Genomic DNA, 57,198 nt, shown 5'->3' on the forward strand with positions numbered 1-57,198 from the left:
TTATCTAAAAGGTGACCTGCGAGACTTCATCCTGAAAAGCGATCTGATGCTTGCAGTCAAATGTGAATGCGGCAACGTGACGGGATGCGCCAAAGACGCATACCATCAAAGATCGATTGGTGATCTGAATCACAGCCTTGAAGTGTTTGGACTTCCGCGGAGATCTTTTATTCCAATTGGCCGCAGACCCTCTGTGCCCGCCGATGCCCGGCTGTCGTGAGGTCGTATGCAGGGCCGTGCGTACCACTCAGAACGGATACCAGCGCACCGTCTCGTCGCCGGCGCGCAGGGACGCCACGCGACGTTCGAACTCGGTGAGGGCCTTGGGGTTGGCCGGGGCGTGTTGGGCGACCCAGGCGCAGCTGGCGGTCTCGCGGGCGCCGCGCAGCACCGAGCAGCCCTCCCACGCGCGCACGTCCCAGCCGTAGGCCTCGGTGAAGGAGTCGTACGCCTCGTCGGGGAGTCCGTAGCGGTCGTGGGAGAGGGCCATGACCACCAGGTCGTGCTCGCGCAGGTCGGCGGAGAAGGTCTCCAGGTCGACCAGGACCGGGCCGTCGGGGCCGATGTGCACATTGCGGGGGAGCGCGTCGCCGTGGATGGGGCCCGGTGTGAGGTGGGGCGTGAGCGCGGCCGCGGCCGCCGCGAAGCCGTCGCGGCGCTCGCGCAGGTAGGCCGCGTCCTGCGGCGCGATCGCGTCGCCCGCGAGCCGCAGCCAGCGTTCCACGCCGCCCAGCAGCTCGCGGGGCGGCAGTGCGAAGGGGGGAGCGGGCAGCGCGTGCACAGTGCGCAGCAGCTGGGCCAGGTCCCGGGGTTCGGCCGGGCGTACGGCGTCCGGCAGCCGGTGCCACACGGTGACCGGGTGTCCGTCCACCAGCAGCGGCTCCGGCTCGGCCGCGCGCACCGCCGGTACGTTTGCCCCGGCCAGCCAGCCGGCGATGTCCAGCTCGCGGCGGGCGCGGTCCAGCAGTTCGGGGTCGCGGCCGACCTTGACGACGAGGTCACCGGCGGCGAACACCGCGTTCTCGCCGAGAGCGAGGAGCCGCGCGTCCCGTGCCGGGCCCGGCAGCACCTTCGCCGCGGCCAGTACGTCCCGCGCCCGTGCCTCGTCCATCGTCCGCCTCCGTGCCGTTCTTCTCACGCCGTTCGTCCCGTGCCGGGTGTGTCCCGACTCCGGTCAGTCTCGCATTCGTACAGGTCGTGCGGTGTGCGCGGGCTCTTGACGTGACTTCACACCTTTACAACCATGAACGCGTCAAGCGGCACGGGTGGAAGAGCGGGGGCTGATTCCGTGGCATCGGTGGCCGAAGCGGGACGGGCGAGACGGGTCAGACGGGCGAGCGGACGGGCCGCCGGTCCCGGCGCCTGGTTCCTGGTCCTGCCCGCCCTGATCCCGATCCTCGTCCTCAGCGTGGGACCGCTGCTGTACGGCATCCTGCTGGCGTTCACCGACGCCCAGTCCGGCCGCACCACGCCCACCGCGTGGACCGGTGTCCTGAACTTCCGGGACCTGCTGCACGACACGCTGTTCTGGGAGTCGTTCCGGATCGGCCTGGTGTGGGCGGTCGGCGTGACCGTGCCCCAGTTCCTGCTGGCCCTCGGCCTCGCCCTCCTGCTCGACCAGGATTTGCGGCTGCGCTGGCTGGCCCGCGCCCTCGCGATCGTCCCCTGGGCGATGCCCGAGGTCGTCGTCGGCATCATGTGGCGCCTCGTCTACAACCCGGACGCCGGCATCCTCAACGAGACCCTGCGCGATCTCGGCCTCGGCGCCGGCCGGGACTGGCTGAGCGGACTGGCCACCGCGCTGCCCGCCGTCATCGTCGTCGGCGTCTGGGCCGGCATGCCACAGACCACGGTCGCCCTGCTCGCCGGACTCCAGAACACCCCGCGCGAACTGCACGAGGCGGCGGCCGTGGACGGCGCCGGCGCCTGGCGCCGCTTCCGCACGGTCACCTGGCCCGCCCTCCGCCCGGTCGCCCTCGCCATCACCGCGCTCAACCTCATCTGGAACTTCAACTCCTTCGCTCTCGTGTACGTCCTCACGAACGGCGGACCCGGCGGCAGGACCCGGCTGCCCATGCTGTTCGCCTACGAAGAAGCCTTCCGCTACGGCCAGTTCGGCTACGCGGCGGCGATGGGATGCGTGATGGTCGCGGTGATCTCGGTCCTGCTCGCGGTGTTCCTGGCCGGCCGGCTGCGAGGAGGCGAGGACGCGTGAGCGCGCTGAGGACCCGCCCCGCGGCGCGCGCCGGACAGTACGCCGCCCTGCTCGCCTACCTGCTCTTCCTGGCCTTCCCGCTGCTGTGGCTGCTGTCCACCGCGTTCAAGTCGCCGCGCGAGCTGGGCAGTCTCCACCCCACCTGGATCCCGCGCCATCCCACGCTCGCCAACTTCCGCCAGGCCTTCGACGAGCAGCCGCTGCTGCACGCCGCCCTCAACTCCCTGCTCGCGGCGCTCGGCGCGGCCGTCGTCGCCGTACTGATCGCGACACCGATGGCGTACGTCACGGCCAGGCGGCGCGGCCCGCTGGCCCGGGCGGCGAGCGGCTGGGTGGTGGTCAGCCAGGCCTTTCCGTTCGTGCTGCTCGTCATCCCGCTGTTCCTGGTGCTGAAGAACCTGCGGCTGATCGACTCGCTGGCCGGACTGGTGATGGTCTACGTGGTGTGGGCGCTGCCCTTCGCGCTGTGGATGCTCACCGGATACGTGCGGGCGGTGCCCGTCGAGCTGGAGGAGGCGGCCGCCGTCGACGGGGCCGGGCGGCTGCGGACCCTGGTGTCGGTGACGGCGCCGCTGCTCGCGCCGGGGATCGCGGCGACGGCGCTGTTCGCGTTCGTCACCGCGTGGAACGAGTTCTTCTTCGCGCTGGTGCTGCTGAAGAGCCCGGGCAACCAGACCCTCCCGGTCGTCCTCACCCATTTCATCGGCGCGGAGGGCGTCGCGGACCTCGGCCCGCTGGCAGCCGCCGCGCTCCTCGCCACTTTGCCCTCCCTGGCCGTGTTCGCCCTTGTCCAACGGCGGATCACGGGTGGCCTGATCACCGGGGCGGTGAAGAGCTGATGCGGAGCCCGAGCACGCGGACCAGGCTCACCACGGCGGTCGCCGCCGTCCTCCTGCTGCTCCTCGCCGGGTGCTCCCCGGGAGCCCGCGACAAGGGCGGCCCGGTCACCCTGCGCTTCCAGTCCCTGGCCTGGCAGCAGGACTCCGTCGCCGCCAACAAGGAACTGGTCCAGGAGTGGAACGCGAGCCACCCGGACGTCAAGGTCGAGTATGTCCAGGGCAGTTGGGACAGTGTGCACGACCAGCTGCTCACCTCCTTCGAGGGCGGCGAGGCCCCCGACGTCATCCACGACGCCTCCGACGACCTCGCCGACTTCGCGTACGGCGGCTACCTCGCGGACCTCGACGACCTCCTGCCCGCTCGCCTCAAGTCCGCCATCCCGCAGCGCAGTTGGGACACGGCGGCCTTCGGGAAGGGCGTGTACGGCGTGCCGTTCCTCCAGGAACCCCGGGTGCTGATCGCCAACGCCGCATGGCTGCGCACGGCCGGGGTGCGCATACCGACCCCGGCACATCCGTGGAGCTGGGCCGAGTTCCGGCAGGTCACCAAGAGCCTCAGCGGCGACGGCAAGTACGGAGTGGCCTGGCCGCTGAAGGAACCCGTGTCCGCCACCCTCAACCTCTCGCTCTCGGCGGGCGGCCGGCTCTTTCAGCGGGACGCCGGCGGCAAGGTGACCGTGCGGTTCGGCGCCGGCGAGTCCGTCGTACCGCGAACCGTCCACGACCAGGTCGCCGTCGACCACAGCGCGCCCGCCTCGACGCTCGGCAGCGGCGGCTCGGACACGCTGCCCGGCTTCTTCGGCGGCCGGTACGCGATGGTCCCGCTCGGCTTCTCCTACCGTCAGCAGATCGCGCAGCAGGCCCCGAAGGGCTTCGACTGGAAGGTGCTGCCCGCTCCCGCCGGCGCCGACGGCCTCACCCAGGGTGTCAGCCCGCAGACCCTGTCCATCAGCGCGGACTGCCCCCACAAGAGGGAGGCCGCCGAGTTCATCGCCTTCCTGTTGCGGCCGCGGAACATGGTCCGCCTCGCCCTCGGCGACTGGATGCTGCCCACCGGCACCGAGGCACTGAAGGACCCCGCGCTGCACACCGCGAAGGACGGCTGGGCGACCGGCACCGCCCTGGCCGCCCATCTCCGTCCGGCACCCGCCCAGTCCGTGCGCGGATACCCCGAGTGGAAGGACAAGGTGGCCACCCCCGCCTTCCAGGAGTACTACAGCGGCGCCACCGGCCTCGCCGGGCTGCGCCGGCGCCTGGAGCGGGACGGCAACCTGGTCCTCGCCCGCTACCAGCGCTGACCCGCGTGGGCCCGCCGGCCTCCTGGGAGGCCGGCGGGCCCACGCCCGCACCGTGACCGGGGTCAGACGCCCAGCCGTTCGCCCTCGCCGCGCGCGGGGAGCGCGTCGGCCGGCTGCGGCGCCTCGTCATGGGTGAGGTCGGGCAGGCGGTGCAGCCACTTCGGCAGGTACCAGTTGCGCTCGCCGAGCAGGGCCATCACGGCCGGCAGCAGCACCCCGCGGATGACCGTCGCGTCGATGAGCACGGCGGCGGCCAGACCCACGCCCATCTGCTTCATGGACTGCATGGACAGCGTGCCGAAGATCGCGAACACCGCGACCATGATGACGGCGGCACTGGTGACGACCCCGGCCGTGGTGACCACCCCGTGCTGGATCGCCTCCATCGTGTCGCGGCCGCGCAGCCGGGCCTCGCGGATCCGGGAGACCACGAACACGTGGTAGTCCATCGACAGGCCGAACAGGATCACGAACAGGAACAGCGGCAGCCAGGTGACGATCGCGCCGACGCCCTCCGCCCCCACCAGCGACGCCCCCCAGCCGTGCTGGAAGACCGCGACGAGGATGCCGTAAGCCGCGCCCACGGACAGCAGGTTGAGGACGATCGAGGTGATCGCGACCGTCAGCGAGCGGAAGGACAGCAGCATCAGCAGGAAGGCGAAGACGACCACGAACGCGAAGACCGGGACGACGGACCCGAGCAGCTGGTCGTTGAAGTCGTGGTTGCCCGCGACCTGCCCGGTGACGGGCGCCTCGACGCCCGCGACCCTGCCGAGCGTGGCGGGCCGCACCTCGTCGCGCAGCTTGGTGAGGCTTTTGACGGCCTGGTCCATGTCGGAGCCGCCGACCAGGGGAACGTCGATCAGGGCGACGTTCCGCTCCTCGTGCAGCGTGATGTCGACAGGGCCGCGCGAGGCGCCCGAGGAGATCGCCAGCTGCTTGAAGTCCTCCATCGCCCGCTGGACTTCCGGCGCGCCGATGTCCTTGGCCCTGACGACCACCTCGGCGGGCTCGGAACCGCCCGGGAAGGCGTCATTGAGCCGCTCGTACGTCTGCACGATCGGCAACGAGTGGCCGAACTCCTGGTCCAGGGTGAGCTGTTGGGTGTTCATGCCCAGTGCGGGCGCGGCCACCGCCAGCAGCGCGCCCGCGGCCACCACGACGGAGAGCAGCGGCTTGGCCAGCACACGGCGCAGCACGGCGGTCCAGAACCGGCTGCCCTCGCCCGGTCCGGCCGTGCGGCGGCGCAGGAACGGGATCCGGCCCTTCTCCACCCGCTCGCCCAGCAGCGACAGCAGCGCGGGCAGCACCGTCACGGAGCCGACCATGGCGACCGCCACCACCATCAGCGAGGCCAGTCCCATCGCCTCGAACTCGGCGAGGCCGGTGAAGAGCATGCCCGCCATCGCCACGCACACCGTGACACCGGAGACGATGACCGCGCGGCCACTGGTGGCGGCGGCGATCCTGAGCGCGGTGCCCGGGTCGTGCCCGGCGGCCCGTTCCTCACGCTCGCGGCGCAGGTAGAACAGGCAGTAGTCGACGCCGACGGCCATTCCGACCAGCAGCATCACGGAGCTGGCGGTGTCGCTCATCGGCTGTACATGACTGACCAGGCCCATCAGCCCCATCGTCGCCATGATCGCGGTGATCGCCAGGCCCATCGGCAGCAGCGCCGCCACCAGCGCGCCGAACGCGATCAGCAGGATGCCGAAGGCGACCGGGACCGCCGAGTACTCGGCCTTCTGGAAGTCGTCCCCGAAGGCGTCCTTGTACTGCTTGTTCATGCTGGCGCCGCCGATCTCCTCGATCCGCAGCCCGCCGTGGGCCTTCCGCACCCCGGCCACGGCGTCCAGCACCGGCTCCACCCGTTCGCCGGCGGTGTCGGCGTCGCCGCGCATGTCGAAGCGCACCAGGGCGCTGCGCCCGTCACGGGAGATGGTGTCCGTGTCGTACGGCGACGTGACGTGGGTGGCCCTGCCGGTGCCCTCGACGGCCTTGACGACATCGGCGACGGCGGTGCGGAACTCGCCGCTCGTGGCCCGCAGTGAGCCGTCCCTGGACTGGATCAGGACGGTCTCGCCGGCCGGCTCCTTGATCCCCGCGTCCTCGATGATGCGTGCGGCGGTGTGTGTCTCGCCCTTGAGCTGGTCGCTCTCGTTCACGTCCACCCGGCCCGCCGCCGAGCCGAGTCCCACGGCCAGCACGACGAACAGCACCCATATGCCGACGGCGGCCCAGCGGTGCCGGGCGCTCCACCCGCCGGCGCGGGCGGCCAGCCCCCGTACCCGCACGTCTGTCTTCCCCATGACGGGATGTCCCCCTCGTCCGCGGTGACGGCCCCCTGCCGCCACGCCTTCGTTTCTCCGCTTCGACAGTAGGCGCGGGGTGCCGGCGTCTCGTCGTACTGACCGGTGACGTGCGCGGGGTCCGGCTCACCGCTGGGGAGGACGACGACCCCTTACATCTATCGGCGGTTCTCGGGGGCGCCTCTCGGGGATGCCGTCTCGGGGTCGCCCCTTGGGGACGCCTCCGGTCGCGACGCTCGGGGACGGCTCGGGTACTCCCGGTGCCGGCTTCCCGGACCGTCCTGTCCGATCCGCCGACAGAGATCCACTTTGTGATTTCGAAAGCTTGTTGAACAAGTCACAGCTGCGTGTAGAGGTTGCCCCGCACCTGCCTGATCGGCCAGAGTTTCGCGCAACCCGGCGCACGCCGGGGCATGGTCGTCGTGCCCGCCCCCACGGGGCACGACGACCGCTCTATCGTGTCCGGATGACGACCTATGCGGCGCTGCTGCGCGGGATCAACGTCGGCGGCAGCAGGAAGCTCCCGATGGCCGACCTGCGCACCCTCATGACGGGCCTCGGTCACGACGACGTACGGACTTATCTGCAGAGCGGCCAGGCCGTGTTCACCGCCGGACGCGGTGAAGAGGAGTCCCTGGCGGCCGAGTTGACCCGGGCAATCGAAGCGCGCTTCGGTTTCGCCGTCGACGTGCTCGTGCGCGACCACGCCTATCTCGCGGCGGTCGCCGACGCCTGCCCCTTCCCGGCCGCCGAACTGCAGGGCAGGCAGCTGCACGTCACCTATCTCTCCGCGCCGGTCACCCCCGACCGCTTCGCGTCGATCGACCAGCCCGCCCGCCTCCCCGAGGAGTTCCGTACGGGCGACCGCTGCCTGTACCTGTACACCCCCGGCGGCCCCACCCCCTCCAAGCTGGCCGGGGAGCTGTCCCGCCCCAGGGTCACCAAGGGCCTGATCGCCACCAGCCGGAACTGGAACACCGTGCTCAAGCTCGTCGAGATGACCCGCGACTGAGGAGATCGTGTTCCGGTGCGTCACAGGAGCCGGAATGGCCCAAGGGGACGGTGGCCGATTGGACCGCGATACGAGGCCGGTGGCGCACTAGCGTCGACGGCATGACACAGCCCGAGTCCGAGAACCGCCCGACGGCCGAACCCACGCGGGTCGACTTCTACTTCGACCCCGCCTGTCCCTTCGCCTGGATCACGTCCCGCTGGATGCTTGAGGTCGAGCGGTCACGCCGGCTCGACCTCCGGTTCCACGTCATGAGTCTGTACGTGCACAACAGGGGCAACGAACTGCCGGACTGGTACCGGGACCTGGTCGACCGGTCGATCGGGCCCGTACGGGTCGCCGTGGCCGCGGCCGAGCGGCACGGCGAGAAGGTGCTGCGGGAGCTGTACACCGCGTTCGGCGTCCGGATCCACGAGCGGGGGGTCGAGGACTTCGACGTGGTGATCGCGGAGTCCCTGGCCGAACTCGGGCTCCCGGCCGAACTGGCCGACGCGGCGCGCGACGAGTCGTACGACGACGCGGTGCGCCGCAGTCACGAGGAGGGCATGGAGCCGGAGACGGGGGGCTATGTGGGCACGCCCACCATCCATGTCGACGGAACCGTGTGGTTCGGGCCCGTGCTGCGGGCTGTACCACGTGGCGCCGAGGCCGCAGAACTCTTCGACAGTTTCCGGACTTTGGCGCGCCACCCGGACTTCTTCGAGCTCAAGCGCACCCGCACGGGCGGACTTTGCTTCGACTGACCGGACGCGAGAGATGGAACAGTGCTTACCGGCAGATGTCAACCATGCCGCACCGAAAGCAGGTTGGCCGATAACCATCGGTGCGGTGTGACGACACGGTGCCCCCCTGTGACATTTACCTCCGGTGTGGCGCAGAACGAAGGGCCGCCCACGATCCGACGTCACAGGGGAACGCCGGAACGTGGGCGGCCCTTCCCGTACGCCCCTCCGTCACGGACCCGCCCACGTGAACCCCGCTACGGGCACCCCGCGCCGTCCCTCGCACGGCGCCCGCCCACCACGGCGCACGAGGGGCGGGGAGCGCCCCGCGAGAAGGGGTCAACGGCCATCCATCACCCGAACGGGCGGCGATTTTCGGCCCTCTGTCCACGCTCGTGGCCCTCTGATCCACTGTTGAGAACCGGTGGGGCGCCCCGCGACATCGGTAACGTCAGCGGTCCGGCGATGTCGGCACCAGCGCCCTCGCCGTGGCCCGCACCCCACGGCCCGGTCGGATCAGGAGTGAGGACACGAATTGAGTACGTACAACTTCCACGGCAGCACCCCCGCCCGCTACGAGCCAGGCGCCGAACTCGACCTGGAGGCCCTGACCCGGCTCGCGGACGGCCTCGCCGAGGCGCTGCGGACGGAGTACCCGGTGCTCGCCGGCCACGGCGAGGTGATCCAGGACGAGCTGGCCCAGGCCGTGGAGGACGGCTACCCGCCCAACCGGGGCCGCATCCGCTCCGCCCTGGAGGCCGTCAGCATCGGAGCGATGGCCGGCACCGGCAGCCTCGCCTACACCCAGCAGCTCATGAACGCCCTCGGCCTGTGACCCACCGGCCCCGCCGCCACCGGCCCCGCCGTCACGGGGCCGGCCGTCACGGACCCCGCCGCCGCAGGCCGCCCGGACCGCTTCAGGCGCCCAGCGCCAGCGGCGCCGACACGACCGCCTCCGCGTAACGTTCGAGCAGCACCCGGGCCACCTCGGGCGCCGGTCCCAGCACGTCCGCCAGCACGTCCGCCTCGGCCGCGCCCCGCGCGATGCGGTCCGGGAGGAAGCCGGGGGCGAGGACGTACGGCGCGACGGCCACCCGGGCGCAGCCGAGGGCGCGCAGCTCGGCGACGGCCTGCTCGGTGCGCGGGAAGCCCGCGGGAGAGCCGGCGGAGGCGAACGCGGGTCGCACGGCGCACCAACCGGTGTGCCACCACTCCCGCGCGATGTCGGCGATCACCGCGATCGCCTCCGGGTCGGAGGACCCCGCCGAGGCCAGCACGACCCCGGTCGAGGACTTGTCGGCGGGACTCAGCCCCGACTCGTACAGCCGCCGTTCCAGCGCGGACAGCAGCAGCGGGGACGGCCCGAGCACCTCCGCCTGCCGGATCCGCAGCCGCGCCGGCGCGTCCCGCAGGACGGCGGGGATGTCGGCCTTGGCGTGGAAGGCACGCGTCAGCAGCAGGGGCAGCGCCACGACATCACGGACCCCGTCGGCCGCCAGCGACTCCAGCACGCCGTGGACGGAGGGGAGGTTGAAGTCGAGGAAGCCGGTCTCCACGCGCAGGCCCGGCCGCAGCGACCGCAGCCGCCGTACGAGGGCGTGCACGGTCGCGGCGTGCCGCGGGTCGCGGCTGCCGTGGGCGATGACGAGGAGGACCGGGGTGCCGGGCACGGGACGTCAGCTCTTCACCAGCAGGCCGCGGCTGCGCAGCACCCACCGCTCCAGCGGGCTGAAGAGGAGCAGGTCGATGGCGATGCCGACGAACAGGATGAGCAGGATCGCCTCGAACACCATGGCCATGTCGAGGGCGTTGCGGCCGTTCTCCAGCAACTGGCCCAGCCCGACGCCCAGATCGGGGAAGGACGCGATGATCTCGGCGGCCATCAGCGAGCGCCACGAGAACGCCCAGCCCTGCTTCATGCCCGCCACGTACCCGGGCAGCGCCGCGGGCAGCAGGACGTGCCGGACGCCGCGCAGACCGGAGGCCCCCATGGTGCGGCCCGCCCGCAGGAACAGCGGCGGCACCTGGTCGACGCCGGACACCAGACCGTTGGCGATGGAAGGGACCGCGCCCAGCAGGATCACGGCGTACATCATCGAGTTGTTCAGGCCCAGCCAGATCACGGCCGGCGGCACCCACGCCACCGACGGCAGCGACTGCAGGCCCGACAGGATCGGCCCGATCGCCGCGCGCACGAACCGCACCCGGGCCACCAGCAGCCCCAGCGGGGTGCCGATGAGCAGGGCGAAGAAGAAGCCGAGCAGGCCGCGCGAGACGCTGGTCCAGATGTAGCCGAGGAGCTTGCCCTCCAGCCAGTCCCGCTCGATCGCGTGCCACACCGCGGCAGGCGAGGGCAGCTTGCTCGGGTCGTCGACGACCTTCAGGGAGATCAGCGCCTGCCAGACCACCAGGACCACCAGGACCGCGGTGACCGGCGGCACGACCTTGTCGAGGAGGGTGCGGCGCAGCGGAGTACGGCCCGACCGCACCGTCTCCAGCGCGTCGAGGCCCGCCTCCACGCTTCCGGTGCTCCCCGTCCCGGGAGCGGGCGTCGTCTCAGTGCTGGCCATGGCGGCGGATCTCCCCACGCAGGACTTCGGTGATCTCCAGGGACAGTTCCGCCACCGGAGCGTCCTCGATGCGGCGCGGCTGCGGGATGTCCACGGCCCACTCCCGGGCCACCCGGCCGGGGCGGGAGGACAGCAGCACCACGCGCTGGGCCAGTCGTACGGCCTCGCGCACGTTGTGTGTGACGAACAGGACGGAGAGGCCGGTCTCCTTCCAGATCCGGGTCAGCTCGTCGTGCAGCACGTCCCGGGTGATGGCGTCCAGCGCCGCGAACGGCTCGTCCATCAGCAGCAGGCTGCTCTCCTGGGCCAGCGCGCGGGCCAGTGCCACACGCTGGCGCATCCCGCCCGACAGCTCGTGGACGCGCTTGCCGTGGGCGCCCTGCAGCCGGACGAGTTCGAGCAGTTCCTCGGCCCTGGCGCGCCGCGCCGGCTTGGGAACTCCGCGCAGTTTCAGGGCGAGTTCGATGTTCTTGCCCGCGGTCAGCCACGGGAACAGCGCGTGCTCCTGGAACATCAGCGCGGGCCGGCCGTCCGTGCTGATGGACCCGGAGGTGGGCCGGTCCAGTCCCGCCACCAGGTTCAGCAGCGTGGACTTGCCGCAGCCCGACGCTCCCAGGAGCGTGACGAACTCGCCGGGCGCGACATCGAGACTGATGCCGTCCAGGACGAGCTGCCGGCCGTCCGGGCCCGCGAAGGACTTCGAGACGTCGTCGAGGCGTGCGGCGTACCCGACCGACTGGTCGGCTTTGGCGAGGGTCGTGGCCATGGTCGTCACCTCCTGGGAGATCGGCGGGGCGGGGCGTCAGTCGGTACCGAGACCGGCGGCGTCGACGGTGCCGGCGCCCTGGCCCCTCAGGACCTTGTTGAGGATCGTCAGGTCGTAGATCCCCTTCAGGTCCGGCTTGTCCAGCAGGCCGGCCTTGACCGCGTGCTCGGCCTCGGCGTCCAGGGTGGCGGCCAGCGGGTCGTCGGTGACCTGGATGGACTTCCACGCAGGGTCCAGGACGGCCGCGGGCAGCGCCTTGCCGGAGTCCGTCTCCAGCTGCTCGTTCGTCGCCGCCTTGGCCGCGTCGGGGTTGGCCTTGATCCACTTGTTGGTCTCGACGGAGGCCTTCAGCACCGCCTCGACGGCCTTGGGGTGTGCCTTGAGGAACTTCTGCGACACGATGATGTTCGTGATCACGAACTTCTTGTCCGGCCACAGCGACGACTCGTCGAGCAGCACCTTGCCGCCCTCGGCGACCAGCTTGGACGCGGTCGGCTCCGGCACCCACGCGCCGTCTATGGAGCCGGACTTGAAGGCGTCCGGGGTCACCTTGTTGTCGCTGCGGACGACCGTGACGTCACCCTTGCCGCTCTGCGCGTCGACCTTCCAGCCCTGATCCGCGGCCCAGTTGAGGAACGCCACGTCCTGCGTGTTGCCCAGCTGAGGCGTGGCGATCTTCCTGCCCTTGACGTCCTTCAGGGACTTGATCTTCTTCGGGTCGACGACGAGCTTCACACCGCCGGACGCCGAACCCCCGATGATCCTCAGGTCCGTGCCGCCCGACTTGGTGTAGCCGTTGATCGCCGGGGACGGGCCTATCCAGCCGATGTCGATGGAGCCGGAGTTGAGCGCCTCGATCTCGGAGGGGCCCGCGTTGAAGGTGGCGTACTCGGCCTTGGTGGCGCCCAGCTGCTTCTGGAAGACGCCCTGCCGCCGGCCGACCAGCGCGGTCGCGTGCGTGAGGTTCCCGAAGTAGCCGATCTTCACGGAGTCCAGGCCGTCGATCTTCTTCGACCCGGCGGCGACCTTCTGGTTGGCGCCGTCGTCCTTGGCCTCGGAGCCGTAGCCGCAGGACGCGAGGGCCAGCAGGGGCAGCGCGGCGATCGCGGTCACACCGCGGCGGAACAGTTTCGAGCTGGTGGCAGGCACGGGAGGTGGTCCTCTCGGTGGCCCGGCGGTCACGGGTTATCAGGCCGTGGCCGGGAGGTCGGCAAAGGGTCTTCGTCGCTGCTGGTGCTTCACGTGGGGGAGCCGGGCGCGCGAGCGGTGCGCGTACGTCAGCACGCACATCGCGCGACTCCGCCCTGCCCGCTACCGAGGGTCCCGCTGCCGACGCGGCCGCCCTCCTTCGCGAACGTGGCGTAGAAGTCGGTGGAGTTCATGGTCAGAAGTCCCAGCCCTCTTCTTCAGATGCGTTCTTGACCGGTTCGGGCGCGGCGAACGACTCGCCGACCATGCCCGCCGTGAGCGTGGTGCCGTCGCTCGGGTCGATCAGGATGAAGGAGCCCGTGCGGCGCGAGTCGGCGTAGGAGTCGACCGGCAGCGGCTCGGCGGTACGGATCTTCACCCGCCCGATGTCGTTGGCGACGAGCCGGCCCGGATGCGGATGCAGGGACAGGTCGTCGAGCGTGAGCCGGGACGGGATGTCCCGCACCACGGCCTTGACCGTGCGCGTGCCGTGCTTGAGCAGCACCCGGTGCCCGACGGTCAGCGGCTGGTCGGCGACATGGCAGACGGTCGCCTCCACGTCCTGCGTGGTGGCCGGCGCGTCCTTCGACGGCACGATCAGGTCGCCGCGCGAGACGTCGATGTCGTCCTGGAGCAGGACCGTCACCGACTGCGTCGTCCAGGCCACGTCCACCGGCGCACCGAGCAGGTCGATGCCGGAGATCCGCGTCGTGCGCCCGGACGGCAGGACGGTGACCTCCTCGCCCACCCGGAAGCTGCCGGCCGCGATCTGGCCCGCGTAACCCCGGTAGTCGGGGTGCTCGGCGGTCTGCGGGCGGATCACGTACTGCACGGGCAGCCGGGCGTGGCAGTGCGACAGGTCGTGGCTGACCGGCACGGTCTCCAGGTACTCAAGGACGGTCGGGCCGCCGTACCAGTCCATGTGCGCGGACGGCTCCACCACGTTGTCGCCGGTGAGCGCCGAGATCGGGATCGCGGTGACCGCGGGGACGCCCAGTTCGGTCGCGTACGCCGTGAACTCCTCGGCTATCGCGGCGAACACGGACTCCTGGTAGTCGACGAGGTCCATCTTGTTCACGGTCAGCACCACGTGCGGCACGCGCAGCAGCGCGGCGATCGCCGCGTGCCGGCGGGTCTGCTCGACCACGCCGTTGCGGGCGTCGACCAGGACCACGGTCAGCTCGGCCGTGGAGGCGCCGGTGACCATGTTGCGCGTGTACTGCACATGGCCGGGCGTGTCGGCCAGGATGAACCGGCGGCGCGGGGTCGCGAAGTAGCGGTAGGCCACGTCGATGGTGATGCCCTGCTCCCGCTCGGCGCGCAGGCCGTCGGTCAGCAGCGCGAGGTCGGGGCCGTCCTGGCCGCGGCTAGCGGACGCCCGCTCCACGGCCTCCAGCTGGTCGGTGAGGACCGACTTGGAGTCGTGCAGCAGCCGTCCGACGAGTGTGGACTTGCCGTCGTCGACGGAGCCGGCGGTGGCGAACCGCAGCAGGGTGGTGGCCGAGAGTGCCTCGGTCGTCGTCGTGGTCATGCTCAGAAGTACCCCTCGCGCTTGCGGTCTTCCATCGCGGCCTCGGAGAGCTTGTCGTCGGCGCGGGTCGCGCCCCGCTCGGTGAGCCGGGAGGCGGCGATCTCGGTGATCACGGCGTCCAGCGTGGTCGCGTCGGAGTCGACGGCGCCCGTGCAGGACATGTCACCCACCGTCCGGTACCGCACCAGCCGCTTCTCGGTGGTCTCGGTGTCCTTCGGGCCGCCCCACTCGCCGGCCGTCAGCCACATCCCGGCCCGCCGGAACACCTCGCGCTCGTGCGCGAAGTAGATCTCCGGCAGCTCGATGCCCTCGCGGGCGATGTACTGCCACACGTCCAGCTCGGTCCAGTTGGACAGCGGGAAGACGCGTACGTGCTCGCCGGGCGCGTGCCGCCCGTTGTACAGGTTCCACAGCTCGGGCCGCTGCCGGCGCGGGTCCCACTGGGAGAACTCGTCCCGCAGCGAGAACACCCGCTCCTTGGCGCGGGCCTTCTCCTCGTCGCGCCGGCCACCGCCGAAGACCGCGTCGAACTTCTCGCTCTGGATCTTCTCCGTGAGCGGCAGCGTCTGCAGCGGGTTACGGGTGCCGTCGGGACGTTCCTTGAGCACACCCCGGTCGATGTAGTCCTGTACGGAGGCCACATGGAGGCGCAGCCCATGGGCGGCGACCACACGGTCCCGGTACTCCAGCACCTCGGGGAAGTTGTGTCCCGTGTCCACATGGAGGAGTGAGAAGGGGACCGGGGCCGGGGCGAACGCCTTCAGCGCGAGGTGCAGCATGACGATGGAGTCCTTGCCCCCGGAGAACAGGATCACCGGGTTCTCGAACTCGCCCGCCACCTCGCGGAAGATGTGCACCGCCTCGGACTCCAGCGCGTCCAGGTGGGAGAGGGCGTACGGACCGGCCGTGCCCTCCTCGCCGCCCGTCACCTCGGCGACGGTCGTCATGCCAGTCCCCTCTCGCTGAGCAGCGCGCGGACCAGCGCCGCGGACTCCGGCACGGTCTGGTGCTGCGACTCGATCCGCAGGTCGGGCTCGGCCGGCTCCTCGTAGGGGTCGTCGACCCCGGTCAGACCCGACAGTTCGCCCGCGGCCTGCTTGGCGTAGAGCCCCTTCACGTCCCGCGCCGAGCACACCTCGACCGGGGTCGCCACATGGACCTCCAGGTACGGCGTCCCGTTCTTCTCGTGCCGCTCGCGCACCGCCTCCCGGCTGTCCGCGTAGGGCGCGATCACCGGCACCAGCGCCTTGACGCCGTTGCGGGCCAGCAGTTCGGCCACGAAGCCGACGCGCCGTACGTTGGTGTGCCGGTCAGCGCGGGAGAAGCCGAGGCCCGCCGAGATGAACTCGCGGATCTCGTCCCCGTCGAGGACCTCGACGCGGTGGCCCTCGGCGCGCAGCCGGCCGGCCAGTTCGTACGCGATGGTGGTCTTGCCCGCGCTCGGCAGACCCGTGAGCCAGACAGTGGCTCCGCTCGTCACCAGGCTCTCCTCAATCCGATCGTGCGTCATGCGTGCAGCCCGCATTCGGTCTTGGCCCGGCCTGCCCAGCGGCCGGCCCGCGCGTCCTCGCCCTCCAGGACCCGCCGTGTGCACGGGGCACAGCCGACGGAGGCGTAGCCGTCCATCAGCAACGGGTTGGTCAGTACGCCGTGTTCGGCAACGTAGGCGTCCACGTCGTCCTGCGTCCAGCGTGCGATCGGGGAGACCTTGACCTTGCCCCGCTTCTCGTCCCAGCCGACGACCGGCGTGTTCGCCCGGGTCGGCGACTCGTCGCGGCGCAGGCCCGTCGCCCAGGCCTGGTAACCGGCCAGGCCCTCCTCCAGCGGCCGCACCTTGCGCAGCGCGCAGCACAGGTCGGGATCGCGGTCGTGCAGCTCGGGGCCGTACTCCGCGTCCTGCTCGGCGACCGTCTGCCGCGGGGTGAGCGTGATGACGTTGACGTCCATCACGGCCTCGACGGCGTCCCGGGTGCCGATGGTCTCCGGGAAGTGGTAGCCGGTGTCGAGGAAGACGACGTCGACGCCCTTCAGTACGCGGGAGGCGAGGTGGGCGACCACGGCGTCCTCCATGGAGGAGGTGACGCAGAAGTTCCTGCCGAAGGTGTCCACCGCCCACCGGAGGATGTCCGCTGCGGTGGCGTCCTCGAGGTCGCGCCCCGCCTGCTCGGCGAGTTCCCGCAACTCCGCCTGCGTGCGCGGCTCCTGGTCGTCCGTCATGTGCGCTTCTCCCCTGCGTCGTCGGCTCGCCGCAGCCCCCGGGCGAGCAGCCCGAGGAACTTCAGCTGGAATGCGCGGTTGCACGCCCCGCATTCCCAGGCGCCATGGCCCTGCTCGTTGGGACGCAGGTCCTCGTCGCCGCAGTAGGGGCAGTGGAACGGCGCGGCACGTTCGCTCACGACAGGGCCTCCTCGGAGGCGCGCGCGGCCCAGGTGGCGAACCGCTCGCCGTCCTCGCGCTCCGCCCGGTAGCGCCTGAGCACCCGCTCGATGTAGTCCGCCAGCTCCTGCGAAGTCACCTTCAGGCCGCGGACCTTGCGGCCGAAGCCCGGATCCAGACCGAGCGCGCCGCCGAGGTGCACCTGGAAGCCCTCGACCTGGTCGCCGTTCTCGTCCAGGACGAGCTGGCCCTTGAGACCGATGTCCGCCACCTGGATGCGGGCGCAGGCGTTCGGGCAGCCGTTGATGTTGATGGTGAGCGGCTCGTCGAAGTCCGGGAGCCGGCGCTCCAGTTCGTCGATGAGCGCGCTGCCCCGCGCCTTGGTCTCGACGATGGCGAGCTTGCAGAACTCGATGCCGGTGCAGGCCATGGTGCCGCGCCGGAACGGGGACGGGTGCACCGTGAGGTCCAGCGCCTCCAGGCCGGCCACCAGGGACTCGACCCGCGCCTCCTCGACGTCCAGCACGATCATCTTCTGCTCGGCCGTGGTCCGGATACGGCCGGAGCCGTGCACCTCGGCGAGGCCGGCGATCTTCGCCAGCGTGCTGCCGTCGACGCGTCCGACACGCGGCGCGAAACCGACGTAGTACCGGCCGTCCCGCTGCCGGTGCACACCGACGTGGTCGCGCCACCGCTCCACCGGCTGCGCGGGCGCCGGACCGTCGACGAGGGGCCGCTTCAGGTACTCCTCCTCCAGCACCTCCCGGAACCGCTCCGCGCCCCAGTCGGCGACCAGGAACTTCAGCCGGGCCCGGGTGCGCAGCCGCCGGTAGCCGTAGTCGCGGAAGATGGAGATGACGCCCTCGAAGACGTCCGGGACCTCCGCCAGCGGCACCCAGGCGCCCAGTCGCACGCCGATCTTCGGGTTGGTCGACAGACCGCCGCCCACCCACAGGTCGAAACCGGGCCCGTGCTCGGGGTGTTCGACGCCGACGAACGCGATGTCGTTGATCTCGTGCGCCACGTCCAGCAGGGGCGAACCGGAGACCGCGGACTTGAACTTGCGGGGCAGGTTCGAGAACGCCTTGTTGCCGATGACCCGCCGGTGGATCTCCTCGATGGCCGGGGTGCCGTCGACGATCTCGTCCTCGGCGATGCCCGCGACCGGCGAGCCGAGGATGACCCGGGGCACGTCGCCGCAGGCCTCGGTGGTGGACAGGCCGACCGCTTCGAGCCGCTCCCAGATCGCGGGCACGTCCTCGATCCGCACCCAGTGCAGCTGGATGTTCTGCCGGTCGGTGATGTCGGCCGTGCCACGGGCGAACTCCTGCGAGATCTCCCCGATGACCCGCAGCTGCGCGGTCGTCAGCCGGCCGCCGTCGATCCGCACCCGCATCATGAAGTACTCGTCGTCCAGCTCCTCCGGCTCCAGGATCGCGGTCTTGCCGCCGTCGATCCCGGGCTTGCGCTGGGTGTACAGACCCCACCAGCGCATCCGGCCGCGCAGATCGTTCGGGTCGATCGAGTCGAAGCCCCGCTTGGAGTAGATCGTCTCAATGCGTGTCCGCACGTTGAGACCGTCGTCGTCCTTCTTGAGCTGTTCGTTGCCGTTGAGCGGGGTGAAGTGACCCGCGGCCCACTGACCCTCACCGCGGTGACGACTCACCTTGCGGCGGGGCGCTGAGGCAGCGGGATTCTGCGGGGTGGCGGCCATGGTTCTACATCCTTCGGGACAGCAAGGGATGGGGGGCGGCGCGCGGCGCCGTCGATGAAGAGTGCTGGTCGGGCGGCGAGGCAAGGCTCTGACCTGCGTACACGTGCGCACACGGAGACGCGTGCGCGTCATTGCGCAGCGAGAGGTGAGACCGGGGGGATCGGCGGTGCTGAGTAGGTCAGCTCGCCGGACAGATGGCGCTGGACATGCGGCCGAGGTCGACGTGCCGCCGACTCACCAAGGCAACTCCAGTTCCGGGCATGACGGAAGCCTGTCACGGGGATCTCCGGCCAGTCCACCATTGTCCGTCATCTGGACGAAAGTATTCCGAACAGTGAGACAGGTGAGTGGGGTGCCGGGCGAGGGCCGTCGGGCGCCCGCCCGGCACGCCCGGGAACGGTTGTCAGCCGGCGAACGCCCCGGGCCACGGGCCCGGGGCCGGCACGTCCGGCTCCAGCTCCACCTTCGTCTCGTACAGCTTGAACCCGCGTCGCTGGTAGTTCTCCATCGCGAACTCGCCGTCCTTGCTGCACGTGTGCACCCACACCCGCTCGGTCGCGGGCCGCTGCGGCCACCGCTCGGCCAGGTCCCAGGCGCGGGCGGTCCCGTACGACAGCAGGTGGCCGCCGATGCGCCGGCCGCGGAAGGCGGGGATCAGGCCGAAGTAGGCGATCTCGACCGCGCCCTCGTCGTGCGCGTCCAGCTCGATGTAGCCGGCCGGGGTGCCGCTGTCGTACGCCACCCACGTCTCCACGCCGGGCCGGTCCAGGTACTCCTGCCAGCGGGCGTAGGACCAGCCGAGCCGGTCGGTCCAGGTGATGTCGCCGCCGACCGAGGCGTACAGGAAGCGGCTGAACTCGGGGGAGGGGACCTCGGCGCGCACGATCCGCAGGCCGTCGCCCTCGGGGGCGGCGGCCGGCAGGACGTCGGCCGGGGAGGTCTGCTCCAGGTACCAGGTGGTGACGGGGACGCTGCTCATGCGGGCCAGGCAATCATCCCGCCCGGCCACCTGTCGATCGCCTTGTCGCCCCGGCCGCATCGGTCGACCCGGCGCGTTCCGGACGGCCCTCGCCGCCCGGCGCGTTCCGGACGGCCCTCGTCGTCCGGCGGCGGTCCGAACGGCCGGGTCACTCCAGCGAGCGGTCGAGCGTGTCCAGCGGCACCGTGAACAGCATCCGGTCCGACACCGACCACACCTCACCCGTCTCCTGCCAGTACGACAGCGAACCCGGGCCTTGGGCCCAGCAGTGGTGGGAGTGGTCCGTGCCGCAGCGGGCGGCCTTCGCGGCCTCGGTGTCCTGCCGCCAGAGTCCGCCGTGACCGGCCCTGGAACCGGGCAGCCGTCCCACGTACCAGGACGAGCGGGCCGCCCCGGCCTTCCGGTACGACAGCACGCCCCGGACCCCGCTCGCCCGCGTCCGGTAGACCTCCACCGGGTCCGCCCGCCCGGCCGCGTCGGTGGCGAGCAGCCCGCTGCGCGCGGGGTCCTTGCTGAACGCGTACCGCCACAGGCGGGCGCGCCGCTCGCCGCCGGGGGCGGTCCACTCGCCCGCGACGAGACTGTCCGGCGCCGTGGTGCGGTCCAGGGAGAGGGCGCCGGGGCAGGCCACCGGGCCGGAGGACGCGCAGTGGCCGGTGCGCGGGCGGTAGGAGCCCACGGCGGGCATCACGTACTGGTAGCCGTCGGCGGACCAGCCGCCGGGCACCCGGCCGATCGCGGGGCTGTCCACGGTGGTGCGCTGGATGCGGTGCAGGTTGTAGACGTAGAGGGACTCGTCACCGCCGCTCTCCGTGGTGACCAGCAGCTTGTCCTGGTACCAGACCATGCCGGAGACCCGGGACACCAGGCCGCGGTAGTTCCGGCCGCCGTCGACCGGGACCACGAGGAGGACCCAGCGGTAGACGGGCCGGGCCGGGTCGTCGGCGTCGACGAAGGCGACCTTCGCCAGGCCGCGCTCCGCGGCGGGTCCGGTGCCGGCACGGTGCGTCCAGCCGCTGAGGACCACCCGGTGGGGGCCCCAGAAGCCGTCGTCGTCGGCGTCCCCGGAGGTGGTCACCGAGGCCGGCCGCCAGGCCGTGTCCGCGGCGTCCGCCCGGTCCCAGCACCAAGCCCGGGCGGGGGCCGGATCGACGGGCAGGGAGGCGCGGTCCCGGGCGCCGCAGTCGGCGCCCTCGCGAAGCGTGTGGTCGGCGCTGCGCAGCACGGCGTCCACGCCGACCGGGCGGCCCATGGACGAGGCGAGCCGGTCCAGCGTACGGGCGGGCACCAACTGCTCCTGGAGCCGCAGCGGGGCGGTGTCGGAGGAGGAGGTCAGCTGCTTGAGCGCGCCGGGGTTGCCGGCGACCGTGGCCTGCGAGGCGCTGATCATCGTGGCCGCCGCGGTGAGCGCCAGCGCGGTCCCGGCCAGGACCGCGCGCAGCGCCGCGCCCCGTCTGCGTCGGCGGTGTCTGCCGCGATGCTTCATGGTCTCCTCCCGGGGCGAGCCAACTGCGCCTGATGATCGTTACGTTGACCGAGGAGCAGCTGGGAAGTCCCGTCAGGGGATGCTACGGCAGTGGTGTGCGCCGCAGGGCCAAGACCCCGCAAACAGGCGAGGGACACCCGTGCGAAAAGGGGCACGCCCCGGCTCGGGCGCCCCGCGCAGAGCCCCGCTCAGCCGCCCCGTTCCGCCGTCCGCCGCCGGGCCACGGCCGGTGCCGCCGAGCGGGGCAGCAGGTCACGGGGGTCCTCGGGCAGCAGTACAGTCACCTCGACATCCGCGCGGAAACGATACGGCCGATGCTGCAGAAGAGCCCCCAGATAACGCCGTACCCGTGACATCTCCGCCCGCACCGTGACCGTTCGCGACGCGTCGCCGAACAGGTCCCCGGCCAGGTCCGCCGCACCGCGCCCGGCCGGGTGCTCGGTGAGCAGATAGAGCAATTCGGCGTGCCGGGGGCTGAGTTCGCGGGACCACGAACCCGCCGGACCGGCGACGGTGAGCGCACCGCGGTCCGGCCGCGTCAGGTCCAGCGCGAGGCGGGTCGCGGCCGTGGCCGGCGGCTCGTCGGCCGCGCGCAGCAACCAGCCCCCGGCCAGCGGTTCCACCACGCACGGACCCAGCGTGGCCAGCCACCGGCGGCCCGGCGACAGGGACTTGGGCAGCGACACCCGCCGCACGTACGGTATCCCGGTCACCGCCGCCGCCCAGCCGTCCCGGTCCACCACCAGCGCCCGCCCGTCCAGCCGGGCCAGCACCGGCGCCCCCACCGTGCGCAGCCGCTCCAGCGAGTCCAGGTGCAGCTCCCGCAGGCGGGCCTCGGCGAGCTTGGCCACCGCGTCCACCCAGGCCAGGGTCGCCGGGTGCATGGTCTCCAGCGGGCCGCTGACGTCCACCACGCCGAGGAGCCGGCCGTCGCGGGGGTCGGTGACCGGGGCGCCCGCGCAGGTCCAGGTGGTGTGCGAGCGGACGAAGTGCTCGGCGGCGAAGACCTGGACGGGCCGCCGTACGACCGCCGGGGTGCCCACGCCGTTGGTGCCGACGACCTCCTCCCGCCAGTCCGCGCCGACTTCGAAGCCGAGACCGTCGGCCTTGCGCAGCACCGCCGGTGATCCCTCGCGCCACAGCACGCGCCCCTCGGCGTCCGCGACGACCACGATGTGCCGGGCGGCGTCCGCGACCGAGAGCAGCCCCTCGCGCAGGACCGGAAGGACATGCCGCAGCGGCGACTCGTCCCGCCGGTGTCGCACCTCCTCGGCGGACAGCAGCCCGGATCTGAAGTCACGTTCGGGATCGACCCCGCCGCGCAGCATGCGTTCCCAGGACTGCTCGATCACCGGCCGGGGCGCGATCCGGGCCCGCCGGCCCGCGAGTGTCGCCTCCCGCACCTCGTTCAGCACCCGCGCCGCCCGCGCCGCGTCCACGGCGACCAGGCGCGTCACGTCCATCGGCGGGTTCACCACGGGGGTCCTCCCGGGAAGCGTGTCGGACATTCTCGTCGAACCGCGTGCGCGAAGCCGGCCGGACGACGTTTTCCGGCCGGGCCGTTCCCCCACATACTGCCGGTCGAGGCATGCCGGAAGCACACGCTCCGGGCACTGACGCCGATAAGTTGCAACCCCCTGCAACCCTGGTGAACCTCACCGGGGTGGCCGAGACTTGACCAGTGCGCCGCCTCCGGGTGGCGTTCACGGCCTCCAACGGGCCCATGAGGCGGGGGTGGTGCCGTGTCGGCGCAGCACCACCCCCGCCGGGGCGGCCGGCAGCGGTCGTGCGGGGACCTCAGGAGACCGGTCGGGCCCGTTCCACCACCGACGCCAGGTCCAGCCCGGAGGGCAGCGTGCCGAAGGCGGCGCCGTGGTCGCCGCCCAGGCGGGAGGCGCAGAAGGCGTCGGCGACCGCGGACGGCGCGTGACGTACCAGCAGTGATCCCTGCAGGACGAGGGCGAGGCGCTCCACCAGGCGCCGGGCGCGGCCCTCGACGCCTTCCAGGTCGGCCAGCTCGGTGAACAGGTCCTTGACCGCGCGGTCCAGCCGGTGATCGGCGCCGTGCGCGCGCCCGATCTCGGTGAGGCAGGCGTCCAGGGCGCCCGGCTCGCGTTGCAGGGCCCGCAGCACGTCCAGCGCCTGGACGTTGCCCGCGCCCTCCCAGATCGAGTTCAGCGGCGACTCGCGCACCAGCCGGGGCAGACCGGACTCCTCGACGTACCCGTTGCCGCCCAGGCACTCGGCGGCCTCGACCGCGAGCGGCGCGCAGCGCTTGGTGATCCAGTACTTCGCGGCCGGCACCGCGAGCCGCAGGAAGGCGCGCTCCCGCTCGCTCCCGTCGTCGTGGGCGGCCGCGAGGCGGAGGGTCAGCGCGGTCGCGGCCTCGGCCTCCAGCGCGAGATCGGCGAGCACGTTGCGCATCAGCGGTTTGTCGATCAGCTTGCCGCCGAAGGCCTCCCGGTGGGCGCAGTGGTGGACCGCCTGCGCCACCGCCTGCCGCATCAGGCCGGCCGAGCCGAGCGCGCAGTCCAGGCGGGTCGCGGCGACCATGTCGATGATGGTGCGCACCCCGCGCCCCTCCTCGCCGACCCGGCGGGCCCAGGTCCCGGCGAACTCGACCTCGGCGGAGGCGTTGGACCGGTTGCCCAGCTTGTCCTTCAGCCGCTGGATGAGGAAGGTGTTCCGGGTGCCGTCCGCGAGGACGCGCGGAACCAGGAAGCAGGTCAGGCCGCCGGGGGCCTGCGCCAGCACCAGGAAGCCGTCCGACATCGGCGCCGAGCAGAACCACTTGTGTCCGGTGAGCGTGTACGTCCCGTCCTCGGCGAGCGGCCGGGCCTCGGTGGTGTTCGCCCGTACGTCGCTGCCGCCCTGTTTTTCCGTCATGCCCATACCGAAGAGGGCGCCGGGCTTCAGGGCCGCCGGGCGCAGCGCGGGGTCGTAGACCGCCGACGTCAGCAGCGGCTCCCACTCGGCGGCCAGCTCCGGGTCGGTCCGCAGCGCCGGTACCGCCGCGTGTGTCATCGACAGCGGACAGCAGTTGCCCGCCTCCACCTGGGTCCACACGGTGAAGCCCGCCGCCCTGCGCACATGCCCGGCCGGCCGGGTCCAGGCGTCGGTCAGCCCCGCCCCGACGCCCTTGCCGAGCAGCCGGTGCCAGGCCGGGTCGTAGTCGACCTCGTCGATCCGGTGGCCGTACCGGTCGTGGGTGCGCAGCCGCGGCGGATGCTCGTTCGCGCGCACCCCCCACTCCTGCGCCTGCGCCGATCCCGAGGCCCGGCCCAGCGCGGACAGCTCGGCCAGCACCTCCTCGCGCAGTGCGGGCTCCGTGTACCGCTCGACCGCCTCGACGAGGGCGCGGTCCGCGGTGAAGACGTCGTACTCGACCAGCGGGGGCGGCTGGTTCGTCACGGTGTGGGTGGAGATGCCTGCCATGATGGCGAACCTACCTGGGACGGCGGGGATGATGGCCCCAGCCTGGCACAGCGGGTTCCGGAGGCGCCGTCAAGGCGCCGTGGAGCGGGTCCGAGGGCGTCGTGGAGCCGGTGTGGAGCGGGCCCGAGGGCGTCGTGGAGCCGGTGTGAGGCGGGTCCGAGGGCGTCGTGGAGCCGGTGTGGAGCGGGTCCGGGCCGTTCTCCCGCCCCCGGAAGGTGAGGGCGGTCCCCTGCGACGGATACCGTTAGGACGTGCAGCCAGCAAGTGAAACCCCCGAACGGCCCGCCGGCCGGCTCCACCGCGCCCGAGCCCTCTACCGGAACGTCTCCAAGCGCAGGACCGTCTGGCTGCTGCTGAAGGACACCGTCAACTCCTGCATGGAGTACCGCATCCTCGGCCTCGCCGCCGAGGCGGCGTTCTTCACGCTGCTCTCCGTGCCGCCTCTGCTGCTCAGTCTCATCGGCCTTCTCGGCTACGTCGACGACTGGACAGGCGCCGACACCATCCAGAGCCTGGAGACCAACCTCCTCGACGCCGCCCGCACGGTCCTGTCGGACAAGGGCGTCAAGGAGATCGCCGAGCCGATCCTGAACGACGTGATGAGAGGCGGCAGACCCGACGTCATCTCCATCGGCTTCCTGTTCGCCCTGTGGTCGGGCTCCCGCGCGGTGAACGTCTTCATCGACACCATCACCGTCATGTACGGCCTCGACGGCGTCCGCGGCATCGTCAAGACCCGGATCATGGCCTTCCTGCTGTTCATCGTGGCCCTGCTGATCGGCTCGGTCGCGCTGCCGCTGATGGTGGCCGGACCGGACGCGGTGGTACGGGTCCTGCCCTGGTCGGAGACGGTCGTCCAGGTCCTGTACTGGCCGGTGGTCATCGTCCTGTCCATCGTCTTCCTCACCACCCTCTACCACGTCTCCGTCCCGGTCCGCTCGCCCTGGATCGAGGACGTCCCCGGCTCCCTCGTCGCCCTCGCCATGTGGGTCCTCGGCAGCTTCCTGCTGCGCATCTACCTCACCCACACCATCGAGGGAGCCACGATCTACGGCTCCCTGGCCGCGGCCGTCGCCGTGCTCCTGTGGATCGGGGTGGGCGCCTTCGCCGTGCTCGTCGGGGCGGCCGTCAACGCCGCCATCGACCGCGTCTGGCCCGCCGCCTCCACGGCCGCCGCCCGTGCCGCCAACGAGCAGCTCCGCAAGGCCCAGGTCGTCGAGTACGTCGCCCGCGCCGCCGCCCGCGAGGCCGACCCCGACGACCCCGACATGCCCTCCGAATTCCCCGAACGCTGGTCCCGCTTCCTCCCCCCGGAGGACGTCACCGCCCGCCTGCGCACCCACGCCAGGAACACCCATCACACGCGGAAGGGCGGCGGGGGGACGACGCAGCCGCAGAAGTGAGGGGAAGCCGCCGCCGCGCGGCTCGGGCTCCGGCTCCGGCTCCGGCTTCGGCGCAGGGGCGGCCCGCTACCCCTTCCCTCGCGCTGTCGCCCCTTCCCCGCGCCGCCGCGCGTCTCTCGGGCCTCCGGCCAGGACTACGGCGGTCCGGTCGCCCCTCCCTGGCGCGTGCGGGCACCTGCGCGGCGGTTCGGCGCCTTCCTCGGCGCTCCCCGGCAGGTCCGCAGCCCTTGTCGGCCCTTCGGCCGGCCTGTAGCTCTCTCCGGCCCCCGGTAGGTCCGTAGCCTTTTCCGACCCCCCAGTAGGTCCGCAGCCGTCTGCGCCCCCGCTCCCTCCCGCGTCCACGGCGGAAGGGCACGGGCCCCGGGCGCGGATTCCCGGCACCCCTCAAGGCCTGTCCGGCGGATCGTGCCTCAGACGCGGGGTCTGGTGCGCCCTCCTCCGCCCCGCGCACGCACCACACCCCGCTCACCGGCACCAGCAAGGCACCGCTGCTTCCCCGTGACCTGATCCGCCGGGCAGACCCCAGGTCCCGGGGCGGCCGACGTACGCTGACACACGTGTACACCGAGCGGGCGTCCCGGCTGGCCGGCGCCGCCGTCTGGACGAACACGCCGAGCGGGACCGGGACACGCCACGTCCTGCCCGACGGCTGCATGGACCTGCTGTACTGCGAGGGCCGGCTGCTGATCGCCGGACCCGACACCCGCGCCCACGCCGTCGAAGGGCCGCCCCGCGCCTGGGCGGGCATCCGGTTCCACCCGGGCACCGCGCCCACGCTCCTCGGCGTACCCGCGCACGAACTTCTCGACAGCCGGATCGACTTGGCCGACCTGTGGCCCGCCGGACGGGTACGGCGCCTGCTCGACCGCGTCGAGGCGGCCCCCGACCCCGGCACGGGTCTCGAAGGCATCGCCCTCGACCGTGCGGCCGGCTCCGCACCGCCCGACCCGCTCCTGCGCAGGCTCGTCGAACGCCTCGACCAGGGACAGCCGGTCTCGGCCACGGCCGACGAACTCGGCATCGGCGCACGCACGTTGCACCGCCGCTGCCTCACCGCCTTCGGCTACGGCCCCAAGACCCTCGCCTGCATCCTGCGTCTGCGCCGCGCCCTGGAACTGGCCCGCTCCGGCGTGCCGTACGCCGAGACGGCCGCCCGCGCCGGATACGCCGACCAGCCCCACCTGTCCCGGGACGTCCGCCGGTTGACCGGGATGCCGCTCGGCCGGCTACTCGGCGACGGCCCCGGGTAGCGGCGCGAACAGGTCCACCCCGTTGCCGTCCGGGTCGTGCACGGTCGCGTACCGCTGCCCCCAGAACGCGTCCCACGGCTTGAGTTCACCGTGGCATCCGGCACCCACCAGGTCCTCGTACACGGTGTCCACCTCGGCCGGCGAGTCGCACCGGAACGCGAGCGCCACCCGGCCGCCACCGGCCGGCGGCCGCCACCCGGGGTGGAAGGACCGCATGGTCTCCTCGGTGTCCAGCGCGAGCACCAGCCCTCCCGGCAGCTCGGCCTCGACATGCGGCTGGGCCTCGGCGCCGTCGGGGAAGACCAGCCCGAGGCGACGGTAGAAGGCGAGCGAGGCGGCCAGGTCGGAGGCCACCACGCCGATCACGGCGAATCGTGGAGTCATGCGGCCACCGTAGACACGAAGCCGGCCACCGGTCTTGAACGAATCGGACACGGCTGCCGCGAGTGCCACCGCCGGGCCCGGGCCGGGGCACGCTCCCCGGCCGAAGACCACCGGCTCCCGGTTCCCGCGTGGCGGAGGAGCGTGAACCAAACCGCCGAAACGCCTCTCACCGCTCGGCGCGGCGCCCGGCGTAGGGTCGCCGCCATGACGCCCCGGCTGCTGCTCTACACGCGCACCACCGCCTACCGCCACGACTCGATCCCCGCCGCCGTCGCCGCCGTACGCGCGATGGACACCTTCGCCGTCGACCACACCGAGGACCCCGCCGACCTCGAACTCCCCCTGGAGCACTACGCGGTCCTCGTCTTCCTCTCCACCAGCGGCGAGGTGCTGACGCCCGCCGGACGCGAACGCCTCGCCGCCTACGTGGAGTCGGGCGGCGGCTTCGCCGGCGTCCACGCGGCCGCCTGCACCGAGTACGACTGGCCGTACTACGGGGAACTCCTCGGCGCCCGCTTCGACCGGCACCCCGCACTCCAGCCGGGCCGGGCGGTGGTGGAGGACCCCACCCACCCGGCGACCCGGCCGCTGCCCGCCGTCTGGGACTTCACCGACGAGTGGTACGACTTCCGCTCCAGCCCGCGCGACCGCGCCCGGGTGCTGCTGCGCGCCGACGAGACGTCGTACGAAGGCGGTCGGATGGGCCCCGACCACCCCCTTGCCTGGTGCCGCGAGCAGGGGAGTGGACGCGTGTTCTACACGGCCCTCGGACATGCCGACGAGGCCTACCGCGACCCCTCCTTCCTGGCTCACCTGAGTGGCGGTGTGAGCTGGGCGGGACGGCTCCTCATGTGACGTTTCTGCGGTGAACGCACTCCTCCGTTGAGGTGAGTAAAGCCCGCGCAGGGCGAGGGTCACGCCCACATCTAGAGATCCTTTTCTCCAGGTAAAGGGCGTCGAGGCGCGGAGGCCCGAGCCTTCCTGCGTCACCCACCCACAGAAGGAGCCGGACCTTGACTTACGGGAAGAATCTGCGCGAGAGCATCGCCGGGCCCGGGACCACACCTCTGATCGGCGTGTACGACATGTACTCGGCGTCGATCGCGGCCAAGCACTACGACGGCATGTTCGTCTCGGGCTTCGGCTTCGCGGCCTCGTACTACGGGCTGCCCGACATCGGATTCATCGCCTGGCCCGACATGGTGGCCTTCGTCCAGCGGCTGCGGGGCGCGTTCCCGCACCACCACCTGCTGGTCGACATCGACGACGGGTACGTCGACCCCGAGGTCGCCTGCCACGTCGTCGAGCAGCTCGAACGCATCGGCGCCTCCGGGGTGATCCTCGAGGACCAGAAGCGGCCCCGCCGCTGCGGGCACGCCGACGGCAAGCAGGTGCTGCCGCTGGAGGAGTACCTGGAGAAGCTGCACAAGGTGCTGGAGACCCGCAAGGACCTGGTCGTCGTCGCCCGCACGGACGCCACGGACGAGGGCGACATCCTGCACCGCGCCGAACGGCTCGCCGCGACCGACGCCGACGTCGTCCTCGTCGACGGGGTGCGCAGCATCGAGTGGATCAAGCGGATCCGGGAGGTCGTCGGCTCCAAGCCGCTGCTGTTCAACCAGATCGGCGGCGGCAAGTCGCCCCGCCTCTCCCTCGGCGAGCTGTCCGACCTCGGTGTCGACGTCGCGATCTACAGCACCCCGTGCCTGTTCGCCGCCCACGAGGCGATGGACTCCGCGCTCGCCGAACTCAAGGCGGCCGACGGCCGGTTGCCCCAGGTCGACCCGGCCAACGGCATCGGTGTGAAGGCGTCCACCACCCTGCTGGAACGCAACATCGACCCGGAGCGGCTCACCCCCGAAAGCGTGGGCGTGTGACGGGTGCCGGTGGGCGACGCGCTCGCGTCGCCGGAGCGCGTGCGGCGGCCGCGGTGCCCCGCCTCGGCGCGGCCGCGGCGATCGCCGCCGCGCTCCTCGGGGCGGCCGCCGTACCGGCGGCCGCGAACGACAGCATGGTCACCGTCCTGGACAACTCCCATGCCGACTCCATCCTGGAGGTCGACCGCACGGCCAACCTCCAGACCGGCAGCGGTACGGCCGGCAGCGACCACGACGGCAGCGCCGTGGACGTCGTGGAGGCCCTGGTCGGCGCGCATCGCCAGGGCGAGGAGGACTGAGGGGCGACGCGAAGGACGGACGAGCGTGCGGCGAGCGGCGAGTGACGTGCGGCAAGCGGCAAGCGGCAAGCGGCGAGCGGCGAGCGGCAGGCCGACGGCCGGGCATCCCCTGGGGGACCGCCCGGCCGTCGCCGCGTGCGGTGCCGCCCGGCCCCCGTCGAGGTGCCGTTCAGTCCTCGTTGAGGTCGGGGCGGCCGTTCTCGTCGACTTCGGGGTCCTCCTTCGGGTCGTGTTCGTCGCCGGGGGCGGCCACGGTGGCGCGGTGCTGGGCGGGGGCGACGGTCCGGCTCGCGGCCTGTGCCGTGCCGTAGACGGTGCACAGGGCGACGGCGGCCGCGGCGAGCGTCGCCGCGGTGCGCGTGGTGAGTGTCATGCCCGACAAACGATCATGAATGGGCGAGGTCACAGAGGGTCACCGAAGTGCGGCCGAACGGAGTGGGGCGCGACGGGAGCACGTGGAGCACGTGGGGCGTGAGGTGCGGGCGGGCGTGTCCCGTTCCGTCGTACGCCGGGTCCGTGCGCCGGAATACATCGGGGTGCCGCGGTGCTCTGATGTGAACGGTGCACGAGCTCGGTGAAAGGGCTGGTGGGCGATGACGGCAAACCAGACAGGCCCCGTGGTCGGAACGCCCCACGGTGCCGTACGCGGTCGTCACGAGCGGGGGATCGCGGTGTTCCGGGGCATCCCGTACGCCGCCCCGCCCTTCGGTCCCCGGCGCTTCCGGCCGCCCGAGCCGCCCGAGCCCTGGGAGGGCGTGCGCGACGCCGGAGCCTTCGGGCCGACCGCGCCGAAACCGCCGTACTCGGAGGCGTTCGCCCAGTACCTGTCCGACCCGGTCATCCCCGGCGACGACTGCCTCAACCTCAACGTGTGGACCCCCGATCCGGACCCCGGTGCCCGGCTCCCCGTCCTGGTCTGGCTGCACGGCGGAGCCCTGACCAGGGGTTCTTCGGCCGTTCCCGTGTACGACGGCAGCGCCTTCGCCCGTGACGGGGTCGTCTGCGTCTCGGTCAACTACCGGCTGGGGGTGGAAGGCTACGGACTGTTCCCGGGCGCGCCCTCCAACCTCGGCCTGCGGGACCAGCTGGCCGCCCTGAGCTGGGTGCACGAGGCCATCGGGGCCTTCGGCGGCGACCCGGGCAACGTGACCCTGTGCGGACAGTCCGCGGGCGCCATCAGCGTGGGAGCCCTGATCGCCGCACCGCAGGCCCAGGGCCTGGTCCGGCGGGCCGTGCTGCAGAGCGGCCCGCCGGAGGTCGCGGAGCGCGACAGGGTACGGCGGATGGTGCGGCGCATGGCCGCCCGGCTGAGGATCCCCGCCACCGCCGAGGCCTTCGCCGCCGTCGACCGCGACCTGCTGCTGCGCACCCAGGCGGAGGCGGGACGGCTGAGCAGCCCCGTCCTGGGCGGCCCGGCCTTCGGCATCGTCGTGGACGGCGACGTCGTACCGCGCGACCCGCTCCAGGCCCTCGTCGACGGCGACGCCGCCCCGGGCATCGAGCTCCTGATGGGCTGGACCCGGGACGAGTACCGGCTGTGGCTGGTCCCCGGCGGACTCCTGGAACGCGTCGACCGGCTCGGCCCGGTCGTCCTGGCCGGCGCCATGGCCCGCTGCCACGCCGGGCACGAGGTCCCCCGCGGCTACCGCACCCTGCACCCGGACGCCGGCACCGCCGAGATCGTCGGCCAGATGGTCACCGACCACCTGCTCCGCGTCCCCCTGCACCGGCTCGCCGACGCCCGCCCCGGCACCTCCTACCTCTACGAGTTCGCCTGGCCCTCCGGCATCCCCGCCCTCGGCGCCTGCCACGCCCTCGAACTCGGCTTCGTCTTCGACTCCGGTGACACCCCCGAGTCGGCCATGCTGGCCGGTGAGGGGGCCCCGCGCGAGCTGTGCGAGGAGATGCACGACGCGTGGGTGCGGTTCGCCGCGACCGGCGACCCGGGCTGGCCGGCCTGGGACGCGAGCCATCCGGTACGGATCTTCGACGATGGCGGCCCGCGTGTCGCACACGGTCCACGGGACACGGAGATCGCCCTCTGGTCGGCCGTCCCCAAGGTGCCGAAACCCACCCCGGCCTCCGACCCCCGGGCCCCCGGAGCGGAACTCGCCTCGGCGGTACGCCGCCTGCGCCGCTCGGTGGGAGTACGGCGGCGCTGAGCCCCACGGAGGCCGCCTGTCCCGCAGCCCCGGCAGAGCCGCGACGGCGGCGGCCCGGAGGGGACGGGCCGGACGGCGACGGCCCGGACGGTGGCGGCCCGGACGGTGGCGGGCCGTTCGGTGGCGGGTCGGCCGAGACCGGTCCGGAGTCAGTGGAGCAGCGACCGGTACAGCGCATGCAGGGCCTCCGCGGAGCGGCTGTACCGGTTCGCGGCCGAGGGCGGGTACGCGCCGGCGCTGCTCTCCCTCGCCTGGGTTCGCCGGGATGCCGGTGACGCCGAGGAGGCCGAGCGGCTGTTCCGTACGGCGATCGACGCGGGCAGGCCGGACGCCGTGGGGGCTCTGGCCCAGCTGTGGGAGGAGAGCGGGGACCACGAACGCTCGGGCCGCCTGGTCCTGTACGGCCTGGAACCCGACGGCACGTCCACGGCCCCCTGGCTGCCCCTCCGCGAGGGACACGAGCCGTCCTTGGGGCACTACGCGGTCGAGGGGTGGCTGAAGATCAGCCGCCACGCCGCCGACTGACCCGGTCTCGCGCGCGGGTCGGCCCGCGTGGACCCGTCGGCGCCTGGGCACGTCTGCCTGAGGCGAGTCCGGCGGTCTCCGTGGCGGTCCGTCCCGTGGCCCGGCTGCCTGTGCCCATCCGGTGAGCGGGCTCTATCCGGTGGGCGGGCCCTGCTCCGACAGTGTCCGGGCGATCGCCGCGATCGTCTCCGGGCCCACGCGGCAGCAGCCGCCGATCAGGCGGGCCCCCGACTCCCGCCAGCCGCCCACCCGCCGGGCGGTGAAGGTGGGGCGGCCGTTCCAGGCGCGCGCCGCCGCGTCCCACGCCTCACCGCTGTTGGGGTAGACGACGACCGGCTTGCCCGTCACCCGGGCCGCGGTCTCGACCGCGTGGTCGGCGTCCTCGGGCGCACAGCAGTTCACGCCCACCGCGATCACCTCGTCCGCGTCGGCGGCCTGCGCGAACGCCTCCTCCAGGGGCTGTCCGGCGCGGGTGTGCCGGCCGTCCACGGTGTACGAGAGCCACGCGGGCACCCCCAGCCCCCGCACCGCCCGCAGCAGCGCCGCCGCCTCGTCCGCGTCCGGGACCGTCTCCAGCGCCAGGACGTCGGGCCCGGCGGCTGCCAGCACCTCCAGCCGCGGCCGGTGGAACCGCTCCAGTTCGGCGACGCTCAGCCCGTAGCGCCCCCGGTACTCGGAGCCGTCCGCGAGCATCGCCCCGTACGGCCCCACCGAGGCCGCCACCCACAGAGGCCGGGCGACCCTGGCGTCCCGTGCCCGCCGGGCCGCCTCGCGGGCCAGTTCCACGCTCAGCGCCATAAGCCGTGCGGCGTCCTCGCGGCCGATCCCGCGCTTGCCGAAACCCTCGAAGGTGGCCTGGTAGCCGGCGGTGATCGCCACGTCCGCGCCCGCCGTGAAGTAGGCCAGGTGCGCCTCGACAACCGCCTCGGGGCGTTCGGCGAGCAGCCGCGCGGACCACAGGTCGTCGCTCAGGTCGTGGCCGGCCGATTCGAGCTGGTTGGACATGCCGCCGTCGAGCACGAGGGGTGCGGTGGCGAGGGCGTCAGCGAGGCGGGGCGACGTGTTGCCGGTCATGTCACGACGCTAGTCCACGCGCGGTCGGACGGGTCCGCGCGTCCCGGCGGCCGGACAGCGGACCTCTGCCGGTGACGTGCGGAGATTCTCCGTCGGAGGTCTGGAAAGCGCTTACCCGAAGCGCTAGGGTCCAGCCGCCGGACCCTTCTCCCTCCCCGCCCCACGGGCTTCCCCGCCCCCGCGAGTCTCCCGCCCCATGAGCCTCCCGCCCCACGAGTCTGCGCCCCACGAGTCGGATCGATCCCTCGGACGCCCCGGGCTCCCGGCATCAGGGCACCACGCGGCCGCCGAGGCCCGCACGGAAGGACACCCGCCCACGTGATCCACCTGCCCGCCGACGACCGCTCGCTCAGCCCGTACACCGGCTACACCCGCGCCCACTGGGAGGCCGCGGCCGACGCCCTGCTCGCCGCCGTCGAGCCCTACGCCACTTTCGACCGCGCCCTCTACCACCTCCCCGGCGACCACGTGAGCCACTCGGGGTACCTGTCCGACGGCCTGGAGGGGTACGCCCGCACGTTCCTGCTGGCCGCGTTGTGCCGGGACGAGACGGTGCTCGGCCGCTATGCCGAGGGCCTGGCCGCGGGCCCCGGCGGTGTCTGGCCCCGGGTGACCGACCGCGGCCAGCCCCTGGTCGAGGCCGCCTCGATCGCGCTCGCCCTGCGCCTGACCCGCCCGCTGTTGTGGGACCGCCTGGACCAGCCGGTGCGCGAACGCACGGCGGCGTGGCTCACGGACGCGCTCACGGCCGAACCCTGGCCCTGCAACTGGGAGTTGTTCCCGGTCACGGTCGGCGGCTTCCTGCGCGAGATCGGTCACCGGCCGGAGGAGGCGGGCAAGGCGGTCGACCGCGGCCTGGAGCGGATCGAGGCCTGGTACGCGGGCGGCGGCTGGTACACCGACGGCGACGGCCGCAAGTACGACTACTACAACGGTTGGGCCCTGCACCTCTACCCCGTGCTGCACGCCTGGCTCGACGGCGACAGCGCGCGGCTCGACCGCTACGGCGCTCGCCTCCAGGCCCATCTGGCCGACTACGCCCACCTGTTCGGCTCCGACGGCGCCCCGATGCGGCAGGGCCGCTCCCTCACCTACCGGTTCGCGACCGCCGCTCCCCTGTGGCTCGGCGCGCTCACCGGACGCACCCCGCTGTCCGCGGGGGAGACCCGCAGGCTGGCCTCGGGCGCGCTGCGCTACTTCCTGGACCGGGGCGCGGTGGACGATCGCGGCCTGCTGTCCCTCGGCTGGCTCGGCCCCGACGAGGCGGTGGTGCAGAGCTATTCGGGCCCGGCCTCCCCGTACTGGGCGAGCAAGGGCTTCCTCGGCCTGCTGCTCCCGCCGGAGCACGAGGTGTGGACGGCGACGGAGGAACCGGGACCGGCGGAGCGGGCGGACGGGGTCAGGCCGGTACGCGCACCCAACTGGCTGCTCCAGTCGACCCGTTCGGACGGTCTCGTACGGCTGCACAACCACGGAAGCGAGGACGTCCGCTACGACCCCCACTACACCCGGCTCGCCTACTCGACCGCGACCGGGCCCGTTCCGTCGTACGACAACTGCGTGATCGTGCACGGGGATCCGAGCCGTACGGACATCGTGCCGCTCGGCACGGGCGAGGGCTGGGCCGCCTCCCGTCACACCGTGCGCGACGGGGTCACCGTCACCAGCGTGGTGCTCGCCCGGGGTGCGGTGGAGGTGCGGGCGCACCTCGTCTCGGGAGCCGGGCCCGGGACATCGGTCCGGATCACCGGGTGGGCCGCACAGGACGGCGTACGGGCCGAACTCCTGCCCGCCATAGGCCTGTCGTCCGGCACCTCAGCCGAACCCGCGGGCAGCAGCGGCAGTGGCAGTGGCAGTGACAGCGGTAGTGGCAGTGACAGTGGTGGCGGGCTTTCGGGTGTCACCGGCGGCGAGGCCGGCACGCTGTTCGTGGCGCTGGTGCGGCTGACCGCCGAGCCGGATCCCGCGCCCCTGTCCGGGCTGGTAGCCGTGCGGGCGACGGGAGTTGACGGGGTGGAGGTCAGGTGGAGCGACGGAGGCGAGGTGACGGCCCGGCTGACGGCGTCCGGGGTGGAAATCCGTCGTCAGCCGTCGACGGATCGGGCACACTCACGCCCATGACTTCCAAGATCCGGCACGTCACGATCGACAGCGCCGACCCCTACGCCCTCGCCTGCTTCTGGTCGAAGGTGCTGGACGAACCCCTGCACGAGGACGACCACCCCGGCGACGAGGCGGCGCTGATCGAGGGCGCGGGCCTGCTCTTCGTCACCGTGCCGGAGGCCAAGACCGTCAAGAACCGGGTGCACCTCGACGTCCAGCCACAGGACCGCCGCCGCGACGAGGAGGTCGACCGGCTCCTCGCCCTCGGCGCCACGCAGGTCGACGACCGGCGCAACCCCGACGGCACCGGCTGGGTGGTTCTCGCCGACCCCGAGGGCAACGAGTTCTGCGTGGAGCGCAGCATGGCCGAGCGCGCGGGCTAGGGGGTGTCTCCCCGATCTTCGTGGGTCCGTGACGCCCGGCACGGCACCTCGCCGCACGGCCGAATCGCCCACGTACGCCCAGTACGAGGACGATCCGGCCGCACGCCGAGGCACCGCACCGGACGCCGCGGCCTGATCCACGAAGACCGAAGAGACACCCCCTGGCCCCGGGAATGGAGGGGCGGGGAGCGGGTGCCGGGGGCGACACGTCTTCCGTGCGCATGGTTCGGCCGTCGCCGAAACGACCGGCGCCTAGCGTGGCCGTATGACCGCAGAGCCCGCCGTGACGTCGTTCGCCGCCCTTCACCACCGGGACGGGGAGCCCCTGCTGCTGCCCAACGCCTGGGACCACGCCTCGGCCGCCGCCCTCGCGGCCAGGGGCTTTCCCGCGATCGGTACGACGAGCCTGGCCGCGGCGGCGGCGGAAGGCCTGCCCGACGGGCAGGGCGCGACCCGCGCCCAGACCCTGCGCCTGGCCGGCGTCCTCGGTTCGGGCCCGTATCTGCTCTCTGTGGACGCGGAGGGCGGCTTCAGCGACGATCCGGATGAAGTGGCCGAGCTGGCGGGCGAGTTGTGGTCCGCGGGGGCCGTGGGGATCAACCTGGAGGACGGGCTGGGGCCGGTCCGCCGGCACGCCGCGAAGATCGCCGCGGTGAAGGCGGCGGTGCCGGGTCTGTTCGTGAACGCCCGTACCGACACGTACTGGTCGGGTGAGGGCGACGAGACGGAGACCCTGCGGCGCCTGGACGCCTACCAACAGGCCGGAGCCGACGGGATGTTCGTCCCGGGGGTGACCGATCCGGGCCGGATCGAGGCCCTCGTGCGGAGCGTCGGCACCCCGCTCAACATCCTCTACTCGCCCGCCGGACCCACCGTGCCCCAGCTCGCCGCCCTCGGGGTCCGCCGCGTCAGCCTCGGCTCGCTGCTCTACCGAAGGGCGCTCGGCGCGGCCCTGGACGCGGTGTCCGACATCGCGGCCGGGCATGCCCCGGGAGGTACGACACCGGCCTACGACGAGGTGTGCGCGCTGCGACGCCGGGGCTCGTCTTCCTGATCGGGCCGGCTCCGGCGGTGCTACTCGCCGGCGCTCTTCTCCCGGGGCCAGTGTTCGAGGGTGAGGTGCAGTGCGGCGACCGCCTTGTCCCAGGAGGCCTGTACGTCCCGGGCCGCGCCGAAGCCGCCGGTGGACTCCAGGGCGCAGTAGCCGTGGAAGGTACTGCGCAGCAGGCGCACGGCGTCGGTGAGGTCGGGTTCGTCGAGTCCGTAGGCGCGCAGCATGCCGTAGGTGATGTCGGCCGTGCGGCGCATGGCGGGGGAGCCGGCGATCAGGGTCTGGTCGATGCGGATCTGGGTGGCCGCGTACCGGCCGGGGTGCTCCAGGGCGTAGGACCGGTAGGCGCCGGCGAACGCGGCCAGCGCGTCCTTGCCCGCACGCCCGGCGACCGCCGCCGCGATCCGGTCGATCAGTTCGCCGCCCGCGTGCAGGGCGAGCCGGGTGCGCAGGTCGCCGAGGTTGCGGACGTGGGAGTACAGGCTCGCGTCCTTCACGCCGAAGCGCCGGGCCAGCGCGGAGAGGGTGACGTTCTCGAAGCCCACCTCGTCGGCGAGTTCGGCGGCGGCCGCGACCAGCCGTTCGACGGTGAGACCCGCTCGGGCCATGGGTCACCTCCTTGGATTCCTCGGGGAAATCCTAGGAGGCCCAGGAAGCTCAGGAGGTGCCCGGGCGGGGAGTCCGTGTGCGATGACGCTTTCAGGTCTGAGAGTTGACTCTCACACTTTCTGGGAGAACACTCTCACACCATGGAATCGGGAAACCGCTTCGGAGACCTGGAACTCGACGACCCCAAGGCCATGCGGGCCCTCGCCCACCCCGTGCGGCTCGCCGTCCTGGAACGGCTTCAGCGGTACGGCCCCGCCACCGCCACCCAGCTGTCCCCGCACGTCGGCGCCACCCCGTCCGTCACCAGCTGGCACCTGCGCCACCTCGCGGGCTTCGGGCTGGTGCGGGACGCGGAGGCGGCGGCGGACCGGCGGGAGCGGCGCTGGGAGGCGGTGGCGCGCGGTTTCCGCTTCGAGCCGCCGGACGACGAGGACGGGCGGGCGGCGGCCCGGGCGCTGTCCGGCGAGATGTTCGCGCGCACCGCCGGACTTCCGCTGCGCTGGCTGACCGAGACCGAGCCCCACCTGGAACCCGAGTGGCTCCGGGCGATGAACGCGGCCAACACGCGGATCGTCGTGACGGCGGAGGAACTCGCGGGGCTGCGCGAGGCGATGGAGGAACTCCTCGCGCCGTACGTCACTCGCGACCGCGTCGAGCGTCCTGAGGGCAGCCGGGGCGTGCGCATGCTGCTGTACGCACTCCCCGAAGGACCCGAAGGACCCGAAGGACCCGAAGGACCCGAAGGACCGGACGGGGAGGCGGGGGCGTGACGTCCCGCCTGTGGCGGGACCGGCGCTTCCGGAGCCTCTGGGCGGCCCAGACCGTCTCGCAAATGGGCGACCGAATAAGCGAGTTGGCCATACCCCTGCTGGCGGTGGGCGCGCTGCACGCCTCCGCCGTCCAGGTGTCCTGGCTCACCGCGCTGGTCTGGACCCCGAACCTGCTCGCCGTCCTCCTGGGCGCCTGGGCCGACCGCCGGGCGAGCAAACGCGCTCTCATAGTCGCCGCCGACCTGGCGCGTGCCGCGCTGCTGCTGACCGTGCCGGCCGCCGCGCTCCTCGGCGTCCTCACGCTCGGCCAGCTCTGCACCGTGGCCCTGCTGACCGGCCTGGCGGGCGTGGTGTTCGGCACCGCCTACCCCGCCTTCTTCGCCCGCCTCGTGCCGCCGGCGTCGTACGTCGACGCCAACAGCAAGCTCAGCGCCAGCCGTTCGTTCTCCTTCGTGGCCGGTCCCGCGCTCGGCGGCGTCCTCGTACAGCTGCTGACCGCACCGTTCGCCCTGGTCGCCGACGCGCTGTCGTTCCTCGCCTCGGCCCTCCTGCTGAGGCCGGTACGCGTCGCGGAACCCCCCACGGCTTCCGCCGCGCCGCCCAGGCTGCTGCGCGGCGCCCGCGAGGGCCTCTCCTTCGTGCTGAGCCACCCGCTGCTGCGGGCCGCACTCGGCAGCGCCACCACCGTCAACTTCTTCACCTTCCTCACCGGCACCGGCCTGCTGGTGCTGTTCGCCGAGCGGGATCTGGGCCTGGCACCCGGCGCCATCGGGCTCACCTTCGGGGTCGGGGCGGTCGGCGGTGTCCTCGGCGCGGTGACGGCCCCCGCCGTCTCCCGGCTCATCGGCGTAGGCCGCGGCGTCGCCGTGGGCGCCGTCCTGTTCCCGGCGCCGTACGCCCTCGTCTGGGCCGCGTCGGGTCCGCTGTGGGTGCGTGCCGCCGTGCTGGCGGCGGCGGAGTTCCTCTCCTCCGTCGGTGTCATGCTCTACGACGTCAACCTCAACTCCCTGATGGCCTCCGTCACTCCCGATCACCTGCGCGGCCGCGTCGCCGGCGCCTTCTCCACCGTCAACTACGGCGTGCGGCCCTTCGGCGCGCTGGCCGGTGGCGCCCTCGCCACCCTGCTCGGCCTCCGCCCCACGATCACCGTCGCCGCCGCCGGGGGTGCCCTGTCCGTGCTGTGGGTCCTGTTCTCCCCGATCGCGCGCACCCGCACCCTCGACCGGGCCGAGGGTACGGGGACGCCCCTTTCCTCGTCCGGGAGGGAGGCCAGGCCGCCGGAGAGCCTCAAGGAGGAGGCCTGACGGGAAGCGCGGCCACGCCAGGGGAGTCCAGGCCCCCCGACGGAGCCGTCACGGCCTGTCCGGGGCACTCCGGCGCCGGGTCATTCCGGCGCCGGGTCACTCCGACTCCGGTCCCTCGGTCTCCGGGCCACTCCGCCTCCCGGGCGAACGTCTGCGAGAACACGAACGAGAACTCCGCCGGTTCGGCGCTCAGGCGGTACCGGGGGAGTGGGCCGGGGCCGCAGGACTGTGAGCCGAGGCCGTGCTGGGCGTGGTCGAGGTTGATCCATACGGTGTCGCCCGGGGTGAGGTCGGTGCGATGCGCCGCCGCGTCCAGCCGCTCGGTGGTCCAGCGGCGGGCGGTGAGGAAGAACACGCGGTCGCCCTCGACGCGCAGGCCACCGAGCTCCGACCAGCGGACGCCGGCCCGGGCGCCGTTCTCCTGCGGACGGACGTACGGCGTCTGCAGGTCGTCCACGGTCGACTCCCAGAGGCCGACCGCGGACGCCGTCGCGCTGTCCGGGTACGCCTCGCCCGGTCCGCCGCCGTACCAGCGCACATGGTCGGCGGCGGACAGCCCGAAGCGGATGCCGAGCCGGGGCAGGGGCGCCTGCCAGTCGCCCTCCGGCACGACGGACACCGTCAGCCGCAGACGATGTCCGTCCGACGTCCAGCGGTACACGGTCGACAGCCCGATCTCGCCGGCGGCCGGGGCCACCCGGGTGCGGACCGTCACCGCGTCCCCCGTCTGCTCCACGGCGTCCAGGCGGTGCCGCATCCGGTGCAGGCCCAGCGTGCGCCACAGCGGCCCGTAGCGGGTGCCGGTCTGCCAGGCGGCGCCGTCGTCGTTGTCGGTGGTGGCCCGCCACACGTCCAGGCGCAGGCCGGTCACCGCCACGTCGCCGATCGCCCGCAGCGCGCCGGTGCGGGCGTCGAAGGACGCCGGGCCCAGGGCGATCAGCCCGTCGCCGGGTACGGGCCCGGCCGTCGCCGCGACCGACGGCGCCCGCCGCGTGGACACCGCGAACTGGCCCCACGCGACGACGTGGTCCCTCGGCGCCCACGGGGTGTCGGCGACGAGCAGCGCCCGTACCGTCCAGTGCGCCTCGCCCGCCGGGGCGTCGGCCGGCGGATCGGGCAGCTTCACCTCGGCCGACGCGCCGGGCGCGAGGGCGGGGACCGGCAGGGCGCCCGTGCCGACGGTCTCGCCGTCCACCTGGTACGACCACGTGAACGCGAGCGAGGACAGGTCGGCGAAGTCGTACTTGTTGGTGACGCGGACCGTGCCGCCGGTGCCGCCCACAGGCTCCCGGCCGCTTTCGGGCAGGCGGGACTCCCCGCTCTCGATCGCGACCGGCTCGATCACCTTCTTGTACTCGACCAGACCGGGGGACGGCCGCCGGTCCGGGAACAGCAGGCCGTCGCAGACGAAGTTGCCGTCGTGCAGCTCCTCGCCGAAGTCGCCCCCGTAGGCGTAGCCGTACCGCTCGTCCTCGATGCCGTGGTCGATCCACTCCCAGACGAAACCGCCCTGGAGCCGCTCGTGCGCCTCGAAGAGGCTCTGGTAGTCCGCGAGTCCGCCGGGGCCGTTGCCCATGGCGTGGGCGTACTCGCAGAGGACGAAGGGGAGTCCGCGCCTCTTCCGCGGGCCGCCGTCCAGGCCGCGGCCGATGCGTCCGACCTCGGCGTGACCGGCGTACATGCGTGAATACAGGTCCGTGTCACGGCAGTCGACGTCACCCTCGTAGTGGACGAGCCGCGCCGGGTCGCGGCCGTGGATCCACTCGGCCATGGCGGTCAGCCCGCGCCCGGTGCCCGCCTCGTTGCCGAGGGACCAGATCACGACCGAGGGGTGGTTCTTGTCCCGCTCGACCATCCGGGCGGCGCGGTCGAGCAGGGCCGGGGTCCAGCGGTCGTCGTCGACGGGGTTGCCGCGCCAGGCCTGTTCGGTGAAGCCGTGCGTCTCCAGGTCGCACTCGTCGACGACCCACAGGCCCAACTCGTCGCAGAGGTCCAGGAACGCGGGGTGCGGCGGATAGTGGGAGGTGCGGACGGCGTTGATGTTGTGCTGTTTCATCAGCAGCACGTCCTCGCGCATGGTCGCGAGGTCCAGCGCGCGCCCCCGCCGCGGATGCCACTCGTGCCGGTTGACGCCCTTGAAGAGCACCGCCTTGCCGTTGACCCTGATCAGGCCGTCCGACAGTTCCACCGTGCGAAAGCCGATGCGCAGCGGCACCCGCTCGCCCGCGGTGGCCAGCACCCCGTCGTACAGCCTCGGCGTCTCGGCCGACCACGGCTCGGCCGGCACGGTCACCGCCTCGCCGGTGGCTATGTCGAGGCCGAGTCCGGGCACGGTCACCCGGCCGTCCACGTCGGAGTCGACGCGCAGGGTGCCGGTACCGCCGAGGTGGTCGTAGGAGGCGTGCACGAAGAAGTCCCGGGCACTGCCCGCCGGGCGGTGCAGCAGGGTGACGTCACGGAAGATGCCGGGCAGCCACCACTGGTCCTGATCCTCCAGGTACGAGCCCGCCGACCACTGGTGGACACGGACCGCCAGCACATTGCCCCCCGCCCGCAGCAGGGGGCCGACCGCGAACTCGTGCGGCAGCCTGGAGCCCTTGAACTCGCCGAGTAGCGTGCCGTTCAGCCACACACGGGCACAGGACTCCACGCCGTCGAAGCGCAGCACCGCCGCCCCGCCGTCCGGCCAGTCGGCGGGCAGGTCGAAGACGCGCAGATGGTCGCCGGTCGGATTCTCGGTCGGCACCCGGGGCGGGTCGACCGGGAACGGGTACCGGTGGTTCGTGTACACCGGGGAGCCGTGCCCCTGGAGGACCCAGTGGCCGGGTACCGACACCCGCGCCCAGCCGCCGGCGTCGTACCCCTCCCGCGCGAAGGAGTCGTCCTCCGCGTCGGCCGTTGTCGACAGTCTGAACCGCCAACTGCCGTTCAGTGAGAGGGACGTGGCGTCCGAGGGCGCGTACCAGGACCGGGGTGGGAGGCATCCGCTGCCCGGGGAGACGTCCTCGACGTAGTCGGTGCTGGTGCGCAAAGCCATCGGCCTCCTGGCTCGGCCCTGGACAGCGGGGCTCCTTCAGGGACGCGGCCGCCCGGGCCGTGTGTCGATGGTGACCGCAGTCGCCCTCGGGACGCAACAGCGGCGATCCGAGGGCGACTTCACGCCAGTCGCCTCAGTCGCCGAGGACGTCCCGCACGAAGGCGTTGCTGAACTTGCCCGCGGGATCGAGGGCTTCGGTCAGGGCCCGGAAGTCGGCCAGGCGCGCGTACCGGCGCCGGAGCACGGCCGCCGGCACACAGAACACCTTGCCCCAGTGCGGGCGCGGCTCGAAGGCGTCGAGCGCCTCCTCGACCCGGCGTACCACCGGCAGGACGGCCGCGGTGTCCTCGACCCAGGTGAAGTGCAGGGCCACCGAGTCACGGGCGTGGGCCGGGCTGAGCCACTGCCGGTCGGCGGCGACCGTACGCACCTCGCAGGTCAGCAGAACACCGGCGACCGCCGAGCGGATGGCGTCGAGCGCGTGCAGGGCGTCGACGGCGGACGCTCGCGGCAGCAGGTACTCCGACTGCAGCTCAGCTCCGCTGCTCGGCGTGAACTCCGCCCGGAAATGCGGCAGTCGCTCGTGCCACGGACCCGGCACCCCGAACTGCTCGGTGCAGTGCACCGCCGGCATCCCCGGAACCGGGTGCAGCGCCTCCGTCGCGGGTGCGGCCCACGGGAATTCCACGGTCGCCCGGTCGGTGCGCCGCTTCACCCACACCTGCCGGAACCCCGGCTCCCGCCAGTCGGTGAACAGGCTCACGCTGTACGCCGACGACGCCACCGCCGCGTAGTCCAGCCCGGCGAGGGGCAGTTCGGTGAACACATGCTGCTCGACCTCGTACGACGGCTCCAGATCGAGCGTGAGCGCGGTGACCACGCCGAGCGCGCCGAGCGAGGTCACGGCTCCGTCGAAGCGGGCGTCCTCCCGGGCGATCGTCACCGGCGTACCGTCCGAGGTGACCAGTTCCACCTCCCGCACCGCCGCCGCGAGGGGCCCGTTGGCGACCCCGGAGCCGTGGGTGCCCGTCGCCACCGACCCCGCCACCGAGATGTGCGGCAGCGACGCCATGTTGGGCAGCGCGAGCCCGCGCGCGTGGACGGCGCGGGCGAGTTCCGCGTACCGGACACCGCCCGCGACGCGCACCGTGCGTGCCGCGGTGTCCACGTCGGTCTCCGGCGGAAGGCCGGCGAGCGACAGCAGCACCCCCTCGCCGCCGGGGTCCGCGATGCGGTTGAACGAGTGGCCGCTGCCCAGCACCCGCACCTTCGCACTGCCGGCCACCAGGGTCCTGAGCGCGTCCAGCGTGTCCGGACGGTGGAACTCCGCCGCCGTGTACGTGATGTTCCGCGCCCAGTTGGTGACCGCCCGCGTCGACTGTGTCATCCCTGCCGTCCCTCTGCCGGAGTGCGTGTGCGTTGACCCTCTCATCCGCCGCGACCTACGGTGGAAGGCGGTTGCTGTCCGCGTGTGACCGAGCCGGAAGGCACTTCCTTGCCCGAGCGTCCCCAGGCCCTCTTCGCCCTGACAGCCCGGAACGTGCCGCACCTCTTCCCGCCGGAGCTGCTCGCCCGGCTGCGCGCGTACGTGGACATCGACCCCGCTCTGGTGGCGCACGACTTCACCGACCCCCGGGTCCGGCGGGTCCTGGCCCGCACCGAGGTCCTCGTCACGGGCTGGGGCTGCCCCCGCCTCGACGCGGCCGCGCTGGAGGCCGCCCCGCGACTGCGCGCGGTGCTGCACGCGGCGGGCTCGGTCAAGGGGTTCACCACCCCGGAGGTGTGGCGGCGCGGCATCGTCGTCTCCTCGGCCGCCGAGGCCAACGCCCTGCCCGTGGCCGAGTACGCCCTCGCCATGATCCTGCTCGCCGGCAAGGACGTCCTCGCCCGGCGCGACCTGCTCCGCACCCGCCGCACCTTCCGTGACGGCGACGGCGACGGCGACATCGACCCCGGCACCGGAAACCACGGCATCGGCAACCACGGCCGCCGCGTCGGCGTCATCGGCGCCTCCCGCGTCGGCCGCCGGCTGATCCACCTCCTGCGCCCCTTCGACGTGCGCGTCAGCCTCACCGACCCCTACGTCGACCCGACCGAAGCCGCCCGCCTCGGCGTCCCCCTGCTGCCCCTGGACGACCTGCTGCGCACCTCCGACATCGTCACCCTGCACGCCCCGGACACCGCCGAGGCCCGGCATCTTCTCGGCGCCCGGGAACTGGCCCTGATGCCCACCGGATCGGTGCTCGTGAACACCGCGCGCGGCGCCCTCGTCGACCACGACGCCCTGACCGGGGAACTGCGCGCCGGACGCCTGAGCGCCGTCCTCGACGTGACGGACCCCGAACCCCTGCCCCCGGATTCCCCCCTCTTCGACCTCCCCAACGCCGTCATCACCCCGCACGTCGCCGGATCCCAGGGCAACGAACTCGCCCGCCTGGGCCTGACTGTCGTACAGGAGGCCGAACGGCTGGTGTCCGGCAGCGCTCTGGCGCACGCGGTCGACCCCGCCGTGCTGGAACACTCCGCGTGACGGACGCCCGCGTGCACCCGACACAAGGCCACGTGCGCCCGACGGAAGCCCGTGTGCGCCGACGGGCGGCGGGGCCGGATCCCAGGGGGCCGGCGCGGGCCCGCGGCCCCTCGCCTCAGCGCCCCGCCCGTACGGACGGGCCGGTGGCGGGGCGGGTCCCCGTGTAGCTGGTGAGCAGCATGTCCCGGTGGCCCGGGAGGCCGTCGTCCCGCGGCAGTACAGGCGTCACGTCGTGCAGCACGCGCGCGTCGTCGGCGTACAGGCTGTCGAGCCGGGCGGTGTACGTGCGCCGGACGAGCAGGGAGCCGCCCGGGTCGTAGACCTCGCTGGCGCCGCCGACGACGTTCTCACGGTCCATGTGGTGCAGGGCGATGTAGTCGAATCCGTCCCGGTGTCTGCCTTCGGGGGAGGGCAGGGTCGCGGTTCCTCCCGAGGTGACGACACGGATGACGTGGACCTCGACCGACCAGACCTCGGGTACGGTCCGCGCGCATCTGCCGAAGATCTCGGCATTCGCGCGCACGAGACCGCGCAGGAACCGGTTCTCCGCCTGGTCGTCGAGGAGCGGCGCGAAGTGCCGGACCATGCCTCCGGTGAGCGGGTTCGCCTCCTTCGACTGGAGGTAGCCGCCGGCCGTGTCCCGGGTCAGCGCGCCGGTCCGGGTGTCGAGCAGGAAGCGGGCGTGTCTGCGGCGGCGGTACACGGCGCCGTCCGGCAGATACCGGTCCGTGGGCAGCTCCCGCCATGCTCGCGCGAAGTCGGCCAGGGACCTGGCGTGTGCGCTGTCGAGCCGGAACCGGCTTCCACCGACGAAGTGGAATCCCCGCGCCCCGATCTGGTGAGCGACGTCGGCCGTCACCTCTATACCCGGCACCGTCAACTCTGCGGCTCCTGCGGTGTTCCGGGACCTGCCGCCGCCGGTGGCCCGGGTGGCTTGTCCGGGGCGTCGGCCCCGGGACCGGGTGTCGTCGGACGGGGGATCGTGGTGCCCGTGAACGACGTCTCCGAGAAGTAGAGTTCGGTGATCGTGGGATGCCAGGCGAGATGGTCGAGGTGGTACTTCCGGAGCGCCGGGCTGAGCCGGAACATCTGGCCCACGTAGTCGGCCCACGCCTGCCGGTCGGCCTCGGTGATGCCCTCGCGCCGGTGCCAGATCCATTCGAAGACGTCCAGCATGAGTTCGGCGACCGCCTGGACGCGGTTGGAGTTCGGATCGCCCTCGGTCAGCTCTTTGCCGTCGTAGAAGTACGGGCGCACCTCCGGGTGTTCCACGAACACCCGGTTGACCTCCATGAACAGGTCCGTCCCCGCGTGGTACGAGGTGGTCTCGTGCGTCTTCGCCGACACGCGGGTCGCCATCCAGGCGGCGATCACCGAAACGAGGACCGCCACAAATGAAATCGCGTCCGAGGCGTCCACTGTCTCCGACTCCCCCTGGCCGTTTCGGTCGGCGGCCGGCACCGGGCGGGCCGCCGAACATCTCATGCCTCGTCAGAATGTCAATGATCACGGGAGCGCACAAGACCGGTTCCGTCGCCCGGGACGCGCCAGGCGCCGTGAGCCGGGCGGGACTTCGGGACAGTCCTCAGTACCGCCACCGGGTGGCGCGGACCACTTCTTCCGGGGACTGTCCGTCGAAGAGCGCGGCCTCCGCCCGTCGTACCGCGAGCACCGCCTCGAACAGACCGTCTCCCATGGCCCGGCGCAGCGTCCGGGACGCCTCGTAGTGCCCGATGGCCTCCGGCAGCGTCGACGGCAGCCTCCGTACCCCCCCTTCCGCGAGGGTCTCGGCGGAGGCGGTGGCGGGATCGGAGGTGAACTCGGGCGGCAGCCGCAGCCCCGCACCGACACCAGCCAGCCCGGCAGCGATCACGGATCCGACCACCAGATAGGGGTTCGCGGCCAGGTCGAAGCACTTGACCTCCGCGTTGGCCGCGGTGCCGCGCTGGTGCGGCATGCCCGTGACGAACCGGACCGCCGCCTCCCGGTTCTCCCAGCCCCAGCACTGGTAGGCGCCCGCCCACCGGGAAGGGGCCAGCCGCAGATAACTGGCGGGCGTGGGGCAGCCGATGGCCGTGAGCGCGGGCAGCGCCTCGAGGATTCCGGCGAGGAAGGCCTCTCCGGTCCGGGTCATGCCGCGGGGGCCTTCGCCGCCCTGGAGGAGGTTACGGCCGTCCGCCCAGACGCTGAGGTGCAGATGGCCGCCGTTTCCCGTGCCCGCGAGGTCGGTCAGCGGGGCGAAGGAGGGGCGCAGCCCGTGCCGCAGGGAGGCCGCCCGCACCGTGTGCCGGACGAGGACCGCGCTGTCGGCCGCGCCGAGCGGGTCCTCCGCTGCGGTGGACACCTCGAACTGCCCGGCCGCGTACTCGGGATGGATCTGCAGGACGTCGATGTCCTGCGCGGTGAGCGCGTCGCAGACCGCCAGCAGATAGGCGTCCGCCTCCAGGAGCCGTGTCATGCCGTAAGCGGGTGCGCCGCCGGGGTCCGGCGCCTGCCCGAGGGCCGCGCCTTCGCCGGACCGCGGACGCTCGGGGGCCACCGTCCACTCCGTCTCGAAGCCCATACGGATGCCGAGCCCGGCATCCGTGGCCTGCCGCGTCTGGCGCGCGGCGAAGGACCGCTGGCAGCCCGGGTGCACGGTGCCGTCCTGGGTGTGCCGGTCGGCCGGTGCCCAGGCCCAACCGGGCTGCGCGGCCAGCGGGGTGAGCCGGTCCAGGTCGGGCATCAGCCGGAGGTCTCCGACGGGGCCGCTCCGCGACGGGGATTCGGCGTGGGAGTCGTCCACCAGGAAGGTGTCGAAGACCGGGGCCATCCCGATGCCCCACTCCGCCGCCTCGGGCAGGCGGTGCAGGGGCACGCCCTTGACCCGGCTGATGCCCGCGTTGTCGACCCAGCTCACCGCGACGGCGCGGACCCCTTGTCCGGACAGCTTCTCCACGGCCTGTTGCGCCTGCGTCGCGTCGAAGCGTTCAGCTGCCATGGCGTCTCCTCCGCCTCCTGCCCCGGTCGGGCGGGACCTGCCCATGCTGGGCCATCGGTGGCCGGAGCGGAAGATCGCCGGTGCGGTCCGCCGGGTTCCTGCCGCACGGCCGTGTGCGGCAAGCCCGCGCCGGGGGCTTTCGGCGCCGGGTGACCGCGTCGCCCCATACGGCACGGCGCGCGCCACGAGGGGACCCGGTACGAGCGTCGTCCCGCACGGCACAGCGCGCGCCACGAGGGGACCCGGTACGGCGGACACCCGCTCGGGGGCATACCGTGAGGACTCGAACGCCGAGCCGGGAGGAGAGACGGGATGGGCAGCCGCACCGCGCTGGTCGAGGATCTGATGGAGCGTTTCCCGCATGTGCCGCGGGAAGCCGTCTTCAAGGAGGATCTGCTCCGGGGCGGCGTCGCGTTCGACCCGTCCGCGCTCAGTGACAACGAGAACGGCGAGGTCAAGCCGAAGTCGTACTTCATCTTCTCCTTCGACCACGGCACCCTGCCCGAGCTGGGCGAGGCCGCGCTGCGCCGGCCGCCGGAGGAGATCATCCTCACCGGCGGCCCGTACGGCCTGCGCCGTACGGTGGTCTCCGTTCGGGTGAATCCCGCCTCGCCGTACCGGGTCGCCGCCGACGACGAGGGGCAGCTCGGCCTCTACCTCGACGGCAAGCGGATCGCCGACGTCGGCGTGCCGCCCATGCCGGAGTACTACCGGCACACCCTGTCCAACGGGAAGTCCGTCATGGAGGTCGCCCCCACCATCCAGTGGGGCTACCTGATCTACCTGACCGTCTTCCGGGTCTGCCAGTACTTCGGCGCCAAGGAGGAGTGCCAGTACTGCGACATCAACCACAACTGGCGCCAGCACAAGGCGGCGGGGCGGCCCTACACCGGGGTGAAGGACGTCGAGGAGGTCCTCGAAGCCCTGGAGATCATCGACCGGTACGACACCCAGAAGGCGTCCACCGCCTACACGCTGACCGGCGGCGCGATCACCAAGACGGTCGCGGGCCGGGACGAGGCCGACTTCTACGGCCACTACGCCAAGGCCATCGAGGAGCGTTTCCCGGGCCGCTGGATCGGCAAGGTCGTCGCGCAGGCGCTGCCGAAGGCGGACGTGCAGCGGTTCAAGGACTACGGCGTGCAGATCTACCACCCCAACTTCGAGGTGTGGGACCGCCGGCTGTTCGAGCTGTACTGCCCCGGCAAGGAGCGCTACGTCGGCCGCGACGAGTGGCACAAGCGGATCCTCGACTCGGCGGAGATCTTCGGCGCCCGCAACGTCATCCCCAACTTCGTCGCGGGCGTGGAGATGGCCGAGCCGTTCGGCTTCACCACCGTCGACGAGGCCATCGCCTCCACCACGGAGGGCCTGCGCTTCTTCATGTCGCAGGGCATCACGCCCCGCTTCACCACCTGGTGCCCCGAGCCCACCACCCCGCTGGGCAAGGCCAACCCCCAGGGCGCGCCGCTGGAGTACCACATCCGGCTGCTGGAGGCCTACCGCGCCACCATGGACGAGTTCGGCCTGACCTCGCCGCCCGGCTACGGCGAACCCGGCCCCGGACGCGCGGTGTTCTCGGTCAGCTCCTTCATGGACAGCCTGCCCGCGGTGGAGCCGGTGGAGGCCTGAACCCCGCTCGGTCGGCGGCGCGTTGAACGCGTGAGCGCCCGTATCCGTACTCCACGGCGGAGTTGTGGGTCCGGGGCGGGCGCCATCACGCCGTGCGACGGCCGGGTCACTGGATTCGGATGAGTCGCTTGTCAGTTGTGTCGAGGGCGTGAAAGGCTCCTTCTCTCCGCGAGGTTTCCTTCAACTCCATCTCGTCTCTCGTGAGTTGACCTCGCTCGTGGATGCAGGAGTCTCATGCCCGACCTGCCGACCCCCCAGGACGCCACCGAGGCCACGCTGTTCTCCGAGTGCTGGGACGCGGTCCTCTCGTACGCCGATCTGTGCACCGCCGGTTCCCAGAAGGCGCCCCAGCTGGCGAACGAGGCGTTCACGCTCGGCATGCGGGAGCTGCGCGCCGCGGGAGCGCCCGGGCACGGCACGGTACGGCCGGCCGCCCGGCTGCCGGTGATCGCGGAGCTACTCACCGCCGTACGCGACACCGCCGCCGCCTGGGAGACCGGTGGCCAGGGCCACCGGCTCGACCCCGAACTGCGGCTCTGGCTCAACTCCGGCAACGCGGCCCGCTACGCCGGCCCGCCCCTGCAGCGCCCGGTCGCGCTGCGCGGCCTGCGGGACATGCAGGACACGGACGCCTCGCTGCTGTGGCTCGCCGAGGTGGAGGCGCTGCCGCTGCCCACCGTCGCCCGCCGCCTCGGCCTGGACACCGGGACCGTCGCCGACGAACTCGACCAGGTCCGCGTGCTGTTCAGGGACCGCTGCCACCGCGCCCACCTCGACAGCCCGATGGACGCGCAGTGCCGCAGCTACGCCCGCCTGCTGGACGCGGTCACCCGCTCGCCCTCCGCCGACACCCCCGAGGACCTGTCCCGCCACCTCGCCACCTGCGTGCGGTGTGCCGAGGCCGCCGCCTGTCTGCGCCTGCACGGAGGCGCCCTGCCCGCCGCCCTGGCCGGCGGTGTCATCGGCTGGGGCGGCCTCGCCTACCTGGAACGCCGGCGCCGCGCCACCGAGGTCCGCCTCGGCGTGGGCCGGCCGAGCGCGGCCGGCACCGGCGACCTGGAGGAGGGCACCGGCCGCAGCCGCGTCCTGCGCAACGGCCTGCTCGCCGCCGCGGTCCTGCTGTCCGCCCTGGCGCTCGGCGTGTCACTGATGCCGTTCGGCGACTCCACCGGCGGCAGCGCGGCCGCCCACGACGACCGTCAGCCGGTCGCCGACCCCGCCGGCTCCCGCACCGCCCGCGAGCCGGCCCCCTCGTCGGCGCCCTCCGCCGCCGCGTCGGAACACACCGCCCCGGTCACCGACTCCCCGTCCGCGACCGCGGCCAGGAGCGGCACCCGCCGCAGGAGCCTTGCCCCCTCACCCCCGGGTACCTCCCAGGCCACCCCCGCCGCCCCGCGCACGACGCCGCCCGCCACCACCACCTGCGAGGTCGCCTACGACGTCGTCGACCAGTGGGCCGACGGCTTCCAGGCCACCGTCACCTTCACCGCCGGCACCGCCCTCACCGACTGGCACGTCGACTGGACCTACCGGGACGGCCAGCGGGTCAGCCAGATGTGGGACGCGCGCGCCCACCAGAACGGCTCCCACGTCACCGCCTCCGCCACCGGCTACAACAAGGACGTCACCGCGCACTCCCCGGTCACCTTCGGCTTCGTCGGCTCCTCACAGGGCGAGAACCCGGCCCCGTCCGCCTTCACCCTCAACGGGGCTCCCTGCGCCGCGGGCTGACACCCCGTACACGGGGGCGGCGCACCTCCTTGCCGTCACGCCTCGTGTCCGGCGGCCGTGGCGGGAGCGCCGGGGCCGGCCGCTGCCGCGTTCAGGCGGGCGGAGAACCCCCGAGCCGTCCAGGCGGGGCGGGCGGCGCTCGGGCGCAGAGCCGCCGAGATCACGTCGGCGAGCGGCTGGGAGACCCCGTGCGCGGCGAGGACGCCGGGGGCCTCGACGGCGGCACCGTGGTACGGCGGATCCTCACCGGTGAGCAGCCAATGGGCCACGGCGGCAAGGGAGTACAGGTCGCAGGCCGGCACCCGGCGGGCGTCGCCGTCGCGGATCTCGGGCGCCACGTAGGGCGACGGGAAGCGCGAGAAGAGCTGGGAGACCGAGGCGGTGGACGCCTGGGGCACACGCATCCACTCGAGCATGGACACCTTGTAGTACGGCTCGTCCGGGGGTGAACCGGGCGGCGGCGTACACCGGTAGGCGGAGTCCGGGGAGAGGTCCCGCAGGATGACGTCGCCGGCGTGCAGCTCGGCCACCGCGGCCGCGAGTCCGGCGACGACCTCCGCGGCCCGGGCGGCGGGCAGGGGAGCGGGAAGCCGTCGTACCGGGTCGTCGTGTTCCCAGACGTAGGCGATGAGCAGGTGCGGTTCGACCTCGGAGGTGTCCCTGGGCAGTTCCACCGGCCGGAAGACGCGGCGGGCCAGCGCCGGCCGGGTGCCCAGCAGCCGCGCCACCTCGTGCGTGCGGCCGCTCAGCGCGCGGCGCAGGCGGACGGCCTCGGCGCGGGGCAGGGTGGTCATGTTCTCGCCGATGATCCTGAGGTAGTGGGGCAGGCCGTTGGCCTCCGCCCGGAACGCCTGCCAGCCGTCGCCGAGGGCGTGCGGGGACTCCAGACGGAAGCCCGAGAGGACCGGTGGGGTGGCGATCTCGCCGACCAGGCGTCGGAGACAGTCGGCGAACTCGGGTGGGCGGTGGTCGCCGGGCGCGATCCGGCGTACCCGTGCGAGCAGGTCGGCGGGGTTCTGGGCGACCAGTACCGCGGCGTCCGCGGAACCGGGGTCGGCGAGCGCCGGCACGCGCGGGACGGCCAGCAGACAGGCGGTGCGTCCCGGCCAGCCGATCTGCCGCTTGAGGGCCGGGGCGAGTTCGCGCAGCAGCGGAAGCGGCGAATGACTGGTGTAGGCACGGGTCACGCCGGGTCCGGGCGGCCAGATCGCGGCCGCCGGGTCGAGGCCCTCGGGCAGCCGCCAGTTCTTGCACTCGACGGCGATCAGGACATCCCCGCGCAGGATCACGCAGTCCACGTCGGTCGGCCGGCCCCGTCGTTCGGCACGCGCGGCGACGATCACGGCGTCCGCCGGGTCGAGGCCCTTGGCCAGGACGTGGGCGACCGTCCGCTCCTGCTCCGTCTGGTACGGACCGAGCTGATAGAGGCGTGCCCCGCGCGCCGGCGAGGAGACCACGGCCGGCGGCCGAGGCTGATTCCCGGCCCGCGACGGCGCGACGGGGGAGGCAGGCGCGACGGCAGCGGCAGGAGCGGCGGGGGAGGCGGTGGCCGCGGCAGCGACAGGCGCGGCGGGCTCACCGGAGGCCGCCGCCGGTACTACCGCTGAGCCGTCGAGGAGCGCGAGCAGCGCGGTGGCGGTGGGGCGTTCCCCCTGGCGGCCGAGGCAGCGTTCCAGGGCACGGCGCCACACGCCGGGCACGTCCGCCGGGAGCCGGGGCAGGTCGGCCGGCGGATGCTCCCCGGCCCCGGGGCCGAGCAGCAGCGCCAGCGTGACGGTGGCCCAGGACCACAGGTCCGCCGCCTGTGGAGCCGTACGCTCCGCTCCCTCCCGGATCTCCGGCGCCACGTGCGCGTCCCGCACGGCGGAGCGCAGGAGGTCCGTGCCGCCGCCCTGGCCGCCGATGCGCGCGTAGGCGGCGCCGATCAGGGTGACCGTCCGGCCGTCCTCGTCGGGGAAGACGAGCTCGGGCCTGATCGCCTGATGCACGACGTACCGGGCGTGCCGGTCGGCGATGGTGCGGAGCAGGGCCAGGGAGTGGCGCAGCGCCTCGTGCGCGGCCAGGCCGGTGTGCAGGAGGGCGCCGAGATCGGGGCCGGCCGGCAGCGGCAGGGGGACCACGAGACGGGTCCCGTTCTCCACGGTGAACGGGGCGAGCACCGGGCCGGACGCCGACCGGTGGGCGACGTCGTGGTCGCGGCGCGCGCCGTAGCGGGTCTTGGTGTCGTTGGGCCCGATGACCAGGGCCACCCGCTGGTCACGGCCGGCCGGATCGCTGTGGACGCCCTCGTGGACGACCCAGGTGTCCTGGTAGGTGAGCACCCGCCCGCGGTGGTAGCCGTTTTCGGGCCAGTTCCGCGTGCGGCGGCTGTGGAGACGGCGGCGCAGCTCCTCGGGGCCGGCCGTCGGACGCCGGCCCTGCGCCAGGCCGGCCAGCCAGGAGTCCAGCGCGCTCAGCGCCACCAGCGGGTGCCCGGGGTCCCGTTCCACCGCGGAGACGTCGACCTCGTCGTAGTGGACGACGACGCCCTGGGTGCCGATCCTGCGGCCCAGCTTCGTGTAGAGGACGGACTGCTTGTGCCGGATACGGGCGAGCGGGTTGGGCACGACGGTGCGCACCGCGCCCTGTTCGTGGTGCCAGTGGTAGGCCGCGTAGTGGCCCAGCACCCTGCCCGCCTCGGCGGGCAGCAGTTGCACGACGACGGCGGCGCCGGGCAGCAGCACCACCGCGTCGTCCTCCGTCGGGTAGGAGTACGACGCCTCCTCCCCGGCGGGCGAGTGGTGCGGCAGGACGATCCGGCCGGGCCGCGCGGACAGCGCCGCGCTGAGCCGGGCGGGCCAGCCGGAGCCCGCGGGGCCCGGCTTCGGTACCGGACGCGGTCCGGGGACGGGGCTGGAGGCGGGGGCGGTCATGCGCGGGGGATCTCCCTCAGTGCGGCGGCCAGTTCCTCGGCGTTCTGGAAGCGGCGCTCGGGGCGTGCGAGCAGCGCCTTGCGCAGGAGACCCGCGAGCTGCCAGGACGTCTTGTCCTCGATGTGGTCGAACTCCACGTCGACGATCTGCGGGTCCATGGCGCCGAGATCGCCGAGGGCCAGGTCGCTGAGCGTCCTGCGCCGGGGATGGACGAGCTTGAACAGGGTGGCGCCCAGGGAGTACGCGTCGTCCCGGGGCGAGACACCGGAGGGCCCCTGCGGGCTGCCCGCGTCGAACCGCCGCTCCTCGGGCGCGTAACGGGGGTCGAAGGCATGGTCGGTGAGGATCGGGCTGGGCTCGCCGCCGAGGTTTCCGCCGCCCCAGTCGAGGACGGTCACCCGCCCGTCGGGTGCCAGGACGAGGTTCTCCGGCTTGACGTCCCCGTGGGTGAGCGCGCCCTCGCGGTAGGCGCGCGCGATGATGTCCGCCGCGTCGGTGATCCAGCGCACCGCCTGCTCCCAGACGTAAGGGAGCCGGTCCGCGTCGCGCATGACCTCGTCGAGGGTGCGGCCGTCGGTCCATTCGAAGACGAACCAGCGGCCGTCGACCACGGGGTGCTCCCGCAGCAGTTGGGGCGCGCTCTTGCCCACGCTCCGGTCCAGCGCCGCGAACCGGTCACGCAGCGCCGCGAGGACGGTCTCGTCGCGGTCGGGGTTGAGGAGCTTGGCGACGGCGCTGCGACCGCCCTTGAGGGTGACCCTGCGGGTGGCGGGGAACTCGTAGACCGTCTGCTCGCCCAGCGGCGCCCCCACGACGAACCCCGCGCCGCGCAGCGCCTCGGCGGGGTCGCCGGGCGGGTCGTCGGCCAGGTCCTCCGCCGTGTCCGGCACCGGGACGGGGGCGGGCCGGGCCGCCTCCCGGGCCTGTGCCTTGAGCCGCTGTCTGGCGTCCCGCTGCTTCAGCCAGATGTAGATCAGCATGTTCGACCACACCCAGTCGCTGTGGCCGTAGCGGCGGATGAGGCCGAGTTCCTTGATCCGGTCCAGTCCGCGGTCGACCTCCGGACGGGTCGCCAGGTCGACCGTGTCGCCGTCGATGGTGGGTTCGTCGGGAGCCGTCTCGTTCTCCAGCAGGTAGGCGATCGCCTCCCCCACACCGGGCTCCCGCTCCATGTCCGAGAACGGCTTGCTGACCTCCGGCCGTTCGACCAGGGCCTGGGCGGCGGACTCGACGTCCTCGAGGGTGATGATGGAGGCCTTCCGGCCCGCCAGCAGCTTGGCCAGCTCCTCACCCATGCAGTGGACGTGGTACGGGTAGCCGCCGGTGTACTCCACCACGCGCTCGACGACCGCCCGGTGCAGGAAGACGCCCTCGTCGAAGCCCCGCTCGAAGATCATCCGGGCCTGTTCCGGCTCCATGAACCCGACCGGGAACTCGCGGATCTCGTCGGTGAGGTTGCTCCCGTGCGGCACCAGCCGCGCCTTGAGGCTCTCGAAGCTGCAGGACCCCAGGGTCAGCAGCAGGAGCGGCATGTCGGGGTCGCTCGTCATGGCCCGCAGCTGGTCGCCGAGGTGGGCGATCGGCTGACCGGACTCGTGGACCCGGTCGAGCAGCGTCTGGAACTCGTCGATCATCAGGAGCAGACGCCAGCCGTCGAGGCCCTCCAGCCGTATGCCGGTCAGCCAGGTGCCGAACTCGTAGCCCGTGACGGGCAGCGTCCGGTCCCAGGACGCCCCGGGCCACGCCTTCTGCACGCCCCGGCAGATCTGGTCGGCGAGCCACTTCCACAGGGACACATTGTGCAGATGGCTCCAGCTCTCGCCGTTGACCTCCACGGCCAGCACCCCGGGCAGCGGCCAGTCGGCCTGGTCCTCGGGGAGCGGGTGTGCCAGCAGCGAACGGGCCAGCGTGGTCTTGCCCACCTGCCGCGGACCGTGCAGGAACCGTACGGGAGCCGCCTGGCGGTTGCGGTAGTGGTGGCGCAGCTGGGTGAGTTCGGCCTCACGCGGCACCCGGATCCGCTGGTCGGCGGGGCTGCCGGCGGCGAACGCGTGCCCGGCGAGCTTCTCCGCCCAGCTACGGCGCTCGACCGGGAAGGGCAGGCTCAGCTTCTCCGCCTCGGCCGTGTCCGGGCGGTAGACCCAGAAGTCCAGTTCGACCCGGTCGACGCCGTACAGCTCGTCCACCCGGAAGACGACCTGTTGCCTGCGGCCCTGGGCCAGTTCCACCTCCGTGTACGGAGACCCGTTGCAGCCGATCCGTACGCGTCCCTCGTCCTCCTGCGGTTCCACGGTGAGGTGCACGTGCAGGGGGCCCTCGTCGTGGCACCACAGCTCCGACTCGGCCACCAGGAAGGCCGCGGCGATCCGCGGCGGCAGCAGGCGGCGGCCGGACTCCTCCCAGAGCCGGTAGGTGACCATGCTGACCCGCTGGGAGGCGTCGCGCAGCGGGCGGTCGCCGACCCGGCTGGTCAGCTTCCTGGCCTGCCGGCGCAGGACCATCAGGCGGGCGCGGCCCTCCTCGGTGCTGATGTCCTGGGCGAGCTGGTGGTACCAGACGTCCACCAGCTGATCGACGGTCGCCTGGTCCTGGCCGCCGGCGGCGACGGAGCGCACCGACTCCACGACCCGCTCCAGCCGGTGGGCCGCCTCCTGCCGGGCGTTGACGACGTCGGAGGCCTCGAAGGAGACCAGGTCCGCGTTGAGGTCGAACAGGAGGCTCTCCTGCGCCACTTCGTCACCG

The 57,198-nt window shown here is 72.8% G+C and carries 49 protein-coding genes (1 of these 49 running past the window's edge); 21 read left to right on the forward strand and 28 right to left on the reverse strand.

Annotated features, from left to right (window positions below):
* Positions 1–247: 247 nt before the first annotated feature.
* A complete protein-coding gene (locus OIB37_RS28665) occupies positions 248–1,111 on the reverse strand; it encodes an aminoglycoside phosphotransferase family protein (protein ID WP_330460505.1) in 864 nt (287 codons plus the stop codon).
* Positions 1,112–1,288: 177 nt separating this feature from the next.
* Between OIB37_RS28665 and OIB37_RS28670 the strand changes: the two genes are divergently transcribed.
* Genes OIB37_RS28670 through OIB37_RS28680 form a run of 3 tightly spaced genes read left to right on the forward strand, consistent with a single transcriptional unit; the run spans position 1,289 to position 4,352 of the window.
* Entirely contained in the window at positions 1,289–2,215 is a 927-nt protein-coding gene (locus tag OIB37_RS28670; protein WP_330460506.1) for a carbohydrate ABC transporter permease, read from the forward strand.
* A gap of 5 nt (positions 2,216–2,220) precedes the next feature.
* Positions 2,221–3,054, forward strand: a complete 834-nt coding sequence (locus OIB37_RS28675; protein WP_330461996.1) for a carbohydrate ABC transporter permease — start codon at positions 2,221–2,223, stop codon at positions 3,052–3,054.
* Complete coding sequence (locus OIB37_RS28680; protein ID WP_330460507.1) at positions 3,054–4,352, forward strand: ABC transporter substrate-binding protein; 1,299 nt, start codon at positions 3,054–3,056, stop codon at positions 4,350–4,352. The genes OIB37_RS28675 and OIB37_RS28680 overlap by 1 nt, the downstream gene beginning before the upstream one ends.
* A 62-nt stretch (positions 4,353–4,414) precedes the next feature.
* On the opposite strand, the gene OIB37_RS28685 is transcribed toward OIB37_RS28680, so the two are convergent.
* Entirely contained in the window at positions 4,415–6,661 is a 2,247-nt protein-coding gene (locus OIB37_RS28685; RefSeq protein WP_330460508.1) for an MMPL family transporter, read from the reverse strand.
* Positions 6,662–7,127: 466 nt separating this feature from the next.
* Here OIB37_RS28685 and OIB37_RS28690 point away from each other — a divergent pair, with 466 nt between their 5' ends.
* The 3 genes from OIB37_RS28690 to OIB37_RS28700 all read left to right on the forward strand — a co-directional run bounded on the left by OIB37_RS28690 (position 7,128) and on the right by OIB37_RS28700 (position 9,230).
* Complete coding sequence (locus OIB37_RS28690; protein WP_330460509.1) at positions 7,128–7,673, forward strand: DUF1697 domain-containing protein; 546 nt, start codon at positions 7,128–7,130, stop codon at positions 7,671–7,673.
* A gap of 101 nt (positions 7,674–7,774) precedes the next feature.
* Positions 7,775–8,416 (forward strand): mycothiol-dependent nitroreductase Rv2466c family protein, encoded by a 642-nt coding sequence (locus OIB37_RS28695; protein WP_330460510.1) that lies wholly within the window; start codon positions 7,775–7,777, stop codon positions 8,414–8,416.
* A 514-nt stretch (positions 8,417–8,930) separates the two neighbouring features.
* On the forward strand, positions 8,931–9,230 hold the full coding sequence (locus OIB37_RS28700; protein ID WP_330460511.1) for a hypothetical protein: 300 nt from the start codon (positions 8,931–8,933) through the stop codon (positions 9,228–9,230).
* A gap of 82 nt (positions 9,231–9,312) precedes the next feature.
* On the opposite strand, the gene OIB37_RS28705 is transcribed toward OIB37_RS28700, so the two are convergent.
* The 15 genes from OIB37_RS28705 to OIB37_RS28770 all read right to left on the reverse strand — a co-directional run bounded on the left by OIB37_RS28705 (position 9,313) and on the right by OIB37_RS28770 (position 24,440).
* Positions 9,313–10,065: a sirohydrochlorin chelatase gene (locus OIB37_RS28705; RefSeq protein ID WP_330460512.1), complete on the reverse strand. Its 753-nt coding sequence runs from the start codon at positions 10,063–10,065 to the stop codon at positions 9,313–9,315.
* A gap of 6 nt (positions 10,066–10,071) precedes the next feature.
* A complete protein-coding gene (locus OIB37_RS28710) occupies positions 10,072–10,965 on the reverse strand; it encodes an ABC transporter permease (RefSeq protein ID WP_330460513.1) in 894 nt (297 codons plus the stop codon).
* Positions 10,952–11,731 carry an ABC transporter ATP-binding protein gene (locus tag OIB37_RS28715; protein WP_330460514.1) on the reverse strand — a complete coding sequence of 260 codons (780 nt, stop codon included), beginning with the start codon at positions 11,729–11,731 and terminating at the stop codon, positions 10,952–10,954. Before OIB37_RS28715 ends, OIB37_RS28710 begins: the two co-directional genes overlap by 14 nt.
* Positions 11,732–11,767: 36 nt before the next feature.
* Positions 11,768–12,880: an aliphatic sulfonate ABC transporter substrate-binding protein gene (locus tag OIB37_RS28720; RefSeq protein ID WP_330460515.1), complete on the reverse strand. Its 1,113-nt coding sequence runs from the start codon at positions 12,878–12,880 to the stop codon at positions 11,768–11,770.
* A 235-nt stretch (positions 12,881–13,115) separates the two neighbouring features.
* Positions 13,116–14,450, reverse strand: coding sequence for a sulfate adenylyltransferase subunit 1 (locus OIB37_RS28725; protein ID WP_330460516.1), 1,335 nt, complete (start codon positions 14,448–14,450; stop codon positions 13,116–13,118).
* 2 nt (positions 14,451–14,452) lie between these two features.
* Positions 14,453–15,397 carry a sulfate adenylyltransferase subunit CysD gene (gene cysD / locus OIB37_RS28730; protein WP_330460517.1) on the reverse strand — a complete coding sequence of 315 codons (945 nt, stop codon included), beginning with the start codon at positions 15,395–15,397 and terminating at the stop codon, positions 14,453–14,455.
* Positions 15,394–15,930, reverse strand: a complete 537-nt coding sequence (cysC, locus tag OIB37_RS28735; RefSeq protein WP_330460518.1) for an adenylyl-sulfate kinase — start codon at positions 15,928–15,930, stop codon at positions 15,394–15,396. The genes cysD and cysC overlap by 4 nt, the downstream gene beginning before the upstream one ends.
* Before the next feature lie 26 nt (positions 15,931–15,956).
* Positions 15,957–16,667: a phosphoadenylyl-sulfate reductase gene (locus tag OIB37_RS28740; protein ID WP_330460519.1), complete on the reverse strand. Its 711-nt coding sequence runs from the start codon at positions 16,665–16,667 to the stop codon at positions 15,957–15,959.
* The gene (locus OIB37_RS28745; RefSeq protein ID WP_330460520.1) at positions 16,664–16,846 is read right to left on the reverse strand and encodes a hypothetical protein; all 183 of its coding nucleotides are present in this window, start codon (positions 16,844–16,846) and stop codon (positions 16,664–16,666) included. The genes OIB37_RS28740 and OIB37_RS28745 overlap by 4 nt, the downstream gene beginning before the upstream one ends.
* Positions 16,843–18,540 (reverse strand): nitrite/sulfite reductase, encoded by a 1,698-nt coding sequence (locus OIB37_RS28750; RefSeq protein ID WP_330460521.1) that lies wholly within the window; start codon positions 18,538–18,540, stop codon positions 16,843–16,845. Before OIB37_RS28750 ends, OIB37_RS28745 begins: the two co-directional genes overlap by 4 nt.
* Positions 18,541–18,718: 178 nt before the next feature.
* The gene (locus tag OIB37_RS36360) at positions 18,719–18,802 is read right to left on the reverse strand and encodes a putative leader peptide (RefSeq protein WP_356399842.1); all 84 of its coding nucleotides are present in this window, start codon (positions 18,800–18,802) and stop codon (positions 18,719–18,721) included.
* A gap of 141 nt (positions 18,803–18,943) precedes the next feature.
* A complete protein-coding gene (locus tag OIB37_RS28755) occupies positions 18,944–19,519 on the reverse strand; it encodes a GNAT family N-acetyltransferase (protein ID WP_330460522.1) in 576 nt (191 codons plus the stop codon).
* Between the two features lie 148 nt (positions 19,520–19,667).
* Complete coding sequence (locus tag OIB37_RS28760; protein ID WP_330460523.1) at positions 19,668–21,005, reverse strand: hypothetical protein; 1,338 nt, start codon at positions 21,003–21,005, stop codon at positions 19,668–19,670.
* Positions 21,006–21,193: 188 nt separating this feature from the next.
* Complete coding sequence (locus tag OIB37_RS28765) at positions 21,194–22,468, reverse strand: GAF domain-containing protein (protein WP_330461997.1); 1,275 nt, start codon at positions 22,466–22,468, stop codon at positions 21,194–21,196.
* Positions 22,469–22,802: 334 nt separating this feature from the next.
* Positions 22,803–24,440 (reverse strand): acyl-CoA dehydrogenase family protein, encoded by a 1,638-nt coding sequence (locus OIB37_RS28770; protein WP_330460524.1) that lies wholly within the window; start codon positions 24,438–24,440, stop codon positions 22,803–22,805.
* A gap of 251 nt (positions 24,441–24,691) precedes the next feature.
* On the opposite strand from OIB37_RS28770, the gene OIB37_RS28775 reads away from it, so the two are divergent.
* Both OIB37_RS28775 and OIB37_RS28780 read left to right on the forward strand, forming a co-directional pair.
* A complete protein-coding gene (locus tag OIB37_RS28775) occupies positions 24,692–25,843 on the forward strand; it encodes a YihY/virulence factor BrkB family protein (protein WP_330460525.1) in 1,152 nt (383 codons plus the stop codon).
* Positions 25,844–26,400: 557 nt separating this feature from the next.
* Positions 26,401–27,093 carry an AraC family transcriptional regulator gene (locus tag OIB37_RS28780; RefSeq protein WP_330460526.1) on the forward strand — a complete coding sequence of 231 codons (693 nt, stop codon included), beginning with the start codon at positions 26,401–26,403 and terminating at the stop codon, positions 27,091–27,093.
* On the opposite strand, the gene OIB37_RS28785 is transcribed toward OIB37_RS28780, so the two are convergent.
* Complete coding sequence (locus OIB37_RS28785) at positions 27,070–27,477, reverse strand: VOC family protein (RefSeq protein WP_330460527.1); 408 nt, start codon at positions 27,475–27,477, stop codon at positions 27,070–27,072. The genes OIB37_RS28780 and OIB37_RS28785 overlap by 24 nt on opposite strands.
* Before the next feature lie 204 nt (positions 27,478–27,681).
* Here OIB37_RS28785 and OIB37_RS28790 point away from each other — a divergent pair, with 204 nt between their 5' ends.
* The 3 genes from OIB37_RS28790 (at position 27,682) to OIB37_RS28800 (ending at position 29,653) form a co-directional block, all read left to right on the forward strand.
* A complete protein-coding gene (locus OIB37_RS28790) occupies positions 27,682–28,332 on the forward strand; it encodes a ThuA domain-containing protein (protein WP_330460528.1) in 651 nt (216 codons plus the stop codon).
* A 158-nt stretch (positions 28,333–28,490) separates the two neighbouring features.
* Complete coding sequence (locus OIB37_RS28795) at positions 28,491–29,354, forward strand: isocitrate lyase/PEP mutase family protein (RefSeq protein ID WP_330460529.1); 864 nt, start codon at positions 28,491–28,493, stop codon at positions 29,352–29,354.
* Positions 29,351–29,653, forward strand: coding sequence for a hypothetical protein (locus OIB37_RS28800; RefSeq protein WP_330460530.1), 303 nt, complete (start codon positions 29,351–29,353; stop codon positions 29,651–29,653). The genes OIB37_RS28795 and OIB37_RS28800 overlap by 4 nt, the downstream gene beginning before the upstream one ends.
* 169 nt (positions 29,654–29,822) lie before the next feature.
* On the opposite strand, the gene OIB37_RS28805 is transcribed toward OIB37_RS28800, so the two are convergent.
* The gene (locus OIB37_RS28805; protein ID WP_330460531.1) at positions 29,823–30,026 is read right to left on the reverse strand and encodes a hypothetical protein; all 204 of its coding nucleotides are present in this window, start codon (positions 30,024–30,026) and stop codon (positions 29,823–29,825) included.
* Positions 30,027–30,246: 220 nt separating this feature from the next.
* On the opposite strand from OIB37_RS28805, the gene OIB37_RS28810 reads away from it, so the two are divergent.
* Positions 30,247–31,815, forward strand: coding sequence for a carboxylesterase/lipase family protein (locus OIB37_RS28810; RefSeq protein WP_330460532.1), 1,569 nt, complete (start codon positions 30,247–30,249; stop codon positions 31,813–31,815).
* 120 nt (positions 31,816–31,935) lie between these two features.
* Positions 31,936–32,340, forward strand: coding sequence for a hypothetical protein (locus OIB37_RS28815; RefSeq protein WP_330460533.1), 405 nt, complete (start codon positions 31,936–31,938; stop codon positions 32,338–32,340).
* Positions 32,341–32,472: 132 nt separating this feature from the next.
* Here the strand turns inward: OIB37_RS28815 and mmuM are convergent, their stop codons facing one another.
* Positions 32,473–33,414 (reverse strand): homocysteine S-methyltransferase, encoded by a 942-nt coding sequence (gene mmuM / locus OIB37_RS28820; RefSeq protein WP_330460534.1) that lies wholly within the window; start codon positions 33,412–33,414, stop codon positions 32,473–32,475.
* Positions 33,415–33,735: 321 nt separating this feature from the next.
* On the opposite strand from mmuM, the gene OIB37_RS28825 reads away from it, so the two are divergent.
* From OIB37_RS28825 to OIB37_RS28835, 3 genes are all read left to right on the forward strand, one after another.
* On the forward strand, positions 33,736–35,535 hold the full coding sequence (locus OIB37_RS28825) for a DUF2264 domain-containing protein (RefSeq protein ID WP_330461998.1): 1,800 nt from the start codon (positions 33,736–33,738) through the stop codon (positions 35,533–35,535).
* The gene (locus OIB37_RS28830; RefSeq protein ID WP_330460535.1) at positions 35,532–35,900 is read left to right on the forward strand and encodes a VOC family protein; all 369 of its coding nucleotides are present in this window, start codon (positions 35,532–35,534) and stop codon (positions 35,898–35,900) included. The genes OIB37_RS28825 and OIB37_RS28830 overlap by 4 nt, the downstream gene beginning before the upstream one ends.
* 265 nt (positions 35,901–36,165) lie before the next feature.
* Positions 36,166–36,954, forward strand: a complete 789-nt coding sequence (locus tag OIB37_RS28835; RefSeq protein WP_330460536.1) for an isocitrate lyase/PEP mutase family protein — start codon at positions 36,166–36,168, stop codon at positions 36,952–36,954.
* Positions 36,955–36,974: 20 nt separating this feature from the next.
* Here OIB37_RS28835 and OIB37_RS28840 read toward each other — a convergent pair whose 3' ends face one another.
* On the reverse strand, positions 36,975–37,559 hold the full coding sequence (locus OIB37_RS28840; RefSeq protein ID WP_330460537.1) for a TetR/AcrR family transcriptional regulator: 585 nt from the start codon (positions 37,557–37,559) through the stop codon (positions 36,975–36,977).
* Between the two features lie 141 nt (positions 37,560–37,700).
* On the opposite strand from OIB37_RS28840, the gene OIB37_RS28845 reads away from it, so the two are divergent.
* Positions 37,701–38,330: an ArsR/SmtB family transcription factor gene (locus tag OIB37_RS28845; protein ID WP_330460538.1), complete on the forward strand. Its 630-nt coding sequence runs from the start codon at positions 37,701–37,703 to the stop codon at positions 38,328–38,330.
* Entirely contained in the window at positions 38,327–39,634 is a 1,308-nt protein-coding gene (locus OIB37_RS28850; RefSeq protein WP_330460539.1) for an MFS transporter, read from the forward strand. Before OIB37_RS28845 ends, OIB37_RS28850 begins: the two co-directional genes overlap by 4 nt.
* On the opposite strand, the gene OIB37_RS28855 is transcribed toward OIB37_RS28850, so the two are convergent.
* Together OIB37_RS28855 and OIB37_RS28860 are read right to left on the reverse strand one after the other, a co-directional pair.
* Positions 39,618–42,671 (reverse strand): glycoside hydrolase family 2 TIM barrel-domain containing protein, encoded by a 3,054-nt coding sequence (locus tag OIB37_RS28855; protein WP_330460540.1) that lies wholly within the window; start codon positions 42,669–42,671, stop codon positions 39,618–39,620. The genes OIB37_RS28850 and OIB37_RS28855 overlap by 17 nt on opposite strands.
* Positions 42,672–42,804: 133 nt before the next feature.
* Positions 42,805–44,058 carry a D-arabinono-1,4-lactone oxidase gene (locus OIB37_RS28860; RefSeq protein WP_330460541.1) on the reverse strand — a complete coding sequence of 418 codons (1,254 nt, stop codon included), beginning with the start codon at positions 44,056–44,058 and terminating at the stop codon, positions 42,805–42,807.
* Positions 44,059–44,166: 108 nt separating this feature from the next.
* Here OIB37_RS28860 and OIB37_RS28865 point away from each other — a divergent pair, with 108 nt between their 5' ends.
* Complete coding sequence (locus OIB37_RS28865; RefSeq protein WP_330460542.1) at positions 44,167–45,201, forward strand: hydroxyacid dehydrogenase; 1,035 nt, start codon at positions 44,167–44,169, stop codon at positions 45,199–45,201.
* A gap of 115 nt (positions 45,202–45,316) precedes the next feature.
* Here OIB37_RS28865 and OIB37_RS28870 read toward each other — a convergent pair whose 3' ends face one another.
* The 3 genes from OIB37_RS28870 to OIB37_RS28880 form a co-directional block, all read right to left on the reverse strand.
* Complete coding sequence (locus OIB37_RS28870; RefSeq protein ID WP_330461999.1) at positions 45,317–46,075, reverse strand: 2OG-Fe dioxygenase family protein; 759 nt, start codon at positions 46,073–46,075, stop codon at positions 45,317–45,319.
* Positions 46,076–46,077: 2 nt separating this feature from the next.
* Positions 46,078–46,593 carry a hypothetical protein gene (locus tag OIB37_RS28875; protein WP_330460543.1) on the reverse strand — a complete coding sequence of 172 codons (516 nt, stop codon included), beginning with the start codon at positions 46,591–46,593 and terminating at the stop codon, positions 46,078–46,080.
* Between the two features lie 193 nt (positions 46,594–46,786).
* The gene (locus OIB37_RS28880; protein ID WP_330460544.1) at positions 46,787–48,181 is read right to left on the reverse strand and encodes a glutamine synthetase family protein; all 1,395 of its coding nucleotides are present in this window, start codon (positions 48,179–48,181) and stop codon (positions 46,787–46,789) included.
* Between the two features lie 312 nt (positions 48,182–48,493).
* Here OIB37_RS28880 and OIB37_RS28885 point away from each other — a divergent pair, with 312 nt between their 5' ends.
* A complete protein-coding gene (locus OIB37_RS28885; RefSeq protein ID WP_330460545.1) occupies positions 48,494–49,813 on the forward strand; it encodes a radical SAM protein in 1,320 nt (439 codons plus the stop codon).
* Between the two features lie 234 nt (positions 49,814–50,047).
* Complete coding sequence (locus tag OIB37_RS28890) at positions 50,048–51,544, forward strand: cellulose-binding domain-containing protein (RefSeq protein WP_330460546.1); 1,497 nt, start codon at positions 50,048–50,050, stop codon at positions 51,542–51,544.
* 35 nt (positions 51,545–51,579) lie between these two features.
* Here the strand turns inward: OIB37_RS28890 and OIB37_RS28895 are convergent, their stop codons facing one another.
* Entirely contained in the window at positions 51,580–54,456 is a 2,877-nt protein-coding gene (locus OIB37_RS28895) for a hypothetical protein (protein ID WP_330460547.1), read from the reverse strand.
* On the reverse strand, positions 54,453–57,198 hold the end of the coding sequence (locus OIB37_RS28900; RefSeq protein WP_330460548.1) for a hypothetical protein. It continues 5,510 nt past the right edge of the window; the window shows 2,746 of its 8,256 coding nt (coding positions 5,511–8,256); the start codon falls outside the window, past its right edge; its stop codon occupies positions 54,453–54,455. Before OIB37_RS28900 ends, OIB37_RS28895 begins: the two co-directional genes overlap by 4 nt.

The sequence above is a fragment of the Streptomyces sp. NBC_00820 genome, assembly GCF_036347055.1.
Taxonomy (GTDB): Bacteria; Actinomycetota; Actinomycetes; order Streptomycetales; family Streptomycetaceae; genus Streptomyces.

Bases quoted from the DNA above. Each gene is read 5' to 3' on its own strand.
- OIB37_RS28685 (WP_330460508.1), bottom strand. From the start codon at position 6,661: ATGGGGAAGACAGACGTGCGGGTACGGGGGCTGGCCGCCCGCGCCGGC.
- OIB37_RS28725 (WP_330460516.1), bottom strand. From the start codon at position 14,450: ATGACCACGACGACGACCGAGGCACTCTCGGCCACCACCCTGCTGCGG.
- OIB37_RS28810 (WP_330460532.1), top strand. From the start codon at position 30,247: ATGACGGCAAACCAGACAGGCCCCGTGGTCGGAACGCCCCACGGTGCC.
- OIB37_RS28790 (WP_330460528.1), top strand. From the start codon at position 27,682: ATGACGCCCCGGCTGCTGCTCTACACGCGCACCACCGCCTACCGCCAC.
- mmuM (WP_330460534.1), bottom strand. From the start codon at position 33,414: ATGACCGGCAACACGTCGCCCCGCCTCGCTGACGCCCTCGCCACCGCA.
- OIB37_RS28770 (WP_330460524.1), bottom strand. From the start codon at position 24,440: ATGGCAGGCATCTCCACCCACACCGTGACGAACCAGCCGCCCCCGCTG.
- OIB37_RS28665 (WP_330460505.1), bottom strand. From the start codon at position 1,111: ATGGACGAGGCACGGGCGCGGGACGTACTGGCCGCGGCGAAGGTGCTG.
- OIB37_RS28755 (WP_330460522.1), bottom strand. From the start codon at position 19,519: ATGAGCAGCGTCCCCGTCACCACCTGGTACCTGGAGCAGACCTCCCCG.
- OIB37_RS28715 (WP_330460514.1), bottom strand. From the start codon at position 11,731: ATGGCCACGACCCTCGCCAAAGCCGACCAGTCGGTCGGGTACGCCGCA.
- OIB37_RS28840 (WP_330460537.1), bottom strand. From the start codon at position 37,559: ATGGCCCGAGCGGGTCTCACCGTCGAACGGCTGGTCGCGGCCGCCGCC.
- OIB37_RS28855 (WP_330460540.1), bottom strand. From the start codon at position 42,671: ATGGCTTTGCGCACCAGCACCGACTACGTCGAGGACGTCTCCCCGGGC.
- OIB37_RS28880 (WP_330460544.1), bottom strand. From the start codon at position 48,181: ATGGCAGCTGAACGCTTCGACGCGACGCAGGCGCAACAGGCCGTGGAG.
- OIB37_RS28835 (WP_330460536.1), top strand. From the start codon at position 36,166: ATGACCGCAGAGCCCGCCGTGACGTCGTTCGCCGCCCTTCACCACCGG.
- OIB37_RS28680 (WP_330460507.1), top strand. From the start codon at position 3,054: ATGCGGAGCCCGAGCACGCGGACCAGGCTCACCACGGCGGTCGCCGCC.
- OIB37_RS28830 (WP_330460535.1), top strand. From the start codon at position 35,532: ATGACTTCCAAGATCCGGCACGTCACGATCGACAGCGCCGACCCCTAC.
- OIB37_RS28805 (WP_330460531.1), bottom strand. From the start codon at position 30,026: ATGACACTCACCACGCGCACCGCGGCGACGCTCGCCGCGGCCGCCGTC.
- OIB37_RS28690 (WP_330460509.1), top strand. From the start codon at position 7,128: ATGACGACCTATGCGGCGCTGCTGCGCGGGATCAACGTCGGCGGCAGC.
- OIB37_RS28860 (WP_330460541.1), bottom strand. From the start codon at position 44,058: ATGACACAGTCGACGCGGGCGGTCACCAACTGGGCGCGGAACATCACG.
- OIB37_RS28695 (WP_330460510.1), top strand. From the start codon at position 7,775: ATGACACAGCCCGAGTCCGAGAACCGCCCGACGGCCGAACCCACGCGG.
- OIB37_RS28885 (WP_330460545.1), top strand. From the start codon at position 48,494: ATGGGCAGCCGCACCGCGCTGGTCGAGGATCTGATGGAGCGTTTCCCG.
- OIB37_RS28890 (WP_330460546.1), top strand. From the start codon at position 50,048: ATGCCCGACCTGCCGACCCCCCAGGACGCCACCGAGGCCACGCTGTTC.
- OIB37_RS28760 (WP_330460523.1), bottom strand. From the start codon at position 21,005: ATGAAGCATCGCGGCAGACACCGCCGACGCAGACGGGGCGCGGCGCTG.
- OIB37_RS28845 (WP_330460538.1), top strand. From the start codon at position 37,701: ATGGAATCGGGAAACCGCTTCGGAGACCTGGAACTCGACGACCCCAAG.
- OIB37_RS28740 (WP_330460519.1), bottom strand. From the start codon at position 16,667: ATGACGGACGACCAGGAGCCGCGCACGCAGGCGGAGTTGCGGGAACTC.
- cysD (WP_330460517.1), bottom strand. From the start codon at position 15,397: ATGACGACCGTCGCCGAGGTGACGGGCGGCGAGGAGGGCACGGCCGGT.
- OIB37_RS28765 (WP_330461997.1), bottom strand. From the start codon at position 22,468: ATGGACGTGACGCGCCTGGTCGCCGTGGACGCGGCGCGGGCGGCGCGG.
- OIB37_RS36360 (WP_356399842.1), bottom strand. From the start codon at position 18,802: ATGCCCGGAACTGGAGTTGCCTTGGTGAGTCGGCGGCACGTCGACCTC.
- OIB37_RS28750 (WP_330460521.1), bottom strand. From the start codon at position 18,540: ATGGCCGCCACCCCGCAGAATCCCGCTGCCTCAGCGCCCCGCCGCAAG.
- OIB37_RS28895 (WP_330460547.1), bottom strand. From the start codon at position 54,456: ATGACCGCCCCCGCCTCCAGCCCCGTCCCCGGACCGCGTCCGGTACCG.
- OIB37_RS28785 (WP_330460527.1), bottom strand. From the start codon at position 27,477: ATGACTCCACGATTCGCCGTGATCGGCGTGGTGGCCTCCGACCTGGCC.
- OIB37_RS28710 (WP_330460513.1), bottom strand. From the start codon at position 10,965: ATGGCCAGCACTGAGACGACGCCCGCTCCCGGGACGGGGAGCACCGGA.